The sequence below is a fragment of the Duganella violaceipulchra genome (assembly GCF_019166075.1).
In the GTDB taxonomy this organism is placed as follows: domain Bacteria; phylum Pseudomonadota; class Gammaproteobacteria; order Burkholderiales; family Burkholderiaceae_D; genus Rugamonas; species Rugamonas violaceipulchra.
In genome coordinates, this window is sequence record NZ_JAHTGR010000015.1 from 54966 (window position 1) to 110296 (window position 55331).

Below are 55331 nucleotides of genomic sequence, written 5' to 3' on the forward strand. Positions count from 1 at the left end.
GTCTATTCAACTAGCCCTGGATGGGGCCGCTGCGCGCCGCCGTCTGGTCGGCCTTTTCCGCACTCTGGCGCGCGGTTTCGGCCGCCTATCGCAATGGCGCCCCACATATAGGGCAAATTCAATACAATGCCATCATGTGAAAAGTGTATGGCCGTGCAGAAACGCGGCGCAGGCACCGGTAGAATCATTCAGGAGTTAGCATGGAATTACGCATCAGCAACTTGTCTAAAACCTACGGCAATGGCGTCGTAGCGCTGGACAATATCTCGCTCACCATCCCGACCGGGATGTTCGGCTTGCTCGGGCCCAACGGCGCCGGCAAGTCGACGCTGATGCGCACGCTGGCGACCTTGCAGGAATGCGATTCCGGTTCGGTGTTCCTGGACGACATCGACGTGTTGGACGAAAAAGACGAAGTGCGCCGTCTGCTGGGCTACCTGCCGCAGGACTTCGGCGTCTACCCGAAGGTGACCGCCTACGAGCTGCTCGACCATTTCGCCGTGCTCAAGGGCCTGTCCAACCGCAACCGCCGGCGCGAGGTGGTCGACGGTCTGCTGCAGCAAACCAATCTGTTCGACGTGCGCAACCAGCGCCTCGGCGGCTTCTCCGGCGGCATGCGCCAGCGCTTCGGCATCGCCCAGGCGCTGCTGGGCGACCCCAAGCTGATCATCGTCGACGAGCCGACCGCCGGCCTCGACCCGCAGGAACGGGTGCGCTTCCACAACCTGCTGTCCGACATCGGCGAGGACAAGACCGTGATCCTGTCGACCCACATCGTCAGCGACGTGGCCGACCTGTGCGCCAACATGGCCATCATCAACAAGGGCCATTTGCTGCTGTGCGGCCCGACCCAGGAATTGATCCACGAAGTGAGCGACAAGATCTGGGCCCGCTTCATCGACAAGCGCGACCTGCCATCGTTCCAGCTGCGCCATCCGGTCATCTCGTCGCGCCTGCTGTCCGGCCGTACCCTCATCCACGTCTACAGCGAGACCGATCCCGGCGACGGCTTCGAGGAAGCCATCGGCGACCTCGAAGATGTCTATTTCGCCACCATCGCCGGCCGCCACAGCGCTGCGGCCACCTGCGATTAAGGCGGCCTTATGTTTTCCATCGCCTACTTTGAAGCGCGTCAGCGCCTCAAGCTGCTGTCCACCTGGGTCTACTTCCTCGGCTTCCTGGCGCTGTCGCTGCTGTGGATGGCCGCCGCCGGCGGCGTCTTCAAGGGCAGCTCGGTCGCCTTCGGCAGCCAGCTGATCAACTCGCCCCGCTCGCTGATGTTCACCACCAGCGTGCTCGGTTCGCTGGGCGTGGTGGTCATGGCCGCCATGATGGGCCGTTCGGTGCAGCAGGATTTCGAGTACGACATGCAGCACTTCTTCTTCTCGGCGCCGATCAAGAAGCACCAGTACATGTTCGGCCGCTTCCTCGGCGCCTACCTCACGCTGGCCATCATCTTCACCAGCATCCTGCTGGGCGCCTGGCTGGGCCGCTACATTCCCGGCATCGAGCCGGAGCGGCTGGGCCAGCCGGGCGTGCTGGGCTATGTGATCCCCTACCTGATCGTCATCCTGCCCGACATCTTCATCTTCGGCGCCGTGTTCTTCATCCTGGCCGCGCTGACGCGGCGCATGCTGCCGGTCTACATCTCCAGCGTGGTCATGCTGATCGGCTACATCGTCGCCCCCGGCCTGGCGCGCGACCTCGACTATAAAACCCTGGCCGCGCTGATCGACCCGTTCGGCACCACCGCCGTGATCCGCCTGACCGAATACTGGCCCATCATCGAGCGCAACAGCCGCATGTTCTGGCCGGAAGGCGTGTACCTGCTCAACCGCTTGCTGTGGTGTTCGTTCGCGCTGGCCGGCCTGCTGCTGGGCTACTGGCGCTTCCACTTCATCGCCACCATCGACAGCGGCGCCGGCAGCACCAGCCGCGGCGAAGGCGAAACCCCGCTGCACCTGTCGGCCCAGTCCACCAGCACCCAGGAAAAGCCGGACTTCGCCTCGCGCAGCCTGGCCGCGCTGCTGTTCAAGATGAGCTGGCTGAACCTGCGCGAAACCACCAAGAACATCTATTTCCTGGTGCTGGTATTGGCCGGCGTGCTGATGATGTTCGCCAGCGCGCTGGACATGGGCTCGATGTTCGGCACCACCACCTACCCGGTCACCTACCTGGTGCTGGAATCGGTGTCGGAAACCTTCGCGCTGTTCATGTTCGTCATCACCACCTTCTATGCGGGCGAGCTGGTGTGGCGCGAGCGCGAGGCGCGCATGGCGCAGATGCTCGACGCGCTGCCGATCCCGAGCTGGCTGCCGATGCTGTCCAAGCTGATCGCGCTGATTGGCCTGCAAACCCTGCTGATGCTGGTGGTGATGGTGTGCGGCATGGCGATCCAGATCGTCAAAGGCTATTTCATCCTGGAGCCGGGGCTGTACCTGTACCACCTGTTCCTGATCCAGCTGCCGGCCTATGCGTTGTCGGCCGTGCTGGCGATCGCGCTGCAAGTGCTGATCAACCAGAAATACCTGGCCTACTTCGCGATGATCGTCTACTACGTGGCCAGCATCACGCTGGGCACGGTGGGCGTCGACGATCCCATGCTCATCTACGGCACCATGCCGCGCTTCATCTATTCCGCCATGAACGGCTATGGCCACTTCCTGGCGCGTGAACGCTGGTTCGAGCTCTACTGGACCGGCGCCGCCCTGCTGCTGGCGGTGCTGTCGCTGCTGTTCTGGGCGCGCGGCACCAACGACGGCTGGCGCCAGCGCCTGCAACTGGCGCGCCACGCGCTGACGGTGCCAGTGCTGAGCACGGTCGCGGCCGGCCTGCTGGTGTTCGTCGGCGCCGGCAGCGTGGTGTTCTACAACACCCATATCGCCCACTGTTTCAAATCGGCCTACCAGAAGGATGCCGAGCGCGCCGACTACGAGCGCAAGTACAAGAAATTCGCCGTGGTGCCGCAGCCGCGCGTCACCGACGTCAAGCTCGACGTCGCCATCGTGCCGGACCAGCGCAGCCTGGTGGTCAAGGGCCGCTACCTGCTGGAGAACAAGAGCGCGCAGCCGATCACGGACGTGCTGGTCTACCAGGACAACAGCACCACCCAATTCAAGGCGCGCTTCAGCCAGGACGTGCGGCCGGGCTTCCAGGACGACGATCTCGGCTTCTACAGCTACAAGCTGGCCAAGCCGCTGGCGCCGGGCGCGCAGCTGACCATGGACTTCGACGTGGTCTACCTGCCCGGCGGCATCTTGGGCATGGGCCAGGACACGCCGGTGATCGGCAACGGCACCTTCTTCAACAACAGCGTGCTGCCGCACATCGGCTACCAGCAGGCGATGGAACTGAGCGACGTGCGCGACCGCAGGAAGCACAAGCTGCCGGCGCGCGAACGCATGCTGCCGCGCGACGATCCGGCCGGCCTGGCCAACAACATCGCCAGCAACGACGCCGACTGGATCGGCTTTGACGCCACCGTCAGCACCAGCGCCGACCAGATCGCCATCGCGCCGGGCACGCTGGTCAAGGAATGGAGCAAGCAGGGGCGGCACTACTACCACTACAAGATGGACCAGCCCATCCTGAACTACTACGCCATCCAGTCGGCGCGCTACCTGGTCAAGCGCGACTGGTGGCAGGACGTGGGCATCGAGCTGTACTACCATCCCGGCCACGAGTACAACCTGGACCGCATGGACAAGGGCATCAAGGAATCGCTGGACTACTACACGCGCAACTTCGGGCCCTACCAGCACAAGCTGGTGCGCATTGTCGAGTTCCCGCGTTACGCCACCTTCGCGCAATCGCTGCCGACCACGATACCGTATGCGGAATCGATAGGCTTCATCGCCAAGGTCAACGACAAGAACCCGAAGGACATCGACTATCCGTTCTACGTGACCGCGCACGAAGTGGCGCACCAGTGGTGGGGCCACCAGCTGGTCGGCGGCAACACGCGCGGCGGCACGGTGCTGAGCGAAACGCTGGCCGAATACTCGGCGCTGATGGTGATGAAGAAGAATTTCGGCGCGGACAAGATGCGCCGCTTCCTGCACTACGACCTGGACCTGTACCTGATGGGCCGCGCGCTGGAGCGCAAGAAGGAATTGCCGCTGGCGGAAAACGAAAGCCAGAACTACATCCAGTACCACAAGGGCAGCCTGGCGATGTACCAGTTGCAGGACATCGTGGGCGAAGCCAAAATCAACGCCGCGTTGAAGGAACTGCTGGCCCAATATGGCCGCAAGACCGGGCCGTATCCGAGCGTCACCGTGCTGGTCGACGCGCTGCGCAAGATCACGCCGCCCGAGCAGGCCTACCTGATCGACGACCTGTTCAACAACATCGTGCTGTACGAGAACCATGCCGTCTCGGCCACCGCGCGCAAGCTGGTGGACGGCAAATATGAAGTGACGTTCGCGGTCAGCGCCGCCAAGGTGCGGGCCAACGACCAGGGCGCGGAAAAAGACGCGCCGTTGAAGGACTGGATCGACATCGGCATCGACGACAAGGACGGCAACAGCCTGTACCGCGAACGCAAGCTGATCGAGCGCAAGGACAATCTGTACACGGTGATCATCAACGGCCGTCCGGGCAAGGCCGGCATCGACCCCGACAACAAGCTCATCGACCGCAAGCCCGACGACAACATGGTCAACGTCGAACTGCTGGCCCAATAGGTGGGGGTCATAGGTGGGGGTCAAGTCTGACATTCGGACACAGGCTGGACCCTAGCAAGCGTTAGGGCTCAGTTCGTGTCCGAATGTCAGACTTGACCCCGGGTTGCCGCGTTACAAACGTAAAAAAGCCGGGCGTTTTGGAGGCGCCCGGCTTGCTTGGGATGTCAGTGATCAGATCTTGGCGGCGTCATAGTCGCGCTTGACCTTGTCCGCATGGCGTTCCAGCTTCTCGTCGCGGCGCGCCACCTGCTCCTGGTGCTTGTCGACGCCGCGGCGGGCGATCACTTTCTCGTCATGCTTGATGGCCTGCTTCTCCACCTTGATGTTTTGCTGCTCGACGCGGCGCGCCTGGTCCAGCTGCTGGGCGCCGGCCAGATCGCCCTTCTTGATGTCGGCGTGTTCGGCGCGGGCCAGCGCGTTGCGTTCGCCGCGTTCCGCTTGCAACTGCTGCTGGCCTGCCGCCACCTGACTTTGCTTGACCGCGATCACCGCGTTGTCGCGCTGAATCTGGCGGGTATCCTGGTGGATCTGTTTGACGTCCTGGCGGATCTGAGCATTGTCGCGATGGACTTGTGCCACTGGAGCGGTTTGCGCGAAAGCTGCGGCGCTGATCATGGAAAGCACGCCGGCGATCATCAGGGATTTGGTTTTCATGATTGTGTTCCTTTTCTAGTGGTTGGCAGAGCGCTGTTTATCAGCGTCTTGAGCAATTAACGCGACCGCCCCGGCGCCAGACGACCACCGTTCCGTAAGAAAAGTTACGAGTTGTATCCTGCCAGCGCAGCCGCCAGCTCGCGCTGCCAGGCGCTGGCCTTGACGCGATTCCACACCAGCGCCACCTGCTCCACGCATTCGAACGCGCAATCGGTCACGTGGATGCGGCGCAAGTCGGGATCGGCCAGCGCGAAGTCCGGTAGATAGGCCAGTGCCTCACCCGATTTGACCAGCGCCAGCAACAATTGCAGATCGTCGGTCCAGTAGCGGATCTTGCGCGGCAGCTGGTCGTCGCGCCAGCCGTCGGAGCGGGCGCCGCGCTGCACGCCGCAAAACAGCGAGCGTGACGGGCAGGCGAAATCATGCGTCAGCACTTGCGCCGTGGCCGCCTCCAGCAGCGGCGCCGACTGCAGCGAGGCCACCAGCGGATGACGCAGCCCCGCCACCAGATGCAAGGTCACGCTGCCCAGCGGCGTGACCTGCCATTCGTCCGACCAGTGCTCGCCGCGTCCCTCGATGACGTCGCCGGTGACGATGGCGGCGTTGATATCGCCGCGCAGCAGCGCCGCCAGCGCTTCATCCTCGAACATGGCTTGCATGCGCAAGCTCGCTTCCGGGTAGGCGCACAGCGCTTGCGACAGCATCTGTCCGTGCCGCCACAGCAGGATGGCCGGGCCGGCGACGCGGCTGTCCACGGCGGCGCGCTCGCCCATCAGGTCGGCCTTGGCCTGGTCGGCCAGCGCCAGCAGGTTCTGGGCGCGGGCCAGCAGCAGCTGGCCGCTGTCGTTCAACACCAGCTGCTTGGCGCTGCGGTCGAACAGCGCCTTGCCCAGGCTGTCCTCCAGCCGCTTGAGCGCCTTGGACACCGCCGACGGCGTCAAATGCAACTCCAGCGCGGCGGCGCCCAGCGACGGACGGCGGGCGGCGCTGACAAATACACGCAGGTCGGAGAGATTCATGATGTCCAAACAGGATACGAATAGTGAATTTAAGTTGCTTTACTGGATACGAAGAGCATCTTACCATCTGCAGCATGACTACTCTCACCCAACAACAATGGATCTACCGCCGGCAACCGGTCGGCCAGATCACGGCCGAGCACTACGAGCTCGTTGAACAACAACTGTCGACCACGCTGGGCGACGGCGAGGCGCTGATCGAAGCGCGCTGGTTCAGCGTCGATCCATATATGCGCATCGGCCAGTCCAGCAAACCGACCTACGACACCGAGCCGCATCCGCTCAACACCGTGCAGCAGGGCGCGGTGGTGGCGCAGGTGCTGGCGTCGAACGCGCCCGGCTTCGCCGTCGGCGACTGGGTGCAGAGCTACACCGGCTGGCAGACGCATGCGCGCGTCCACGCCAGCGGCCTGAAGCGCATCGATCCGGAGCTGGCGCCAGTGACCACCGCGCTCGGCGTGCTGGGCATGCCGGGCCGCACCGCGTGGTTCGGCCTGACGGAATCGGGCAAGCCGCATGCGGGCGAGGTGGTGGTGGTGTCCGGCGCGGCCGGCGCGGTGGGATCGCTGGTGGTGCAGTTCGCCAAGCGCCACGGCGCGCGCGTGCTGGGCATCGCCGGCGGCGCGGCCAAGTGCGACTGGCTGCGCAATGTGCTGGACGCGGACTGGGCCATCGACTACAAGGCCTACGCCGACGCCGACACGCTGGGTGCGGAAATCAAGCGGCTCACCGGCGGCGTCGACGTGTATTTCGACAACGTCGGCGGCATGGTGACCGATGCCATCATCCCCCTCATCAACCGCCGCGCACGCATCGTCATCTGCGGCCAGATCAGCCAGTACAGCGGCGGCCTGGAGACGCCGGAACTGGGGCCGCGCCTGCTGCACCACATGCTGTACCAGCGCGCCACCATCCAGGGCATGCTGGCGCGCGACTACCTGCACCGCATGGACGAGATGATCCACATCGTCGCGCCGTGGGTGAAGGCGGGCGAGATCGTGTTCGAGGAAACGGTGATCGACGGCTTCGCGCAATTGCCGGCAGCGCTCAATTCGCTGTTCACCGGCGAGCACCGCGGCAAGCTGCTGGTGAAGGCGTGAGGTCCGCGCTGCTAGCGCTGGCCTTGATCGCCGGCGGCGCCGACGCGGCCGACGCCAGCTACGGCGAACACGGCATGGCGCTGTTCGGCGGCAAGGAAGGGCTGTACGCGTCGCACCTGCCGATGTTCCATGCACCGCACGACTATCAGGTGATCCTGCAAGTGCACCTGGCCGATCCCGCCACCGACGCCGCGCTGCGCCGTCGCCTCGACGGCAAGACCGCGCTGTGGACCATCGCGCCGGAAAAGTTCGAACTGTCGCGCCTGGCGCCAGCGAGCGCCGCGCCACTGCGGCAGTTCAAGGCCGACCTGGTGCTGGGACATTTCGAACAAGGCGGCAAGACGCAGTTCGCCGCCGCTAATGTCGTGGTCGACAAGGTGCTGATGTACCGCCAGTTGTCGCCGGCGCAGAAGGCCAGCGCCGACGCCAGCTACGTGCAGATCGGCGGCGGCAAACAGCGCTACCTGGTCAAGCGGATCGACAGCCGGCCGGATTACGATCACATCGTCTCCTACGCGGCGGCCGGCGGCGCATCGACGGCCACCGTCACGCTGAACAAGCAAGCCTTGCAGCCGCCGGACGCGCAAGCGCTGGCCACCGCGCTGCATGTGCCCACCGGCGCGATTCATGGTACGGTCTATTTTTACACCGACGATTTGAAGTGACATGGTTCCAGCAGAATACCAAGGCCTGTGGCGCCGCAGCGGCATCTGGCGCAGCAACGGCAGCAGCGATCTGAGCACGCAAGTGTGGTGGTTCCAGGCGCAGCGCTACCACATCGACCTGCGCATTCCCGTCGACCGCATCGGCATCAACGGCTTCGCCGGCGATACCGTGGTGGAGGGCGAGCGCTGCACCTGGCATCCCGCCATCGCCTACCCCGCCCTCAGCAGCGAGCTCGACGCCGGCTGGATGCGCTTCGACGATGCCGACCACGTCCACGAAACCGGCCTCGACAACAGTTACGAGGAAGACTGGTATCGCGAGCCCAGCGGCCCTATGCACGGCTTGCGGCTGGAAGATCCGCACAGCGACCAGCTGGCCTATCTGCTGATCAGCGACGACTGGCTGGCCTGGGCCTGCGGCAGCCCAAGCGGCGCTTGCGAGATCACAGTCTATCGACTTGAACAGCAGCAATGGATCGCCATCGGCAGCAATCTGACCGCCACTACGCAGGCGATCACGCTGAGCAAGAAAGACGTGCTGCAATGGCAAGCGAATGACCTGGTCGAGGTGCCAACGAAGCCAGGCACGACCTGGCGCGTCTCAGCCGAGGGTCAAGTCTGACATTCGGACACGAGCTCGGCCACAAACGGCAAACTACGGCACAGCCCGTGTCCGAATGTCAGACTTGACCCCCGTAATAAAAACGGGACCATCAAGGTCCCGTTTTTATTGGCTCCGCTGAATTTACTCAGCGGTGGCGGCAGCTTTCTTAGGCGCTGCTTTTTTGGCTGGCGCTTTCTTGGCCGCCGGCTTCTTGGCTGCCGCCGCCTTGGCCGGAGCCTTGGCTGCCGCGGCCCGGACGGCACCTGCGAGATCACCATCTACCGGCGCGAACAGGAGTAATGGATCGCTATCGCCGCCAACCTGGCCATAACCATGCCCGCGCGCGCATCGCGACGTCATCCCCGGCGCCGTCTACTTCGCCACCGGCGATCTGCAATAATCAATACCAAAAGGAAAATATTTTTGACAACTAGATAATATTATGCAATATTGCGTGCCGTTATTGCAATCAAAATAGTCTAGGGATGTCACATGAATTGGAAAAAAATCGTCAGTCTTGCAAGTTTTTGTTTGTTGGCCGCTGCTGCGCCGACAAGTCATGCTGAGAGTATCGCTAACGCCCAGCTAAGTGGGTTTACCTACACGCTCATCGATCTTAATCCTGGCGATGGAATCGCCCCCAGCCTGACGTTAACCAATCCTTCGTATTGGATCGCAGCCGCCGCGTACCCAGACTCGTCTGGGCACCCTAATCCGGTAGACATTATTAACCACCCCGGTGGAGCCTCCGTCACTGACAGCACCGGCGGCGCCACCTCCCTTTACGTCGACACTCTCGCGTTTTCCTTTACCCATGTAAGCGGGACATCGCCGCGATTTTCCGCCGATACCACAGTTCAATGGGACTTCGCGCTGACACCGCACACTGCAGCAGTCATCATGGGTTACGGCAGCATTTTCTCACAACAAACATCGGATGCTGTGGTCAACGCATACGCCGCGGTCTTTGCTTCGTACAAGACAAATCCAGCCGACCTGTATGAAACCTATCTTGACGATAGCCTTTATTCATACCGTGGCCCGCAACAAAGCAAGGTCCTCAATATAACAGTCGTCGCTGGGAATGCCGAACTGGATGGCCGGCTCGGTTTTGCTACAAGCACATCTGGCCAAGGCTTCGCAGCGCCGGTGCCGGAGCCTGAAACTTATGCCATGTTCCTGGGCGGTCTGGTAGTCGTCGCTTTCGCAAGGCGTCGGTCGAAGGCATAAAAAAACAGGACCATCAAGGTCCCGTTTTTAGTGGCTCCGCTGAATTTACTCAGCGGTGGCGGCAGTTTTCTTAGGCGCTGCTTTTTTGGCTGGCGCTTTCTTGGCCGCCGGCTTCTTGGCTGCCGCCGCCTTGGCCGGAGCCTTGGCTGCGGCGGCCTTCTTGGCCGGAGCTTTCTTCGCCGGCGCCGCGTCTTCCGCCGCACCGTCCGCGCCCTCGTCCGCTACCTTGGCCGCTTTGCCTTTGGCCGGAGCCTTGGCCTTGCGCTCTTCGAACTCGAAGCTGATCTTGCCGTCCTTGCCCTTGGTCAGGAAAGCCTTGAACGGACGACGCGTGCGCTGCGAGACAAAGCCCGGCAGCAGGTCGGTCTTGCCGTCATTCAGCAGCTTGACCATCTGCTCCGGCAAGATCTCCTGTTGCAGGATGATGCGGCCGCTGCGGAAGTCGCAAGTCTTCGGCTTGGCGACGCTGTTTTCGCACACATACGCCAGACCCATCTCGTACACGCCGCCGGCGCACTTCGGGCACGGGCCCAAGGCGGTCTGGCCGGTGAAGTCGACCGGCTCGGCATCTTCCGAATCGTCGTTCTGGCCGAAGTCGAACTCCAGCTTGAAGTTCTTGATCTCTTCGTCGCGCACGATGCGCAGGATGGCCGCGAACGGACGTCCCATCTTCGAGCGGAAACCTTGCAGCGGGCCGATGGTGCGGTCCTTCAGCAACTGCTCCACTTCCTCGATCTCGAACTGGCGGCTGCCCGGCGTTTTGCTCATCGAGAATTCGCACTTGGTGCAGGCGAAGCGGCGATAGTTTTCCTTGACCACGCTGCCGCAGTTCGGGCACGGCGTGTGCAGGGTGTGGTAATCACCCGGGATCGTATCGTTGTCGTATTCCTTGGCGCGCTTGACGATGATCTGCGTCATCTGGGCGATCTCACGCATGAACTCCTCACGCGAGATCTTGCCCTTTTCCATCTGCGACAGCTTGTATTCCCACTCGCCGGTCAGTTCCGGCGCGGTCAGTTCGTTCACGCCCAGGCCGCGCAGCAAGGTCATCAGCTGGAACGCTTTCGCGGTCGGCATCAGTTCGCGGCCTTCGCGCAGCAGGTAGCGCTCGGTCAGCAGGCCCTCGATGGTGGCGGCGCGCGTCGCTGGCGTGCCCAGGCCCTTGCCGGCCATCGCATCGCGCAGTTCGTCGTCCTCGACCAGCTTGCCCGCGCCTTCCATGGCCGACAGCAGCGTCGCTTCCGTGTAGCGTGCGGGCGGCTTGGTGACCAGGCCGTTGGCGTTGACCGTGTCGGTCAGCACCTTCTCGCCCTTGACCACCGGCACCAGGTTGCCGTTGGCGTTGCCTTCCTTGTCATCGTCGGTCGACGCTTCCTTGCCGTAGATCGCCAGCCAGCCCGGATTGGTCATGACCTTGCCTTCAGTCTTGAACTGATGGCCGGACACTTCGGTGTAGCGGGTGGTGACCTGGAACTCGGCAGGCGGGAAGAACACGGCCATGAAGCGGCGCGTGACCAGGTCGTACAGCTTCTGTTCCGGCTCGGACAAATTCTTCGGCGCGATGGTGGTCGGAATGATCGCGAAGTGATCCGAGATCTTGGTGTTGTCGAAGATGCGCTTGTTCGGCTTGACCCACTTCTTGTCCAGGATCTGCTTGGCGAACTGGTGGTAGTTCGGGTTTTCCTTGACCACTTCCAGCGCCTGCATCACGGTCGGAATGTAATCTTCCGGCAGGTGGCGCGAATCGGTACGCGGGTAGGTCAGCGCCTTGTGCTTTTCGTACAAGGCCTGCGCCAGGCCCAGCGTGTTCTTGGCCGAGAAACCGAAGCGCGAGTTGGCTTCGCGCTGCAGGCTGGTCAGGTCGAACAGCGCGGGCGCCATCGACGTGGTCGGCTTCGATTCTTCGGTGACGGCGCCCTGCTTGCCGCGCACGGCCAGCGCGATGGAGTCGGCCGCGGCCTTGCTCCACAGGCGCTCGGCGCGTTTTTCAGGGTCGCTCTCGTCCTTCTTGAACTTGGTGTCGAGCCAGCGGCCTTCGTAGATGCCGGCCGCGCAGACGAACTCGGCGCGCACTTCCCAGAAGTCGCGCGAGACGAATTTCTTGATCTTCTCTTCCCGCTCGACCACGATCGACAGCGTCGGCGTCTGCACGCGGCCCACGGTGGTCAGGTAGAAGCCGCCCTCTTTCGAGTTGAACGCGGTCATCGCGCGGGTGCCGTTGATGCCGATCAGCCAGTCCGCCTCCGAGCGGCACCGGGCGGCGTCGGCCAGCGGCATCATGTCTTCGTCGCTGCGCAACTGGGTGAAGCCTTCGCGGATCGCGCCGGGCGTCATCGATTGCAGCCACAGGCGCTTGACCGGCTGCTTGGCCTTGGCGTTCTGCGCGATCAAACGGAAAATCAACTCGCCTTCGCGGCCCGCGTCACATGCGTTGATCAGGGTGGTGACGTCTTTGCGCTTGATCAGCTTGTTGAGCACCTTGAGGCGCGCCTCGGTCTTGGCGATCGGGTTCAGCGCGAAGTATGGCGGAATCATCGGCAGGTGGGCGAAGCTCCACTTGCCGCGCTTGACATCGTGTTCTTCCGGTACGGCGATTTCCAGCAGGTGACCGACGGCGGAGGACAGCACGTACTCGTCGGATTCAAAGTACTCATCGTGCTTGGTAAAGCCGCCAAGCGTCTTCGCGATGTCGTTCGCGACAGAAGGCTTCTCGGCGATGATGAGGGTTTTGGTCATATTTTGTATCTCGTTTTTTAACACTTGGGATGGGTGCAGCATGCGCATCATACATGGATCGTGTCGCAGTCTGCACTGTTGCGATGCGGATGGCAAGGCCGAGGCGTCACAGTCTTGTCAAAGCGCCAATGATAAGCGCGTTGCCGGCCAGACTGCAAGCAAACAGCGCCGTGCAGCGGCAATACGGCGTATCGCCCGGCCGATTGTTGCTTAAATCATTACGTTATGGGGACTGCAGGCCGCCGCGGCGGTCTATATTAGTGCAGCAGGCGGGGCGCCTGGTCCTCGTCGGACCCAAACAGGTCGTCGAACATCAACGCGTCCGGCTCCTTGCCTTGGCTCCAGAGCAACATCAGGACGATGACCTTGAGCTTGCCCAGCGATACCGGCGCCTCTTCCAGCGCCAGCGCGCGCTCGATGACGATTTCGCGCTGCAACGGCGACAGCACCTTGGCCGACTCCAGGAACTGGATGAAGCCGATCGCGGCCGAACCCAGCACGTCCTGCTCTTCTTCCACGTAGAAACGGGTGCCGGTGGAGGACGCGGTCAGGGTGTGCTCCACCCCGGCCATGGCGTTCAGGTCGGTCAGCCAGACCAGCGCCTCGGATATCTCGACATCGTCAAAACCGACAGCCGACAGTTTCTTGGCCAATGCCGCCGGTTCAGGGCAGGCATCGGGACGATAATAAGTCTCGTAGAGATAAACAAGGATGTCGAACATGGCTCTACTCTATCAGTTAAAACAGATCGCGCACAAGTGCCGGACGGTTCGCCTTTTCTTCCCACCATCATGCGCGCAAACGCTGAAACATGCCGCCTGGCAAACGTTCGACCAGGCCGGCCAGCTCCAGCGCCAGCAACTGCCCCTGCAAGTCGGCGGCGGACTGGTTCAGCCGCAGCGCCAGCAGGTCGGCGCCGGCCGGATGTTCGCCCAGCGCCTCCAGCACGCGGTCGACAAAGCTGTCGTCCAGCGGTGGCCGCGTGCCGCGCGCGCCGGGCTTGAGTAGTTTGAGGTCGATCAATATATCGGCCGCCGTCTCGACCAGCTTGGCGCCGCTCTCGCGTATCAGCGCATGGCAGCCCTTGGCCAGCGTGGCGTGGATCGAACCGGGAATCGCATACAGCTCCTTGCCCTGGTCGATCGCCAGCTTGGCCGTGATCAGGGAGCCGGACTTGGCGGCCGCCTCCACCACCAGCACGCCGCGCGCCAGGCCGCTGATGACGCGGTTACGGCGCGGAAAGTTGTCGCGCAGCGGCGGCGTGCCCAGCGCGTATTCGCTGACGATGCAGCCCTCCTCGGCGATGCGGCGCGCCAATTCCTTGTTGCGGGCGGGATAGATCCGGTCGGGACCGGTGCCGATCACGGCGATCGTGCTGCCCGGTCCGTTCAGGCCGCCGGCGTGCGCGGCCGCGTCGATCCCCAGCGCCAGCCCGGAGATGATGGTCAGGCCGGCCTCGGACAAGGCCTGCGCCATGCGGTCGGCGTTCAGCATGCCCTGGGCGCTGGCATTGCGCGCGCCCACCACGGCCAGCGACGGCCGCCCCAGCAATTCAGCCCGGCCCTTCAGGTACAGCAGCAGCGGCGCGGCGGCGATATGGCGCAGCGCCCCGGGATAATCGGGATGGTCGTAGCTCAGCAGGTGGTTGCCGGGCTGCTGCAGCCAGGCCAGCGTGGCGTCGACCAGCGCCGCCAGCCCGTCCGGCGGCGCCTGCAGCAGCGCATCGGCCTGCTCGGGCTTGACCTCGTCCAGCAGCGCGCCGCGGCCGGCGCCGAAGATCGCCTCGGGCGTGACGAAGCGCTCCAGCAGCCGGTGCGCCGTGCCCAGGCCGACGCCATCCGTCATCTCCAGACGCAGCCAGCCCGAGAGCGCGGCGGCGCTGACGGGCTGGAACGTGGCGGCAGGGGTATCCGTGGCTTGCACGGCGCGGGTCACTCCGGCGACTTGGCGACGTCGCCCACTTCCACCGGCGCCGACACCTGCATGATCAAGCCGTAGGAAATATGCTTAAACACGCGGAAGATAAACAAGCTGCCCACTTCCTCGTCCGGCAGCTTGACCTGCTGTTCGCGCATGCCCAGCCAGCTTTTCGCCGCCGTGCCATCGCTGACAGTCTTCCCCGCATGGTACAGCTGCAGCACGGAGCCGATGTCGAGTCCATCAAGCTTTCCGCGATTAATGCTGACAACCTGGTTCTGGCCGGCGTGCGTGACGCCGCCGTAAATCGCCACCACCCGCGCCCCCACCTTCTGCTCGGGCGGATGCGGCACGTAGTTTTGCATCGGCATCGGCGGAATCGCGCGCAGCTGATCGCCCTTGCCCATCTCCTCCTTGGCGCTGGCGACCACGAAGGTGTGGACGTCGCTGCCGGCGCCGGGGCTGGCTTCGGTCTGCAATTTCAGCGTGCCGAGGTAGAACGCCTCGTAGCCGATGACGGCCTTGGTGATCGGGTCTTTCAGCGGATTGCCGGGACGGAACACCTGGAACGAGCTGCCGCCCTTCAGGTCGCCGCGCACATAAGCCTTGTCGTCCTTGCCCAGGAACACGTGGCCGTCCTGCGTGGCCACCACGCGCGGCGCACCGGCCAGCTCATCGTTTTCGATGATCAGCGGCTGGGTCAGGAAGGGTTCGATCACGCCGGCCGGGATCGACGTCACCGCATCCTTGCCCAGGCCCTCGGTGCGCAATTGCGGCTTCAGGCGCAGGTTGGAGGCGCTGTTGCTGCCGTCGTTGCTGGCGTCGATCTTGTTGCCCAGCCGCAGGCGGCCGGCGGCGCGGTCGAACCAGATGATCTGGCCCGGGTAGATCCAGTGCGGATTGGCGATTTCCTCGCGGTTCATGCCCCAGACGGTGGGCCAGCACCAGGGCCGTTCAAGGAATTTACCGGAAATATCCCACAGCGTATCGCCCTTGACCACCAGGTGCTGGTCCGGCGCATCGGCGCGAAACTCGCATTTGAGGGGGGGCGCCGAGCCCTCGGCGGAAGCAGCCGTCAAGCCAGAAAAAAGAGCCGCCAATACTAAGCGGGTGCCGACTGTGCTAAAATTTTTCATTAGTAGATCCAGTAAATGCGCCATAAATTGCGCAGGCACACGATAGCAAGAAGCGCCCCATCAACGGAAAAGGCTTGCTAAATTGAATCAAATTCTGCCCATAAAACCCTGAACTAGCAAGAGAAACCGCGCAATGACAGCCCGCGCGGTTGTTGCATTTTTGATCGGGAAAATGACGGCGGCGACGCCCTCGACGCGGCGCGCGTTATCAAGGCACTCACTTAGTTTTCACATAGTTATCAACACAGTTACTGCATATGGCCCTCTTAAATATTTTGCGTTACCCCGATCCGCGTCTGCATAAAGTCGCCACCCCAGTCACCGTCTTCGACGCCAAACTGGAACAACTGGTCGCCGACATGGCCGCGACCATGTACGAAGCGCCGGGCATCGGCCTGGCCGCGTCGCAGGTCGACGTCCACGAACAACTGGTCGTGATCGACATCTCCGAGACCAAGGATGGTCTGGTCGCCTACATCAATCCGGAGATCATCTGGGCCAGCGAAGAGAAGCAGGTCTACGACGAAGGCTGCCTGTCGGTGCCGGGCATTTACGACGGCGTCGAACGCCACTCGCAGATCAAGGTGCGCGCGCTGGACGTCAAGGGCCAGCCGTTCGAAGTGGAAGCCGACGGCCTGCTGGCGGTCTGCATCCAGCACGAAATGGATCACCTGCTGGGCAAGGTCTTCGTCGAATACCTGTCGCCGCTGAAGCGCAACCGCATCAAGGCCAAGCTCGTCAAGGAAGAGCGCGGCATGGCGCGCGAAGCCCAGCTGCGCGCCGCCGGCCGCCGTTTCTAAGCCGCACAAGGATCACGCATGAAAGTCATCTTCGCCGGCACGCCGGAATTCGCCGCGGTAGCACTGCAAGCCTTGCACGAGGCGGGCTTCGAGATTCCGCTGGTGCTGACCCAGCCGGACCGCCCGGCCGGACGCGGCATGCATCTGCAGCCATCGGCCGTCAAACAGTACGCGCTGGCGCAAGGCATCGAGGTGCTGCAGCCGCTGTCGCTGCGCACCGACAGCAAGGACCCGGTGCGCGCCGAGCAGGCGAAGGAAGCGCATGCGCGTTTGCTGTCCACGCCGTATGACGTGATGGTGGTGGCGGCCTATGGCCTGATCCTGCCGCGCGCCACGCTGGACATCAAGCCCTGCCTGAACATCCACGGTTCGCTGCTGCCGCGCTGGCGCGGCGCCGCGCCCATCCACCGCGCCATCGAGGCCGGCGACAGCGAGACCGGCATCACCGTCATGGAGATGGAGGAAGGCCTGGACACCGGCCCGATGCTGCTGATCGAACGCATCGCCATCGGCGAGCAGGACACCACCGGCATGGTGCACGACAAGCTGGCCGCGCTGGGCGGCAAGATGATCGTCGAAGCGCTCAACAAGATGAAGCACGGCCAGCTGGAAGCTGTGCCGCAGCCGGAAGCGGGCGTGTGCTACGCCGCCAAGATCAGCAAGGAAGAAGCTGCGCTGGACTTCACGCAGTCGGCGCTGGAGATCAGCCGCAAGATCCGCGCCTTCAATCCCTTCCCCGGCGCGCATGGCGCGGTCAACGGCGTCAACGTCAAGCTGTGGGGCGCCGAAGTGCTGGAAGCCGACAGCAAGGCGCCGGCCGGCCAGGTGTTGGCGGCCGATGCGCAGCATGGCATCGTGGTCTCCTGCGGCAGCGGCTCGCTGCGCCTGACGGAACTGCAAAAACCGGGCGGCAAGCGCCTGCCGGCGGCGGAGTTCATCAAAGGCTTCCCGCTCGAAGGCTTGAGCTTCGCCTGATGGCCTAACGGACGCGCGGCCTGGCCCTGGCCTTGCTGCGCGCCGCTTCCTTTTGTATCCAATCCCGTACCACGACCGCATCCGCGCTAAGCGCGCTGTGGGCGATCAGCCAGTACGCGTAGTCGCTGGCCGTCGCCGGTAGCGCGCTGGCCAGCGCCAGCTTGCCCTGCTCCAGCAAGGGCCGCACCAATTCCAGCCGGCCCAGCGCCACGCCCTGCCCCGCCAACGCCGCCTGCACCACCTGATCGTACTGATTGAAGCGCAGTACCCCCTTCGGCTTGACGCGCCCAGCACCGGCGCCGCGCAACCACGCCGGCCATTGCAGCCACGGGCGCGACACGTCGTCAAACTCCAGCAGCACCTGTCGCCGCAACTGCGCCGCATCCTCGATCGCCGCCACCGCCAACGTAGGATGCGCCACCGGCACCAGCGCCTCGTCGAACAGGCGCAGCGCACCTTCGGGCGCATCCTGCGGCCGGCAATAGCGCAGCGACAAATCCACCTGCTCACGCTCCAGGTCGACGAAGCGGTTGCTGGCCGCCACGCGCACATCGATCTGCGGCGCGGCATGCTGGAAGGCGTTCAAGCGAGGCAGTATCCACAAGGCGGTCACGCCGATACTGGCGCTGATGGTCACCGCCTGGCGCGCATCGCCGGGCCGCAAACTGGCGACCACTTCGCCCAATTGCTCCAGCATCGCATCGGCATGGCGGAACAGCCGCCGCCCCTCGGCAGTGAACTCGATGGAGCGATGGCCGCGCACCAGCACGCGATACCCCAGCGTGGCCTCCAGCGCCTGTATCTGGCGGCTGAGGGCCGATTGCGTCACACACATGTCCTGCGCGGCAAGCGTGATACTCATGCGCCGGCCGACTGCGACGAGGCTGCGCAGCAAGTCCAGCGGCGGAAGATCCAGAAGACGATTAACCATGCCACGAATGTATCACGCATGCGCGATAGGAATGCGAAAGCGCCAGGAATATCGTTTGAGCGCGGCGTGGCGATCGGATTCAATGGAGCTTTCAAGGAGGATGCGATGACACACACCACCACCGCCACGCTGGAGTACCTGCGGCCGACATCGGACCGGCCATACACCTACATGTACCCGCCGCCGGACGGCCGGCCGTGGCAGAACGCCAGCTATCAGCGCATGCCGGTGACGATACGCGACGCCCGCGCCGACACACACCTGTCGCTGGACCGCGAAGGCTACCTGCTGCGCCAAGCTCCCACCGCCGTGCACGATTTCACGGACAAGGAAGAAGTCGTGCGGCTCTACTATCCCGAAGTCGCCGAGCTGGCCCTGGCGCTGACCGGCGCCAGTGTAGCCTTCGTGTTCGACCACCTGGTGCGCAAGCGCGTGCCCGGCTCGCCGCAAGCCTTCGGCCGCATCGAAGGCCAGCGTCCCGGCGCGGCGGGCCGCGTGCATTGCGACTTCACGCCAGCATCGGCGCGGCGCAGACTGGAGCTGGAGCTGCAGGGCGACACGGTTCAGGTCCAGCGCTACAGCATCATCAACCTGTGGCGCTCGATCCGCCACCCGGTGCTCGACGCGCCGCTGGCCGTGTGCGACGCCCGCAGCGCCACGCCCGCCGACCTGGTGGCCAGTGATATTTTTTATCCCGAGCGGAACGGCGAAATCTACCAGGCGGTGCACAATACGGATCACGCATGGTCGTACTTCCCGGCGATGACGCGCGACGAGGTACTGGTGTTCAAGCAGTTCGATTCCGCGCCCGGGCCGGTGGCCAGGTACACGCCGCACGCCGCCTTCGAACACGCCGACGCGCCGCCCGATGCAGCGCTACGGGAAAGCATCGAAATCCGCTGCCTGCTGATCTACAAGGGGAGATAGAAATGACGATGGAATTCTGGATCGACTTCGCCAGCAACTACAGCTACCTGAGCGTGATGCGCATCCGCCAGCTGGCGCCGGACGGCGTGGTGTGGCGGCCCTTCCTGCTCGGCCCCATCTTCAAGGACGCCGGCTGGAACAACTCGCCCTTCGTGCTGCAAAAGGACAAAGGCGCCTACGTATGGCAGGACATGCCGCGCCAGTGCGCCAAGTACGACCTGCCGTGGCGGCAGCCGTCCACCTTCCCGCGCAACTCGCTGCTGGCGGCGCGCATCGGCATCCTGTGCGAGGAGCAGCCGTGGATGACCGACTTCTGCGAACGCACCATGCTGGCCAACTTCGCCGAGGACCGCGACATCGCCAGCGAACCATGCATGACGGAGATATTGTCCGCGCTGGGCCAGGACGCCAACGCCATCCTGCGCGCCGCGCAAACAGACGAGAACAAGGCCAGGCTGCGCGAACGCACCGTACAGGCCAAGGCGCGCCACATCTTCGGCGCGCCCACCTTCCTGGTCGGCGACGCCCTGTTCTGGGGGAACGACCGGCTGGACGACGCGTTGGCGATGGCGCTCAGTTCACCGCAGGCTCCGCGCAAAACGGCCGGCTGATACTCTCGTCCAGCAGGATGGCGCGCAGCGCCAGCAGCTCCCGTTGCTGGCTCGCCAGCGTCTCCTGCTGCTCCTCGACTTCACGCAGACGGGTTTCGGTACGCTCCAGTATCTCCGTTTTCAGGCATTGGCCGTTGGCGCCAAACATGCCCCGGATGACATCAAGCGAAAATCCCAGGCGCTTCGACACCTGGATCACGTGCAGCCGCTCCATTGCATAGTTGGAGTATTCGCGATAACCAGCGGCGGTGCGCGAAACCGGCGACAGCAACCCCTGCTCCTCGTAAAACCGGATGGTGGACGGGGTCAAGCCCGTTTTACGGGCCAGTTCACCTATTTTCATTTTCTGTCTTGACTCTCAAGTTAGCTTGAAACTTATTATAGAACGGTACTCCAGAGCTTGCTAACTGGGGGCGCATTCACGATTTCACACTGGAGTTCACAAATGACCGATGTAATTGACAAACTGAACTGGCGCTACGCCACCAAGAAGTTCGATCCCACCAAGCAGGTAAGCGCCGAAAAACTGGAACACATCCTGGAAGCGATCCGCCTGGCGCCGACCTCCAGCGGCCTGCAGCCGTTCGAAGTGTTCGTCGTCACCAACCCGGACATCCGCGCCAAGATCCAGGCGGTCGGCTGGAACCAGGGGCAGATCAGCGAGAGTTCGCACCTGCTGGTGTTCGCGGCGTGGGACGACATCACCGCCGATCGCGTCAACATGATGTTCGACCTGACCAACGAGCAGCGCGGCTCCATCAACGAAGGCTGGGAAGCGTACCGCAAGCAGCTGCTGGGCATCGTCGCCGCGCGCGGCCAGCAGGGCAATTTCGACTCCGCCGCACGCCAGGCGTACATCGCGCTGGGCGTGGCCATGGTGGCCGCCGCGTTTGAAGGCGTCGACGCCACGCCGATGGAAGGCTTCGATCCGGCCGCCGTTGATGAAATCCTGTCGCTGAAGGAGCGCAAGCTGCGCAGCGTGGTGATGCTGCCGATCGGCTATCGCCAGCCGGAAGGCGACTGGCTGGTCAACCTCAAGAAGGTGCGTCGTTCGCGTCCCAACCTGATCACCGAAGTCGCTTAATCGCGTAGCGATACCACCTGGTCGCCCTCGCCCGGCTTGCAGCCAGCGGCGATGGGCGTCCAGCCGCGATGGATGACGATGCGCTCATCGTCGTGGCACAACTCGACGCGTTCGCTGGCCGGATAGCGCTGGTGCACGAAGGCCTCCACCGTGGACGGCAAGCTGACACGCAACTGCATGGCCGTGCGGTCCTGGTCCGGATGGTCGTCCAGATGCAGCAGCGGTACGAAGTGCGAAGCCAGCATCAGCAAGCGCGAGCCCACCTGCACCGGTTGCGGCGTGTAGCGCGCATCGCGCAGCCAGGTTTGCGCGCGTACGCGCAGATCGTCGCCATCGGCCAGATCGCCCCAGCCGGCGGCCAGCATCTCCATCACCCACTGATTGCAATTCTGGTAGCGCACGCTGAACGCGTAGGCGCTGGCGCTGTATTGGGACGCCAGCAGATGCTGCACGCGCGGCCCGTCGAGCAGCGCCGGGCGCAATGCGGCGATCGCCTCGTCCGGCAGGCGCACCACGGAAACATAGCCCAGCGCCGGATCGTCGGTGCCGAGCGCGAAGCCGGCCAGGCCCTGGTCGAAGATGCGGGGACGGCTTTCATCGCAGGCATAGTACAGCTGGCGCGCGGACCAGGCGCCGGTCTCCGAACGCCACGCCAGCGCCGCATGCGAATAGCGGATATCGAAGCGCGACAAGTCCAGGCCCGAGCGGCTGACCAGCGCCACGCCGTCGCCGACGCCGGCCAGCTCCTCGCGCAGTACGGCGGCAAAGCGCAGCAGGCGGTCTTGCTCGATGGCGGACAACGGCTCGCCGCGATCGCAAAAGCGCGAGGAGCCGGAGGATGCGGACGAGCCGGCGGCCTGCGCCGCCCCGGCCGCACCGAGCGCCGCGCAGGTCAACGCGACCAGCGCCAGCGCGCGGCCTGGCTTCAAAGGCTGACCGGACGCGAGGCCAGCTCGCCGTACCACTCGTCGGCCAGCACCAGGTAGAACGGCTGATGCGTATCGCCGCGGCCGAACTCGATGCCGTACACGCGGTTCTGCGCATACATCGCGTCGCCAATGGCGAGCTGCTGCTTGTCGAAGGTGGTCTGCGGCAGATCCAGCACGATGCGCTGGGCCGGATCATTGGCCTGCATCGTGATGCGGGTGCGGTCGCTGCGTTCCGGCGTGGCGGCGATCTGGATGATGCGGTACTCGCCGTCGGCGACCTTGCGCTTGTCGCCGCCCGAGCTGTTGCTCGAACCGTTGAGCGAATCGGAGATGCTGCCGCTGGAGGCGGAACCGGCGCTCGATGCCGACGAAGCGAAACTTTCGGCGTTGGCATGCAGGGCCAGGCCCAGCGCGCCGGCGGCGGCGATGAGGCGGAATGGGAGGGAAATAGGCATCGGGTATCCTCAGTTTTTTCAAACAGCAAGTATAGATGTTTTCAATTGAACGCGGCCAGCAACTCGTCCGCGCCGTTGCGAATGCCGGCCTTGGACGCATCCATCGGCCCCAGGCTGGCCGAGATATTCATCGGGCTGGGATACTGTTTGGCGACATACGCGCTCACCAGCAGGTTGGTGCTGGCATCATACAGCTCCACCGCATAGCTCACCGATCCGGTGAAGGTGCCCTCCTTGCCCCGTATGCTCTGCACGATGTTGTACGGGCCGCCGACCAGGTCGAAGCGCGTCACCGTGCTGAGGAAGCGCGTGCTCGACTTGGCGCCGGTCAGCGTCAGTTTCAGGCGCAGCGTTTTCCAACCGGCGTCCCTGCTGATATGCAAGCGGTTGCGCAGCTTGGATTCGAACTCGCCCTGCATGTAAGCGGCCAGCATGTCCTTCTGGTCATCGCTGACTTCCTCGAACTGGCTGTCCTGGCCGCGATAGACCAGCACCGGATCGATGATGATGCTCGAATAGTCGCGCAGCGTCACCGCCGTCGAATAGCTGAATGGAACGCGCCCGGACTTGTCGTCCGCGTTCGGGCGCAGGTGGGGCGCCGACGCCAGGCCGCCATAAGCGACCGGTTGGGTGCTGGCGCAACCGGCGATGGCGCCGCATAGCGCTAGCAGGATGGGAAACTGTAATTTGAGTGAGGAGTGCATGGCATGGCCTTATTTGTGAGGGAAGAAGCAACCGTTCAAGATTTCCATAACTGAACACACCAGTACAGTATTGAGTGATTAGCCACCACTGTCAAGCGTGTTTGCGCATAAAATGTACGGTAGGGTTCAGATATGGAGTAGCAATGAAGGTACGTACCGAGGCGCGCCGCCAAGCCATCATTGAGGCAGCCGACGCGCTGTTTCAGGAAGCCGGCTATGACGGCGCGTCGATGAATGAGGTGGCGAAGCGCTGGGGCGGATCGAAAGTCACGCTGTACGGCTACTTCCCGTCCAAGGAAGCACTGTTTGTAGCGGTCGTGCAATCCTGCGCCACCGGCCACCTGGCCGACGCGACGCGGGAACTGTCGACCGCGCCGATGAGCCGCGCCGGGCTGGAGTCGGCGCTGGAACACTTCGGCCAGCGGATGCTGGGCGTGCTGGCCAACGACAAGAGCGCGCTGGCGGTCTACCGCATGGTGGTGGCTGAAGCGGGCCGCTCCGATGTCGGCCAGCTGTTCTACGACGCCGGTCCGCGCACGTCGGTGGAGACGCTGGCGGCGGTGCTGTCTGGCGCCATGGAACGGGGCGACATCCGCCAGGCCGATCCCAAGGTCACCGCGCAGCAGTTCCTGTCGCTGCTGACGGCGGAAGTGGATGTGCGCCTATACCAGCGCGACCCGCCGCCGCTGTCGCCGCAGGAAATCCGGCAGGTGGTCAAGCGCGCCACCGACATGTTCTTCGCCGGCGCGACGCCTAGGCCGCTGGCAACTGGGAGTTAGTTGAGTTGCATGCCGGCTTAAGGCTTGTGCATGTGGCTACGCAGGAGCAAATTAATCCGCTGCTGATAGTCCGGGCCCTTACTTTTGAACCACTCATAGATATCGTGGTCCAAAAGTACCGTGTCTTTTTGCGTCAGCGGCGGCCGCATCTTGGCGTCCTTGCAAAACTCGTCATCAAGCTCGGGAATGTCGCTGAAATCAATAGCCTCGTTCATATCGTTTCTCCTCCGACGGCGACGACCTTCCAAGTATAGAACGCGCCGCGGCATGGCGCTCACCGAAGTGTGCGCGTAGCCACGGGGTGTTCACTTGCGATAGATCAGCGGTAAATCTTAGATGACCTGGGCTAGGTCCGAGCAAATCCGCGATTCGCGCGGCAGCACCAGGCGGCTGTGGCGTACTTGGCGGTTCCAGTCGTGATTGGCACGCTCTTTATCGGCGCAGTAGTAGCTGCGGCCGTGGTCCAGGTGCAGGCTGACCAGCGAATGCCGCGCCCGCACGCCGCGCACGCCGATGTGGTTCAGGCGCAAGCCCATGTTCAGGTCGCCTCCGCCGTAGGCCATCTGCTCGTCGAAGCCGCCCACGGCCAGCACATCGCCCCGCCAGGCGCAGCTGTTGGAGCCGCTGAAGGCATTGCGCTGGGTGAGCAGGTCCAGCGCGCGCGCCAGCCAGCGCTTGCGGGTGAGCCGGTAGGCGCTCTTGCAAAAAACCGGTATCGCGCTCAGGTAGCGGTGGTCGAACAGACTCTGGTCGCGCACCGCCTCCAGCAGGTCGTGGCGCTGGTGGTAGGCTTCCGGGATGCTGACATGGCTGCCGCCCGACAGGAAGATCCCCCGCCGCATCAGCCGCAAGAAGTTGGCCACATAATCATCGCGCGGGATGCAATCGCCGTCGGTGAACAGCAGCAGGTCGCCGCTGGCGGCAAGGATGGCGCGATTGAGCGCCCGGTACTTGCCGAAACCGCGCTGCTCCTGGTTCTGGTACAGCAGCGGGATGGTCCAGCCGCGCCGCCGCACCGCCTCCAGCGCGGCGCCGATCGCGGGATCGCGCCCGTCCTGCGCAATGATGACCTGGTCCGGCTTGCGGGTTTGCATGGCGTAGCCGGTCAGCACGTATTCGAGCTCGCGGCCCTTGCAGTGCGCGGAAATGATGACGGAGATTTTCATGCCTCATTCTCACGACACCATGTTGCAGGCGAATTGCGCACTGTAGCGCCAGCGTATCGTTGTGTGTCGTAAAGCTGCGCGCTGAAAAAACAGGCAAATTTGGCAGATTGTTGCTGCGCCGCGGCAGTCTGCTGAAGCAAGTTCCGTGATGCCGTATAATTTTAGACCGCCAGCAACTTCCAGCGCGCTCGTCCACGACCACAGAAAGTAACAAATGAATAACAACGTGTCCCGCCCCGTCATGTCCAAGACCGATGCCCAACTGCGCGAGATCCTTGCGCGCCGCATCATGATCCTCGACGGCGCGATGGGCACCATCATCCAGCAGTACAAGCTGGATGAAACCGCATACCGCGGCGGCCCCAACGGCCGATTCATCGACTTCGCCGCTCCGGTCGACTCCGGCGCGCGCGAGCTGTTCGTCAAGGGTAACAACGAGCTGCTGACGCTGACCCAGCCGCACGTGATCCAGGAGATCCACGAGCGCTACCTGGCCGGCGGCGCCGACCTGATCGAGACCAACACCTTCGGCGCCACCACCATCGCCCAGGACGACTATCACATGGGCCACCTGGCCTACGAGATGAACGTGCAAGCGGCCAAGCTGGCGCGCGCCGCCTGCGACAAGTACAGCAGCGCCGACAAGCCGCGCTTCGTCGCCGGCGCGCTCGGACCGACACCCAAGACCGCGTCGATCTCGCCGGACGTCAACGACCCGGCCGCCCGCAACATCACCTTCGACCAGCTGGTCGACGCCTACCACCAGCAGACCAAGGGCCTGATCGAAGGCGGCGTCGACGTGCTGCTGGTCGAGACCATCTTCGACACGCTGAACTGCAAGGCCGCGCTGTTCGCCATCGACAAATTCTACGAAGAGAACCCCGGCGTGCCGCGCCTGCCGCTGATGATCTCCGGCACCGTGACCGACGCCTCCGGCCGCATCCTGTCCGGCCAGACCGTGCCGGCCTTCTGGAACTCGGTGCGCCACGCCAGGCCGCTGACCATCGGCCTCAATTGCGCGCTGGGCGCGGCGCTGATGCGGCCTTACGCCGAAGAGCTGTCGCAGATCGCCGACACCTTCGTCTGCATCTACCCCAACGCCGGCCTGCCCAACCCGATGAGCGACACCGGCTTCGACGAGCTGCCGGCCGACACCTCGGCGCTGCTGAAGGAGTTCGCCGAGGCGGGCTTCATCAACATCGCCGGCGGCTGCTGCGGCACCACGCCGGACCACATCCAGGCCATAGCCTCAATCCTCGCCAAGGTCAAGCCGCGCGTGGTACCGCACGTGCCGGTGGCGCAGCGCCTGTCCGGCCTGGAGCCGTTCACCATCGACGACGACTCGCTGTTCGTCAACGTCGGCGAGCGCACCAACGTCACCGGCTCCAAGGCCTTCGCCCGCATGATCCTCAACGAGCAGTACGACGAAGCGCTCAGCGTGGCGCGCCAGCAGGTGGAAAACGGCGCCCAGGTCATCGACATCAACATGGACGAGGCGATGCTGGATTCGCAGGCGGCCATGACACGCTTCCTCAACCTGATCGCCTCCGAACCGGACATCTCGCGCGTGCCCATCATGATCGACTCGTCGAAATGGTCGGTGATCGAAGCGGGCCTGAAGTGCGTGCAGGGCAAGTCCATCGTCAACTCGATCTCGATGAAGGAAGGCGAAGAAGAATTCATCCGCCAGGCCAAGCTGTGCCGCAGCTACGGCGCCGCCGTCATCGTCATGGCCTTCGACGAAAAAGGCCAGGCCGACACCTTCGAGCGCAAGACCGAAATCTGCGAGCGCGCCTACAAGCTGCTGGTGAACACCGTCGGCTTCCCGCCGGAAGACATCATCTTCGACCCGAACATCTTCGCCATCGCCACCGGCATCGAAGAGCACAACAACTACGCGGTGGACTTCATCAACGCCACCCGCTGGATCAAGGACAACCTGCCGCACGCGAAGATCTCCGGCGGCGTCTCCAACGTTTCGTTCTCCTTCCGCGGCAACGATCCGGCGCGCGAGGCGATCCACACCGTGTTCCTGTACCACGCCATCAAGGCCGGCATGACCATGGGTATCGTCAACGCCGGCATGGTCGGCGTGTATGACGACCTGCCGGCCGAGCTGCGCGAACGCGTCGAAGACGTGGTGCTGAACCGCCGCGACGACGCCACCGAACGCATGATCGACATCGCCGGCACCTTGAAGGCCGGCGCCGGCAAGCAGGATGCGCAGAACCTCGAATGGCGCAACGCCCCGGTGGAGAAGCGCCTGGCGCACGCGCTGGTGCACGGCATCACCCAGTTCATCACCGACGACACCGAAGAGATGCGCCAGCAGGTGCTGGCCGCCAACGGCCGTCCGATCCACGTGATCGAAGGCCCGCTGATGGACGGCATGAACATCGTCGGCGACCTGTTCGGACAAGGGAAGATGTTCCTGCCGCAGGTGGTCAAGTCGGCGCGCGTGATGAAGCAGGCCGTGGCCCACCTGATCCCGTACATCGAGGAAGAGAAGAAGGCCGAGGAAGCGCGCACCGGCATCGTCGCCAAGCCGAAGGGCAAGATCGTCATCGCCACCGTCAAGGGCGACGTGCACGACATCGGCAAGAACATCGTCTCGGTGGTCCTGCAGTGTAATAACTTCGAAGTGGTGAACATGGGCGTGATGGTGCCCTGCTCCGAGATCCTGGCGCGCGCCAAGCTGGAAAACGCCGACATCATCGGCCTGTCCGGCCTGATCACGCCGTCGCTGGAAGAGATGGCCCACGTGGCCAAGGAAATGCAGCGCGACGAGCACTTCCGCATGCTGAAGATCCCGCTGCTGATCGGCGGCGCCACCACCAGCCGCGCCCACACCGCCGTCAAGATCGCCCACAACTACGAGGGTCCGGTGGTGTACGTGCCGGATGCGTCGCGTTCGGTGTCGGTGGCGCAGTCGCTGCTGACGCCCGAGAGCCGCCAGCAATACATCGACGACATCGCGCAGGACTACGTGCGCATCCGCGAGCAGCACGCCAACAAGAAGGCGCTGCCGATGCTGTCGCTGAAGGACGCGCGCGCCAACAAGATGGTGGTGCCGTTCACCGGCGCGGCCGCGCCGGTCAAGCCGAAGTTCATCGGCCGCCGCGAGTTCAAGAATGTCGACCTGGCGACCATCGCCAAGTACATCGACTGGGGTCCGTTCTTCCAGACCTGGGACCTGGCCGGTCCCTTCCCAGCCATCCTGACCGATGAAGTGGTCGGCGAAGCGGCGACCAAGGTGTATGCCGAAGGCCAGGCGCTGCTGAAAAAGCTGATCGACGGCCGCTGGCTGACCGCCAACGGCGTGGTATCCCTGCTGCCGGCCAACACGGTCAACGACGATGACATCGAGATCTACACCGACGACAGCCGCGACACCGTCGACTTCACCTACTACGGCCTGCGCCAGCAAGGCGTCAAGCCGGTGGTGGACGGCGTGCAGCGCCCGAACCAGTGCCTGGCCGACTTCATCGCGCCGAAAGAGTCGGGCGTCAAGGACTACATCGGCATGTTCGCCGTGACCGCCGGCCTGGGCATCGAGAAGTACGAGCAGCGCTTCGAGGATGCGCACGACGACTACTCGTCGATCATGCTGAAGTCACTGGCCGACCGCCTGGCCGAAGCCTTCGCCGAATACCTGCACGAGCGCGTGCGCACCGACCTGTGGGGCTACGCCACCGGCGAGGCGCTGAGCAACGACGACATGATCGCCGAGAAGTATGTCGGCATCCGTCCGGCGCCGGGCTATCCGGCCTGCCCGGAGCACACCGTCAAGCGCGAGATGTTCAACACCATGCAGGCCGAAGACATCGGCATGGTGCTGACGGAATCGTTTGCGATGTATCCTGGCGCGGCGGTGTCGGGCTTCTACTTCGCGCACCCGGAGTCAAAGTACTTCGTAGTCGGGAAGATCGGCGAGGATCAACTGAACGACATGGCCACCCGCCGTCAGGTGGACAAGGCCGACATGGAGCGCTGGCTGGCCCCTAACCTGTCCTGATCCGACGCAGCGCCGGCGGCGCTCGCCGCCGGCTGCCCCAGCAGCGTGGAGTCCGGCGGCAGGCTGGCCTGGAACAACTTCAGGGCCTCCGCCGTCAGCGCCACAAAGGCGTTCTGATGGGCCAGCAACTGCTGCGTCATCCACTGCCAGCCTTCGTCGGTTTCATGCAGCCACACCGTGCCGTCCGGGAAGGCGTCCGGTATCGCGTCCGGCGGCGCCTGCACGGCGATGCGGCTGTGCGGCCCCCACAGGAAGGCGGGTGGCAGCTCGCGCTGCCACCCGTAGCCGTTCTTGACCGCATAAGTGTGGTTGTGGCGGAAGGTCAGGTCGACCACCTCGCGCTCGGCGATCAAGTCGTCAGCCGATTCAATCCAGCAGTGATACGCCCCGCCAGCAGGATTGGCGAAGGCGTCGTTGTCCATCATGCGCATCAACTGGCCGCCGCCACAATCGACGGCCGCCAGACCCGCCACCGGCCGGTACACCCGGCCCAGCACGATGCTGATCAGGTTGGAGCCGACGATGGCGTACACATGGCACAGCGAACAATATTGTTCGGGATAATACTGGCGGACGACCTGATTCACACAGTGTGCGATCAGGTCCCTGACGGATTGCGCCATTCAAAAGCTCACGAAAACGGTTTGTATCCTTATGTAACGGGTTGTTTTACGGAAACTTTAGGCTAATGCTGTGCCTGGTTTGATTTTGAACAACTTGTAGTGGCCGGTAGAAGGCGCCAGGTCAACCTAAACTTGGGAAGACAAACGGCACTGCGTAGAGAATCAGCAAGTTGTTGAGCGCATGAGCGACATATGACGCCCAGAATGCAGGGACGTAGCCCCAGGGACGCATTGTCACGTAGCCTGTGGTGAATAGTGCACCGGCCATTGCCGCGCATAGTCCGTGAGCAAGTCCACCATTCAAATAATGACCTACACCGAAAACAATTGCACCAACTGCGACGCACGCCTTGTCATCTAGACCTATCATTTTCGCAAGCTCTAGCGGAAGCAGCTGAGCTAAGAAAGTTTCCAAAAACGGAATAAAAAATACACCTAAAAACAATACACCTAAGGTTCCAACACTTGATAGAAATGTCGCAGCCGACTGACCAAGAATTTCTTTCGGAAGTAAAACCAGCATCAAGCTGATTGCAATCACCCCTAAAACAGTACTCACGCCCCCAATGCAAGCCCCAACCAGAGAGGCAAAGCGATATGGCCGATTTCCGACCTGCGAAGTTGGCCCTAATTTAGCAAAGATTAAATTATATGTGCTCATGCAAAGAGGCAATCTTAATCTGACTTCATAGCTACATCAGCGTGCAACAAAGAAATAATCCCACCTTCTTGGGCATCGGGCAGCGTCCGGTACTGGCCGCATGCAGGCCTCCATCAGGAGCTATCGCGCCACCCGGCGTCGTGACCATTCATCAGCCACATCGCCCATGTTCTTCGCAGCTCCGTTGCGCACCCAGGCCATCAGTTCGCGGTCGAACTTGAACTCCGGCCCGCACTGGTCGGAAAGAAAGCGTCGCACGTTTTGCGTGTTCCTGTAGTCGGAATCGACTTCGGTTGCACGCGAAATTTCTCCACCATGCCAATCAAATTTCATATTCCAGAACTCCGTTGACTACTTCTGATCGCGCAGGAACTTCCAGACCGCGAGTCCGCCGAACACGGCGGCAAAACCCAGTTGCACCGCGATCGGCGCCAACACGCCGTCCAGCCCCAGGCCACGCCAGGTGACGGCGTCAAAGCCGTCGACCGCCCAGCGCGTCGGCACCACCAGCGTGAGCTGCTGCATCCATTCCGGGAAGATGAAGGACGGCACCCAGGCGCCGCCCAGCATCACCATGATCAGCGTGGCAAACGTGGCGATGCCGCGCGCCGCTTCCGGCGTCTTGCCGAAGGCGGCGATCAGCAGGCCGAAGGCCGCCGTCATCAGCGAGAAGCTGGCCGCCATGCCGAGGAAGCCGCCGACGCTGCTGATCTGCACCTTGAAGATCAGCATGGCGCAAACAAACATCGCGCACATCAGCCCCATCGCGATGATGGCGCCGGAAATGGCGCGCCCCAGCAGCACCGTAGCCAGCGACACCGGCGCCGCCAGCAGACGGTTCCAGATGCCCATGCGGCGCGCCAGCAAGATGCCGATACCCATGTCGATCCCCATGAACAGGATGAACTGCACGCCCATGCCGGCAAACGAATGGGCATAGCCGTTGTACCTGGGACCGCTGCTAAGCGCCCGGTCCTGCGTGGTGTAAGGCATGCTCATGCCGACCGGCGCCTCGGCCGGCGCCGGCTTGCCGCTGGCCTTGGCGGCGGCCTCCTTCTCGGCGTCGGCGGCCAGGCGCTGGTCCTGGTATTTCTTCAGGCTGGTAAGGAACTCGCTCAGCTGCGCCTGCTCGGGGTCCTTGGCCGCCTTGTCGCGCACCTCGGCCAGCTGCCGTTCCGTGGTCTTGTTGCCCTTGGGGCTCATGGCGGCGGCGCTGGTCACCTGCATCACCTGCTGCGTCAGCAAGCCCTTCACCATGGCCAGCATGGTCGATTGCGAGGGGTCGTAGTAGACCGGCAGTTGCGGCTTGTTGTGGCCGCTGAACAGCGCGTCGGCGGCCTGCTCGCCGAAGCCGGCGGGGATCACCACCGCCACCGACAGCTTGCCGTGGCGCACACGGTCCTGGGCTTCGGCGTCGCTCAGTTCAATGATCTTGAGCGCGCTGTCGGCCTGCAGGCCGGCGGCGATTTTCTTGCCGCTGTCGGACTGGTCCAGCTGCACCAGGCCGACGTCGATCTTGCCGGTCTTGGCTTCCGAGCCGCCGCCGAACAGCGAACCGAAGAAGGCCGCCAGCACCACCGGCATCAGCAGGTGCAGCATCAGCGCGCGCTTGTCGTTGAGATAGAGGATCAGGTCCTTGCGGACCAGGGCGATCAAAGCAATCATGGTGTTCCTATCAGTCGCGCAGGCTGCGGCCGGTCAGGTTGAGGAAGATGTTTTCCAGCGAAGTCTTGGCGGTGGCGAAGTGCAGCAGCGTCACGTCCTGCGCGGCCAGCCAGGCCAGCGTGGCCGGCGCGTGCGCGGCGTCGGCCAGGCCGATGTCGAGCGCGTTGGCCTCGCTTTGCACGCCGGTCACGCCGGGCAGCGCCTGCACCCCGGACAGCAGTGCGGCCGACGGCGCGGCGGCCAGCTCGGCGCGCAAGGCGGCCTGCGCCGGCAGACGCCGGTACAGCGCGGCCGGGGTTTCGTCGGCCAGCACCTTGCCGTGATCGATGATGACGATGTGGTCGGCCAGGCGCTCGACCTCCTCCATGTAGTGGCTGGTGTAGATCAGCGAGCGGCCTTGCGCCTTCAGCGCTTCCAGGGTGTCGAAGATGGCGTTGCGGCTTTGCGGATCGACGCCGACGGTGGGTTCGTCGAGGATCAGCAGTTGCGGATCGTGCAGCAGCGCGGCGGCGATGTTGAGGCGGCGCTTCATGCCGCCCGAATACGTGGATGGCCGGTCGTTGGCGCGGTCGGCCAGGTTGACCAGCGCCAGCGCCTGCTCGCAGCGCTGCTTCAACAGCGCGCCCTTGAGGCCGTACAGCGCGCCGAACAGCTTGAGATTTTCCAGCGACGACAAGTCTTCATACAGCGCCAGGTCCTGCGGCACGAAGCCGATCTTGCGCTTGGCCTCGCTGGAGCCCTGGCCGATGGGCGCGCCGTCCATGACGATGCTGCCGCTGTCGGCGCCGAGCAGGCCGCAGATCATGCCGACGGTGGTGGACTTGCCGGCGCCGTTGGGGCCGATCAGGCCGACCGTCTGGCCCTGCTGCACCTGGAACGACACGCCATCCACCGCCTTGCGCGCGCCGTAGGATTTGGAGACCTGATTCACGTTGAGTAAAACCGATGCCATAAGCCCCACCATGTATTTTCGATAAGCGGCAAGCATAGCGGCGCGATGCCTGAATGGCAAGGCTGGAGCGGCTGGCTTGAACTTTTGCGTTGTTGCGCGGCCTAAGCATGAACGCCGCCATCCGGCGGCAGGTGTTGACCAGTAACCAGGGAGGCAGATATGGCAAACAATCTGGCAAACAATCCATCACTCAAACGCTGGCAGGATCAGCTGATCCTGCTGCTGGGGCTGTGGTTCTTCATCTCACCGTGGGTGTTCGCTTATCCGATACCGTCGATCCAGGCATGGACTGCGTTCATTTCCGGCGCGGTGGTGGCGCTGCTGGCGGCGTTCGATCTGTACAAGACCTACTTCTGGGCCGTGGTGCTCAATCTGCTGGTGGGGATATGGGTGGCGGCGTCGCCGTGGGTGCTGAAAACCGCCGACAACCGCGAGCTGATGTGGAACTCGGTGGTGGTCGGCATCGCCGTGGCGGTGCTGGCGCTGTGGGAAATGCGCACCGATCCCGAGCTGCACAAGCACTGGCCGGGCGCCGGTCACGCAACCTGAGGTGAGCTGACGCAATCCGGCCGGCGTGGTGCGTTACAACGCGTAGCGCACCACGTTGTCGCTCCATTCGAAGGCAGCCATTTCCAGCTCCACCAGTTCGTCGGTGGACATGGCGAGGTCGCGCAAGGTCGGCACGATGTAGTCGTCCATTTCTTCGATGCGTTCGATGCATTCGGCCAGCTTGAGCAGGTCGCCGAAGAAGCCGCCCCGGTACATCAAGGCTTCCGACACTTCCTCGTTGACCGGGATCTGCGACAGGATCTCGGCCATCGGAATGCCGAACAGCGTGTCCATCAGCGACATGATGCCGACCGTGAAGGCGATATCGGCGGCCTGCCGCTGGCTCGGACGCAGCTTGCCGGCCAACAGCTCCAGCAGGCGGCCGCGGGTGGTCGCCAGCATCAGCAGCGGCGTCATGCTGTGGCCGCGCTTGCTCGGTTCGGCGTACAGCATGATCTGCAGCCAGCGTTGCAGCTGGCGGCGGCCCAGGATCGTCACGGCCTGGCTCAGCGAATCGATGCGCTGGCGCGCGCCGACGGCCGGCGTGTTCACCAGGCGCAGCAGGTTCAGCGCCAGCGACACGTCGCGCTTGATGGCGCGCTCGATTTCCAGATTGTCCGCATCGGAGGTGACCAGCGTCATCAGTTCCATCACCGCCAGTTGCGACGGCGACAGCTTCTTGCCGCTCATGATGACCGGCTTGGCGAAATAATAGCCCTGGAAGAAATCGAAGCCCAGGTCCAGGCAGTTCTTGAATTCCTCGCGGGTCTCGACCTTTTCCGCCACCAGCTTTTTCTTGTCCTGGCGGAAGCGCGGGGCCAGCTTGGTCAGTGTGGACAGCGGAATATTGCGCATGTCCATCTTGACGTATTCGGTCAGCGGCAGCAGCGCGGCCACGTTGGGGCTGTCGCCGGCGACGTCGTCCAGCGCGAAGCTGAAGCCGTGGCCGGCCAGTTCCGTCATGCGCGCCAGCACCTGCGGCGTCAGCGGCATCGACGCCGCCACTTCCAGCACCACTTTTTCGCGCGGCAGGAAGGAGAAGATGTCGGTCATCAGCACGTCGGCATCCACATTGACGAAGCCCTGGGCGTCGCCGATGGTTTTTTCCATGCCCAGCTGCGAGGCGTGGGCGATCACGGCCGCCGTGGCCGACAATTCGGTGGTGATGTGTGCCGGGCCTACCGGCGCGTTGCGGAAAAGCAACTCGTAGCCGAACAAGGTCTGGTTGCGGTCCAGGATAGGCTGGCGGCCCAGATAGAATTCGCGCACGCGCAGGCTACGCGGGCCGGTATCGTGTAGGGTGAGGTCGATCATCGCTTCTATCAGTACAAAACATGGGGCTGATATTTCGCCGTACTAATATTTTGACAGCAATACTTGCCCCTGTCTTGGATAATTTGGCTAGGCCTGCGGCACGCCGTCGATGAACAGTTTCAACTCGCCGGCGGCGAACGCCGTCCATTGTTCGTTGGTCGTCAACGGCTGGGTGACGATGATGGCGACGCGGTCGTTGGGCGTGGTCACCTGCGAGAAATCCACGGTGACGTCCTCGTCCGACAGCTTGGCGGTGTCGAACGGATGCTGGCGCACCAGGTAGTACAGATGGGTCGAGCAATGGGCAAACAGCTCGCCGCCGGACGACAGCAGCATATTGAAGGTGCCGTAGCCGGCGATCTCGCGCGCCATCTCGGCCAGCGCGGCGCGCAGCTCGGCCAGCGGCGGGCGCTGCTCGCCGAAGCGCGCGCGCAGGTGCTGCAGGATGTAGCAGAACGCCTGTTCGCTGTCGGTCGTGCCGACCGGGCGATAGGCGCCGTTGAGCACCGGCGCGAACTCCTTCAGGTCGCCATTGTGGGCGAACACCCAGTACTGGCCCCACAGCTCGCGCACGAAGGGATGGCAATTCTCCAGCGCCACCTGGCCCTGCGTGGCCTTGCGGATGTGGGCGATGACGTTGGTGGACTTGATCGGATAGCGCTTGATCAGCTCGGCGATCGGCGAGGCGATCGCGGCCTGGTGGTCGACGAAGTGGCGCACGCCGGCGCCTTCAAAAAAGGCGATGCCCCAGCCATCGTGGTGGGTATCGGTCTGGCCGCCGCGCATGGCGAAGCCGGTAAAGCTGAACACAATGTCGGTCGGGACATTGCAGTTCATTCCTAGAAGTTGGCACATGGTCTGGTTCTCTGTTGTTACAGCAGAACCATACCATGCGCCGCCCGCTTTTTCAGTGCAGCAGCACCGGATGGCTCATCAGCTCATCATAACTGCCCAAGAATTCATCGATTTCCGCCATCGTCGGTTCGCCGGCGATCAGTTCATTGACATCGCGGCGGAAGTTCTGCGCCAGGATGCCGTTGATAAAGATCTCGCGCTTACCGCCTTTGTCGACGATTTCATAGCCGCCGAAGCGCAGCGCGTCGAGGGTACGGTCGGCGCCAAATTCGACAACACTGTATTGCTCGCTGTTATAGATGAGGTTCATGTTGCTTCCTTTCACAAGGGACGTAACACTTATCGGTTGCGCCTTCAGTACCGAAATGGGGCTGAAAGCGGACGATTCAAGGCCAAATCAAGGCCGATCAGCGGGCGGGGGAAGTGAACCGTTCCGCATAAACCGGGGGCGCCTGCCGCGCAGGCAACGCACATGGCTGCGTTACAAATGCTCGCGATAGCTCGCTATCGCTGCGCTTTGCGCCTTGCCCTGCGCGCCGCCCGCACGTCCTTCGCCCCCAATTTATGCGGCCCGGTCCACTACGCCGCGAGGTCGGATTGCAAATCCAGCAACTCACCGTAGGGCGCCTCGGACAGCCAGGAACGCAGCGGTTCGAGGTGCTCGGCGGATGCCAGGCTGATGTAGAGCCGCGCGGGAGGACGGCGCAACACACGATTCAATGTTACTCGCAAAATGAGATTGCCGCTGCAATGAAGACAGCCTGGGGCAATACGCAACACTTGCGGTACGGAATCTTGTTGTAGGGAATCTACTGCGGGGGGACGGTCGGCGGGATCGAAGGCCAGTGCCGAACTTCCGTCCGACAGGCCTTCCAGGATGACGACGCTGGGCACACCTGGCGTCAGGTGTGCGGCGATGGCAGCTTCGCGCTCGCGGGCGCGGGAGCCAATGACCAGCCAGGTCGGCACCGGCGCCCGCTGGGGGGCTGCACCGGTGGACATGGGTCCGGTCACGGGCTCAGGCGCCCTTTTTTGCGAGTTTGCCCGGCTCCACACCCAATTGCTTGAGTTTGCGGTACAAGTGCGTGCGTTCCAGGCCGGTCTTCTCGGCCACGCGGGTCATGCTGCCGCCTTCGCGGCCCAGGTGGTGTTCGAAGTACATGCGCTCGAAGGCGTCGCGCGCCTCGCGCAGCGGCAGGTCGAACGACAGGTTGAACATGTGGTTGTCCGCGCCGGCCACCGTCGCGCCGCCGCGCACGGAGATCGCCGCCGCCGGGTTCGGTTGGTTGAAGCCGGCGTTTTGCGCCTCCTCCACCTGGGCCGCCGCGATCGGACGCGGCGCCAGCGCCGGGGCGCGCACCGTTTCCTGGGCGCGGGTCAGGCCCTGCTGGACCGCCTTGAGCAGTTTTTGCAGGGCGATCGGCTTTTCCAGGAAGTTCAGCGCGCCGATGCGGGTCGCCTCGACCGCCGTATCGATGGTCGCGTGACCGGACATCATAATCACCGGCATGGTCAGCAAACCGTCGCGCTGCCACTCCTTGAGCAGGGTGACGCCATCGGTATCCGGCATCCAGATATCGAGCAGCACCAGATCGGGCGCGCCTGCGGCCCGCGCCTCACGCGCCTGCTGGGCGTTTTCCGCCAATTGTATTGCGTGTCCCTCGTCGCTCAAGATTTCCGAGAGCAACTCGCGGATACCCATTTCATCGTCCACTACCAGAATGTTTGCCATCTTCCCTTGCCTTCCTCATTTCGCCCGCTCATGGCCGGCAATGATTTTTTTAATCAGTGATACTTAGGTATTTTGCGACGTCGGTGCTAACTTTAACAGCAAAATCAATACCGACGCGCCACTTCTATCGACATGGTTCTGGATATCGATCCGGCCCCCATGTTCATCGATAATTTTTTTCACCATCGCCAGGCCCAGGCCGGTGCCCTTGGCCTTCGACGTGACATACGGCTCGAACGCCCGCGCCAGGATTTTCGGCGCGAATCCCGGCCCGTTGTCGGAGATCGCCAGCCGCACCGCGGTGCGCGCGGCGCCGTCCGCGCCCTGATAATGAATGGCTTCGCTGATCACGTCAATGTGCGCTTGCGGCGCGCCCTCCGGCCGCTCCGCCATCGCGTCCTGTGCATTCTGCAGCAGGTTGTGGATGACCTGGCGCAGCTGGGTCTGGTCGCCCATCACCATCGGCAGGCCGGGCGCCAGTTGCGGGTGGATGATGTCGTCGCCTTCGCCGCGCAGGTACAGGTGCAGGATCTCCTCGACCAGCGCGTTCAGGTCCAGCGGCTCGAGCACGGCCGGCGGCGTGCGCGCGTAATCGCGGAAATCGTCGACCATGCGCTTCATCGCCGCCACCTGGTTGACGATGGTGGCGGTGCCCTTGTTGAGCAGTTCCATGTCGGCCGGCGACAGCTTGCCTTCCAGTTTCATCTGCAGGCGCTCGGCCGACAGCTGGATCGGCGTCAGCGGATTCTTGATCTCGTGCGCTAACCGGCGCGCCACCTCGCCCCAGGCGATCGAACGCTGCGCCGAGATGACGTCGGAAATATCGTCGAACACCACCAGGTAGCCGCTGCCGCCGCTTTCGACTGGCAGCCGCGAGCCGCGCGTGAGCAGGGTCTGGTCGTTGTCGTCCAGGCTGGCGGAGCGGCGCGGCACCTCGATCTGGCGCTGCCAGTGCATGCGCTGCAGATTGCGCCCGGCCGCCGACTGCGCGCTCTGCGCCGCGAACGCGGCCACGATGGCGCCGCCGAATTCCTGCAAGCCTTCGATCTCGTCGAGCTTCTGGCCGATCATCGTCACGCCGGCCTGCTGCAGGATGCGCTCGACCGAGTCGTTGCAGCTGATCAGGTGGAATTCATGGTCCAGCACCATCACCCCGGCCGACATATTGGCCAGCACCGATTCCAGGTGGGCCTTGGCGTTCTGCAGCGCCGAGCGGTTGCGCTCGACGGCGCTGCGGGCGTCCGACAGCTGGCGCGTCATGGTGTTGAACGATTGCGTCAGCGTGCCCAGCTCGTCCGAGGTGGCGACGATCGGCCGCGGCGACAAATCGCCCTCGGCCACCGCGCGCGTGCCCTCGGCCAGCAGCAGCAGCGGCTGGGCCAGGTCGCTGGCGATCAGGAAGGCGCTGGCGATGGCGCCGAACACCGCCAGCAGCAAGGTCAGCGTCAGCGTCACGATGTACATCTTGCGCAGGCCGACGCGGGCGACAAAGCGCTCCTTGTAGTCCGAATAGGCGCTGCGGATGGTCTCGCCGTCGGCCGCCAGCTGCGCCGGCGCCAGCTGGATCAGCTGCAGGTAGCGCGGCGCCAGGTGGGTGCCGTTGGCTTGCACCCGGTCCGGGATCGCCATCACCACCCGCAGCCGCAGCTGGCTGGTGCTGTCGACGGTGGTGACGGGGGCGTTGATCAGGTTGCTGCGCAGCTCGCTGCCACCCTCGGGCGCGCCGTAGTTGTCGCCCTCCTTGGCCTTGGCCATCATTTCGCGGGTCGGCAGGTCGGCGCTGAGGTTGCCGCTGCGGTTGGCGCGGGCGCTGATGATCAAGCCGCCCTCGGCGTCGACGATGATGGCGTTCTGCATGCCCGCCTGTTCCTTGACCAGGCCGGCCAGCGCGGCGCGCTCGGTGCCATAGGGCTGCTCGGCCAGCTGCTGCACGGTCTTGTTGGCGGTGGCGGTCAGCTCCTTCAACGCCGCGTCCAGGCCGGCGCGGCTGAGGTTGATGCCGGACTCCAGCGCCTCCTCGACCGGCACGTTGAACCACGATTCAATCGAATGGGAGACGAACTGCACCGACACCAGGAAGATCACCAGCCCCGGCAGCACGCCGATGGCGGCGAACAGCAGCACCAGCCGCGTCATCAGCTTGGAGCCGAACTTGCCGCTCTTGTAGCGTCCGTACAGCCGGAACAGCGACACCGCCACCAGCAGCAGCAGCGCGCCGGCCACCGCCGCGTTCAGGCCCAGCAGCCAGGCGTAGTAGCGGTCGAAGAAGCCGGAATTGTCGGACGCGGAAGCGAGCAGGAACAGCAGGATACTGATGATGGCGCCGCCGACGACGGAAAAATACCGCAGGGCAGTGCTCACTTACTCCGCCTTGTACTGGAAGATTTTCTTGTCGGACGCCAGGCGCCATTCCGCGCTGTTGAGGGCTGTGACCTTGAGCGGCTTGGAGACATAGTTCGGGTCCAGGCCCATGCTCAGCTTGACGTTGTAGGTCTTGCCGACCTCCAGCGCGCCGCGCGGCGCCACCACCCAGCGGTTGGGGCTGCGGATCAGGAACAGCGCGTCGTCGAGCGTCGAGAAGGTCTGGCGCACATTGCCGTCGATGGTCACGTGGTACTGGCGCGTGAGCACGTTGTAGTACAGGCTGATGGTCTGGCGCTTGACGATGGCTTTCTCGTCGAACCAGTACCAGCGCGGGCGGGTGAATTCGATTTCGGTGGTGAAGTACAGGGTCACGCCGTATTGCAGCGTGTCTTCCATGTCGTGGGTCAGCTCGAAGCTGTACTTGGCGTTGAGGCGGTAGCCCTCGTCGCTGGCCTCGACCAGCGCGCGGCGGATTTCCACGCCGTCGGCCGCGCCTGCCGTCTGCGGCAGCAGGCAGGCCAGTATCAGCAGCAGGGGTCCGATCAGGAGGCGAAAAAATCGTGATGTCACGTGGTGGCCGGTGTTCAAAAGGTCCGTCGTTAGCGTATTGGCAAATATGCGGGCAAAACGGTTACGCATTTTTCTGGAACAGCGCGTAGAACAAACCATCGTGATCCTGCCCTGCGCCACCGGCGGGGAGCAACTGGCCGGGCGCATCCAGCCGCACAGCCTGGTTGCGCACGGCAAAAGCGGCTGCCTGGGCTTCGGATTCCTGCGGCCACAAGGAACATGTCACGAATAGCAATTTACCACCCGGTGCGAGCATCTGCCAAAGGTTGTCGAGGATTTTGGACGAAAGTGTTGCAAGTTGGAGCGTGTCGCCCTTGCGGCGCAGCCAGCGGATATCCGGGTGGCGGCGCACGATGCCCGACGCCGTGCACGGCACGTCGGCCAGGATGCGGTCGAACGGCGTGCCGTCCCACCACTCGGCGCTCTGGGCGTCGGCGGCGCGCAGCGTGGCCTGCTGGCCGAGCCGCTCCAGGTTCTCGCCGACCCGCGCCAGGCGCTTGGCGTCGGCGTCCAGCGCCGTCACGCTGGCGTCGGCCAGTTCCAGGATGTGGCAAGTCTTGCCGCCCGGAGCGGCGCAGGCGTCCAGCACGCGCATGCCGTCCCGCACGTCCAGCAGCGGCGCGGCCAGCTGGGCGCCGGCGTCCTGCACCGACACCAGGCCGTCGGCAAAGCCGGGGATCAGGGTCACGCCGACCGGCTTGGCCAGGTGCACCGCGTACGGGCCGATCTGGGTGGCCGCCATGCCGGCCGCGTCCAGGGTGGCCAGGTAGTCGGCCATGCTGGTCTTGCGGACATTGACGCGCAAGGTGAGCGGCGGCGCGGTGTTGCCGGTCGCCAGCACGCCCTGCCAGTCCTGCGGCCAGGCGGCCTTGGCGGCGTCGATCCACCATTGCGGGTAGTTCCACTTGGCCACCGGCTGCAGCAGCGCGGTCTCCAGCAGCGCCTTGCGCTCGCGCAGGAAGCGGCGCAGCACGGCGTTGACCATGCCCTTGGCGCGCGCGGTGTCCGGATGGGCGTCGGCCGCCGTCACGGTCTGGTCGACCACGGTGAATTCTTCGTAGGGCTGGACTTCGTCCGGCGCCGTCATCAGCGCCAGCGCGCAGGCCAGCAGGGCCGCCACCAGCGGCTCCGGCGCCTTGGGCGCCATCAGGCCGATCAGGCTCTCGCTCTGCCCCAGCTGGCGCATGCAGCGGTAGGCGATGTCCTGCATCGCGCCGCGCGCCTGCGGGCTGGCGTCGCCCTTGGACCAGACCTGGGCCAGCGCCTGTGGCAGGTTGGTGCCGGTGCGGACCTGGGCCACCGCCTGGGCGGCGCCGATCAGGCTGTACGCCAGCGAGTCCGGCTTGAGGCCGGTCTGGAAGCTGGTTTGCAGCGCCGGCTTGAGCTCGCGCGCATGGCTGGCGCGCAGCTTGGGCGCTGAGGCCTTGACGGGGGACTTCAGGGAGAGCGTCGGGCGCTTGTTCATATGCTAATTCCAGGTATTGCCGGCGGGCGTGATCGCGCAGTATACAGCAGTGCATATGACAAGGCGATGAAGCTGATTGTAACGCTTGTAACGTTCGCGCCCCGATAGCGCGGACTTTAGACAAATCGATGTCTATCGCTTCCTATGTTTCCTCGATATCTTCTGGTTGTCTGGCCTCACAGGAGCATCTGCACGCTGATGATGATGGGCAAAGGTGGCGATAGTCGCGGCGACCGATGTCACCAGCGACGTCGATAGACGGAAACTGTTCTTGAAACCCTCCAAGAACGAGCTAAGCAATCTGTTCCTCATTTTCGATTCTCCCATCCTTCGGCGATAAAGCGAAATGCACCGCCCAACAACACGAACACGCATAACACTGAGTCACCATAAACCAAATATAGTTCAAACTTTGTAATAAAGTCCAATATCTCGGCTGGGAAAGGATGAATTCCATTCAAAAAATGCAGGAAGAAGGAGACTGTCCAGCCAACTAGAAAGAAGGATACGAAAATCACGCCAGTACCAAGCAGGTGACCGACCAGACCGATCACCGATTCCGCATAGGATTTCCGGTTCTCATGTGAAAGATTCGATCTGAATCGTCGAAACATGGCGGCGTCCATTCCAACTGGTTGCGTACAACATCAATGATTTTACTTTTTCAACACTTCCCATCTGTTTTGCGTCAACAATCGGGCGAGACTGCGCTTCCAGGCCCCTCCGTCCGGCTGCGGTGACCCCGCTGCGGCAAACCAGTATAATTACCGCTGTTTGGCCGGTGCCAGAGTGCCGGCCGTTTTCGCTTTCGGATGTATTCAACCACGCGGTTCAGCCGCCATTTTGCTCATGCTCGCCCAACAAAAACAAGATATCACCGCCCTGTTCCAGGCCGCCCTCGCACCTATCCTGGCCGGAACCGAAGTTTCCGCCAACGTCGTGCTGGAGCGACCGCGCGACCCGTCGCACGGTGACGTGGCCTGCAACATCGCCATGCAACTGGCCAAGCAGCTGAAAATGAACCCGCGCGAACTGGCCACCAAAGTGGTCGATGCGCTGCTGGCCAACCCGGCCGGCAAAGGCCTGGTCGAATCGGCGGACATCGCCGGCCCGGGCTTCATCAACCTGCGCGTGAGCGACGCCGCCAAGCAGGCCGTGGTCAAGGCCGTGCTGGCCCAGGGCGCCTCGTTCGGCAGCGCCACCGCCGGCGCCGGCAAGAAAGTCATCATCGAATTCGTCTCCGCCAACCCGACCGGCCCGCTGCACGTGGGCCACGGCCGCCAGGCGGCGCTGGGCGACGCGCTGTCGTCGCTGTTTGGCTCCCAGGGCTACGACGTGACCCGCGAGTTCTACTACAACGACGCCGGCGTGCAGATCCAGACCCTGGCCAACTCGGTGCAGGCGCGCCTGCGCGGCTACAAGCCGGGCGACACCCAGTGGCCTGAATCGGCCTACAACGGCGACTACATCGCCGACATCGCCGCCGACTTCCTGCTCAAGAAAACCGTGTCGGCCTCGGACGGCACGCCGGCCACCGCTTCGGGCGATATCGAAGACATCGAATCGATCCGCCACTTCGCGGTGACCTACCTGCGCAACGAACAGGACATCGACCTGCAAGCCTTCGGCGTCAAGTTCGACAACTACTACCTCGAATCGTCGCTGTACGCCGACGGCAAGGTCGACGCCGCCGTCGACATGCTCAACAAGTCCGGCAAGACCTTCGAAGAAGAAGGCGCGCTTTGGCTGCGCACCGAAGACTACGGCGACGACAAGAACCGCGTGATGCGCAAGAAGGACGGCACCTACACCTACTTCGTGCCGGACGTGGCCTACCACATCGTCAAGTTCCAGCGCGGCTTTACCCAGGCGATCAACGTCCAGGGTTCCGACCACCACGGCACCATCGCCCGCGTGCGCGCCGGCCTGCAGGCGGTCAACGTCGGCGTGCCGCAAGGCTTCCCCGACTACGTGCTGCACAAGATGGTCACCGTGATGAAGGGCGGCGAAGAGGTCAAGATCTCCAAGCGCGCCGGCTCCTACGTGACGGTGCGCGACCTGATCGAATGGTCGGGCGGCGGCGACATCGAAAAAGGCCGCGACGCGGTGCGCTTCTTCCTCATCTCGCGCAAGGCCGACACCGAATTCGTGTTCGATGTCGACGTCGCGCTGAAAACCTCGGACGAGAATCCGGTGTATTACGTGCAGTACGCCCACGCGCGCATTTGCCGCATGCTGGAACAGTGGACCGGCAACGAAGCCGACCTGGCCAACGTCGACCTGTCGCCGCTGACCGCGCCGACCGAAGCGACGCTGCTGGCCACCCTGGCCGCCTACCCGGAAACGCTGGCGCGCGCGCAAGCGGAACTGGGCCCGCACCAGATCGCGTTCTACCTGCGCGACCTGGCCGCCAACCTGCACAGCTTCTACTTCGCCGAGCGCGTGCTGGTCGACGACGAGACGCTGAAGGCGGCCCGCATCGCGCTGATGGTGGCCACCCGCCAGGTGCTGCGCAACGGCCTGGCGCTGATCGGCGTCTCCGCTCCCAACAAAATGTAATTGCGAAGGACATCCCGCACAATGAATTTCCGCACCAGCCCTCGCTCCACTCCACGTTCGCGCCAGCACGGCAACACCATCATCGGCATCGTCATCGGCCTGGTCATCGGCCTGGCGATCGCCGTCGTCGTCGCCCTGGTGATCAACAAGGGCTCGACGCCGTTCACCGACAAGGGGCGTACCAGCAAGGTTGCGGAACCGACCGCGGGACAAGCCGCCGATCCGAACAAGCCTATGTACGGCAACAAGGAAGCGGTGCGCGAAGCGGCCAAGGACTTTGCCAAGGAACCGCCGAAGGCGCCGCCTCCGGCCGATCCGCTGCAAGCGGTGGTCGACAAGATCCAGGCAGCGCCAGCACCGGCGCCGGCCCCTGCTCCGGTTGAAAAACCCAAAGCCGCGCCGCCAGCCGTCCCTGCCGCCGCCAATGTCGCGCCGACGCCGGCCAAGCCTGCCGCCGACGCCGGCGACGACAAATTCATCTACTACCTGCAAGCCGGCGCCTTCCGCGAAGTCGCCGACGCCGAAAGCGCTCGCGCCAAGCTGGCCCTGTTGGGCTTCGAAGCCAACCTGTCCGACCGCGCCACCGACACCGGCGTGCTGCACCGCGTGCGCCTTGGCCCGTTCAACCAGGTCGAAACGATGAACAAGGTTCGTAGCAAGTTGTCCGAAAACGGCATCGACGTCGCCGTCGTGCGTAATCAGAAATAAGCCAGGAGTATTCAGATGCAATTCATGAAATTCGTAGTCGGTGCATTGATGTTGAGTGTTGCAGCCCTGTCGTCGGCCTCCCCGGCCGATCCGAAGAACGGCGTCGAATATAAGACGCTGCCAACACCGCAAGCTGTCGATAGCGGCAAGAAGGTCGAAGTCATCGAATTCTTCGACTACGCCTGCCCGCATTGCTTCGCTTTCGATCCAACGCTGACGGCCTGGGTCAAGAAACAGGGCGACGCCATCGTCTTCAAGCGCATGCACATCTCGCGCAGCGGCACCGACCTGCCGCAGCAAAAGCTGTTCTTCACGCTCAGCGCCATGGGCCTGCTGAACGACGCCATGCACACCAAGGTTTTCACCGAGATGCACGTCAACCGCAACCGCATGAACCGCGATGAAATGGCCTTCGACTTCGCCGCCAAGCAGGGAGTGGATCGCCAGAAGTTCATCGAGATCTATCGCGGCCTGGGCGTCGGCGGCAGCGTGCGCCGCGCGACCTCGATGATGGATGCCTACGGCGTCGATTCGTGGCCGATGCTCGCCATCGACGGCAAGTACGTCACCTCGCCGACCATGGCCAATGAAGGCACCAAGGCCGCCACCACCGAAGCGGAGCTGCATGCCGAAGCCGTGCAAGTGATGGACTTCCTGGTCGCCAAGGCGAAAGCGGAAAAGAAATAAAGATGAACAAACAGGGCGCCGGGCCGGAGCGGGTCTTCATCACCGGCGCCTCAAGCGGCCTGGGTGCGGCCCTCGCCGCCGAATACGCGGCGCAAGGCGCCACACTGGGCCTGCTGGCCCGCCGCAGCGCGATGCTGGACCAGCTGATCGCCACCCTCCCCAATCCTGAACGCCACCGCGCCTACGCGGTCGATGTGCGCGACCACGCCGCCATCGCCGCCGCCGCGCAAGCCTTCATGGCGCACGCCGGCGGCATCGACGTGGTGATCGCCAACGCCGGCATCTCGGTCGGCACACTGACCGAGTTCGCCGAGGACATCCCCGTATTCGAAGCGGTCATCGCCACCAACGTGGTGGCCACCGCCGCCACGTTCGCGCCGTTCATCCCGGCGATGAAAGCACAGCGCACACCTGCGCGGCTGGTAGGCATCGGCAGCGTGGCCGGCATCCGCGGCCTGCCAGGCGCCGAGGCCTACAGCGCCTCCAAGGCGGCCGTGATCAGCTACTGCGAATCGCTGCGGCTGGAGATGAAGCCCTACGGCATCCGCGTCGTCACCCTCTGCCCCGGCTACATCGACACGCCGATGACGCAGGTGAATCCCTACCCGATGCCGTTCCTGATGGCGCCCGCCACGTTCGCCGCCAAGGCCGCGCGCACCATCGCCGCCGGCAACAGCTACAAGGTGATTCCGTGGCAGATGGGCGTCGTCGCCAAGCTGCTGCGCATGCTGCCCAATCCACTGTACGACCTGGCCTTCGCCAAGGCGCCGCACAAGCCACGCAAGGCCGCGCCATGAACACGCTCACCGCGGACGCCATCCGCCTGCACTGCGCCACCAGCGCCTCGCACGTGGCGATAGAAACCGTCGCCGAAACCGGCTCCACCAACGCCGACCTGCTGGCGCGCATCGACACGCTCGACGGCCCGGTGCTGCGCATCGCCGGCAACCAGACGGCGGGCCGCGGCCGCGCCGGCCGCAGCTGGCTGTCCGCGCCCGGCGCCGCGCTGATGTTCTCGCTGGCCTGGCGCTTCAAGGGCCCGCTGCACCGCATGTCCGGCCTGCCGATGGCGGTTGGCGTGGCGCTGGCCGAGACCATCGCCTCACTCGGCGTGCCGGTGCAGATCAAGTGGCCCAACGACCTGCTGCGCGACGGTAAAAAACTGGCCGGCATCCTGGTCGAAACCCAGGCCGCCCGCAAGGACGGCGACGGCGCCATCTGGGCCGTGATCGGCGTCGGCATCAACCTGCTGATGCCGGACGAGCTGGAAGCGCAGATCGGCCGCGAAGTGGCCGCCGCGCCGTGGCTGGCCAAGATGGACCGCAACCAGCTGATGGCCGCGCTGCTCAGCCGCCTGGCCGCCGTGCTGGCCGAATTCGACGACACCGGCTTCTCCCCCTTCGCCGAGCGCTGGAACCTGCTGCATGCGTGGCAGGGCCAGGACGTCGTCATCCTCGACCAGGGCAAAGTGCTGCAACAAGGCCGCGCCGCCGGCGTCGACGCCATCGGCCGCCTGATGCTCGACACGCAACAGGGCCGCGCCGAAGTGCTGTCCGGCGACGTCTCGCTGCGCCTCTCTTCTTTGATCGGACTATCATGATTCTACTGATCGACGCCGGCAACACCCGCGTCAAATGGGCCCTGGCCGAACCGGGCACGGAACTGGGCGCATGGATCGCCCACGGCGCCGTCCTGCACGCCGACCTGCAGCAGCTGGAGCTGCACCTGAGCGAAGCGGTGGCCGACCGCGGCGTCGACCGCATCCTGATCGCCAACGTGGCCGGCGGCGCGCTGCGGGTGCAGCTGGAATACGTGCTGCAACGGACCTTCCCGGCGATGATCCTGCCGGAGCAGGCGATCGAATGGTTTGCCTCGCTGCCGGCCTTGGCCGGCGTGACCAACGGCTACCGCAATCCGGCGCAGCTTGGCTGCGACCGTTTCGCCGCCGCCATCGCCGGCCACGCGCTGGCGGCCGGGCGCGAAGTCATCGTCGCCAACTGCGGCACCGCCACCACCATCGACGCCATCACGGCCGACGGCATGTTCCTGGGCGGGATGATCCTGCCGGGACTGGGCCTGATGGCCAGTTCGCTGGCGCGCAACACGGCGCAGTTGCCGCAAATTGCGCAAGACGGTAAGCTGCCGGACGGATTCGCCGACAATACCGACGACGCCATCCTGAGCGGCTGCCTGGCCGCGCAGAGCGGCGCCATCGAGCACGCGTTCGCGCGCCATGGCGCGGCGGAGTGCATCATCTCCGGCGGCGCCGCGCCGTATATCGCGCCGATGCTGAAGGTGCCATACCGTATCGTCGAGAACATCGTGTTAATCGGTTTGCATGCTGCCGCCGGCAGCGCCGACTAAGGTTGCAAGGGAAGCTCCGTGCTGAAATTTATTTTCTGGTCGCTGGTCGCCATCAATGCCACGCTGTTCGCGTACGGCAGGGGTTATCTCGGCCATTTCAGCGGCAACGAGCGCGAACCGGAACGCCTGCTCAATCAGCTCAACGCCAACAAGCTGGCCATCATCTCACCCGAGAAGGCCAACGACGCCTCGGCCGCGGTGGCCAGCGCCGCCGCCAGCGCCAGGCCGGCGCCGGAAGTGCTGGCCTGCGTGGAGATCGGCAGCTTCGTGCTGGCCGACGCGCGCCGCTTCGAGGCCCAGCTGGCGCCGCTGAACCTGGGCGACCGCCAGTCGCGCCACAACCTGCCGGGCAACGAGGTATCGAGCTATATCGTTTATATGCCGCCGCAGGGCAGCAAGGAAGGCGCCGACAAGAAGGCCGGCGAACTGCGCGCGCTGGGCGTGACCAACTACTTCATCATGAACGACAACTCGCCGCTGCGCTGGGGAATTTCGCTGGGCGTGTTCAAGACCGAAGGCGCGGCACAGAACCAGCTGGCCATCCTGATGAAGCAAGGCGTGCGCACCGCGCGCGTGGCGCCGCGCATGAGCGGCAGCAAGCTGCTGGCCTTCCAGTTCCGCGATGTGGACACGGCGCTCAAGGCCAAGCTGGAACAATTCCGCGCCGGCTACCCGAACGCGGAAAGCCACGCCTGCAAATAGCGTCAGCCGCCGCGCGTATCGCGCCGCATGGCGACCACGTTTTTGGCCTGCGCATTGTAGGCATTCAAGCGCCGCACAAGAAAGTCGGGCAGCCCTGCTTCGGCTGCGAGTTCGAACCCGGCGGCGGCATAGAAAGTGACCAGATGCGCATACGGCAGGCAGAATGACTGCCGCCTGCCCAAATAAGGCTGGCACGCCGCCAGCAGCTGAGCGCCGATGCCCTTCCGCTGAAACGTGCTGCGGATTTGCATGCCACGCAGGACCGTCACGCCCTCCTCCGCGCATAGGCGTACAGCGCCAACCAACTTTCCGCCAGACCTGGCCAGGATGAGCGTATCCGCCGGGTCGATGGCGGCACCGTAAGCCGCTTCGGCATACAGGTTGGCGACATCTCCCAATTCGCTTGGGCTAGCTTCGAAAATCTCTATCAAAAAATCACCTTCCATGGGCTGTCTAGACTGTTCGGGCCAGAGCGTGGAGTTGCACCTGGTTCCAATGAACATAGGATGGCCACCCGCGACTCTCTGCAAAGGCAACAAAAACTTCGGTCACCTGGCGCAGCAGAAACCAGTCGCGTTGGGCCATCGTCATGCTCCCGCCGCTAAATGCCATTTTCGTTCCGTCAGGATGCGATACCACGGGCGTATCCTGCGATGCGCGATAGTGGGCGCCATCGGCTCCCCGACGCTCCAGCAGGAACAAGCCAGGCCCACCGGCGACTTGAACGTATTCGCCCGCATCGTTGGCGAGACTCGCGAAAGACATGCGTGTACGCGACAGCTCAAGCGCCAATTTACGCTCGCCCGGCGCGACGACCGGCTTGCAGTTTTCTCGTTGGAAGATTATCCGCCCCATAAAATGACTACCGCCTTGTTTCTTGCTGCCGCGTCATCAAAGAAGCGGCGCATAGGTTCATACGTGTGCTGTCGTCAACCTCATAGCAATTTCCGAAACTCATTCGCACCCTCTAAACTAAGGTAAATCGTCGAGATCTACGCCGCGCAGGTTTTCTCGCTAAGTGCCAATTTGGACAGGAATCGCTTCATATGCGGGTCGGCGCGCTCAAGCGGGACCTCGTCAAACGGGAACCAACGAACGCCTACAAATTCACGCTCGTCAAATTTGATGGCTTGATGCCGGCTCGCTCGGACCAGGTACCACAACGAGACATCTGTGTGCCCGGCGGTAAGGCCAACGGTCGCGGTCACGGTCACAAGCAGAGGGGCCCCTATTGGATGGGGTGCCGCAAAACCAAGCTCTTCTTCCAATTCACGCGCCACCGTCACGCGAGGATGCTCGCCCGGTTCGACATGGCCGCCAGGCGGCAGCCATAACTGGGCGTTCCGATGGTCAACCAGCAGCACATGCCCGTCATCGACGACGGCAAAATAGGACACCAGGTGCTTCGGTGGCGTTGCCGGCTTCGCTACACGGCACAACTCCACGCCGGAGTCCACCCATGCAAGGCAGTTGGAAACATCATGCCGTTCCCGATCGTCGAAAGGGGAAATGGATAAAATTTCGTCCCGAATTTTCTGGCGCATGCTCTCAGGTAGTCCTTCTTAAAATTAGGTCCGAACAGCTAAACATTATGCAACAAATCTGGCAAACTATCAGTTGATCGCTCACACTCCTTTTTATATGGAACAATTCATCGTCCTGATCTTTCCGATGTTTTTTCTGCTGATCGTCGCGGAATTTGCCTACGGATGGATAAAACAGCGCAACACCTATCGCCTCAACGACGCGTTGAGTAGTCTTAGCCAGGGCCTGATCAGTCAACTGGTCGCGGTGCTCACGCAGCTGTTCCAGATCGGCCTGTACACCTGGGTGTTCGACAAGGTGCGCCTGGTGTCGCTGGCGGATTTCTGGTCCTCCTGGTATGGCTGGATCGCCGCCGTCGTGCTGTTCGATTTCTGCGATTACTGGCTGCACCGCATGGGCCATGAATGCGCGGTGATGTGGGCCGCCCACCAGGTGCATCACCAGAGCCAGGACTTCAATTTCTCCACCGCGCTGCGACAGGAGAGTTCCGTGGTCTTTATCGGCTGGGCCTTTTATCTGCCGATGGCGCTGCTGGGCGTGCGGCCGGAGCAGTTCGCGCTGGCCGGCCTGATCGTGCTGCTGTACCAGTTCTGGATACACACCGAACACATCGGCAAGCTGGGCTGGTTCGACCGGGTATTCTCGTCGCCGTCCAATCACCGCGTGCACCACGCCGTCAACGATCAGTACCTGGATAAGAACTACGGCGGCATGCTGGTCGTCTGGGACCGTCTGTTCGGCACCTTCGCCGAAGAACAGGAGCCGTGCGTGTACGGCACCCGCAGCCCGTTGAACAGCTGGGACCCTGCGTGGGCCATCGTGTCGGAATACTGGGTTTTGCTTAGCTTGTCGCGGCAAGCGGAGCGCTGGTCCGACAAGGTGAAGATCTGGCTGAAACCTCCGGGCTGGCGTCCCGCCGATCTCGCCCTGCCAGGCGAGCCGTTCGACCTGGAAGCCGCCCGCTCACGCTACGACCCGCCCCTGACCGGTCGGAGCCAATGCCTGGCGCTGGCGCAGTTCTGCCTTTGCGTAACGGCCGCCGCTGCGTGCCTGTGGCATTCGGCCGCGCTTTCCTACGCGCGCTCCGCGCTGGCGATGACCGCGGCGATAGGCGGCTTCTGGGCGCTGGGCGCCTACATGCAGGGACGCTTGTCGGCCGCCTACCTGTTTGCCATCGACCTGGTCGAGGTGATGACAACCGCCGCGATGTTGTGGCCTGTCCTTTGACCGGATCAGCGCTGGACGACGATAGGCTTCAGATTCAGCGATGAAGGCAAGCCTTGCGCCGCCTGGATCGCTTCCTGGCGCGTGGCGAACGGGCCGGTGAACAGGCGGTGCACGGAACCGCCCTGCACCACTTCCAATCCATTCAGACCTTTGCCGGAGAGCTTGTTGCGCACCACTTCCGCATTCTCGGCGCGCGAGTAGGCGCCCAGTTGCAGGTAGAAGCCTCCCTTGGCGGTGCTGGCCGCCAGCGCCTCGGCGTTGGCCGGCGCACGATCGGTCAGCATCAACGCTTCCGCGTCGGACGAGGGCGCGCCAGGCATGGCCTTGGGCGCCAGCACCAGCGGCTCGCTCAAGGTCGTCGATGGCGTCAGCAGCAGCGGACCACCGCCGTTGTTGCCACCCAGGCCGCCGCTCGACGCCTTGCGCGGCGACGACTGCGACTGCAGGCGCGGCGACACCGTGCCCGAAACGCCGGCGCGCGTGGCCAGCATGCGGTCCACTTCATCCGGCAGGATGCGTTCGATCTGCAGTTCATGGCTGCCCTTGCCCAGCAAGCCCAGTTTCAGCGCCGCCGTGTACGACACGTCGATGGCGCGGTTGGCATGGAACGGGCCGCGGTCGTTGATGCGCACGATGACCACCGCGCCGCTCACCAGGTTGGTCAGGCGCGCGTAGGAGGGAATCGGCAGCGTCGGATGCGCGGCCGTCATCTTGTACATGTCGTAGATCTCGCCGGACGAGGTGCGCTGGCCGTGGAACTTCTTGCCGTACCAGCTGCCGACACCGATCTGCGTGAACGACTGGTTGCCGGTGATCGGCGTGTAGGTCTTGCCAAAGACGACGTAGGGACGGTTGGAATACGGCAGCAGCGGATCGTTGCGCACGTCGGCGTCCGGCACGTCGGCCAGGTTGGACGGCGGCGCGTCGCCGGGACCATCGTCCTGGTAGTAGCCGCCGCGTCCCGAATTCGCCGGCGGCAGCACCGGCAGGCCGGCCTCCGGCTTGCCGCTGGACGGCGCCTTGATGACCGGGCCGGAGCTACGCGGCGCCTTGGGCATGGTGGTGGTATCGGTCACTGTCGGCGCAGTGCCGCAGCCGACCAGCGCCAGCAAGGCCAGCCCGGTGCAGACATTCAAAATACGGCTACGGTTCATCCCCATCACTTCGTCCTTACGGTTTTTTCTGCAGCGGCGGCACTGGCTGCGGCGCGCGCCGTTCGAATTCGGCCGCCGCTGCTTGTTCTTCCAGTGTCTGCCCTTCGACCGGCAGCACCGTTTCCGCATCTTCCTTCGGCACCTTGGTGGTGTCTTTTCCGGCCGGGCGCTTGCCCAGCAGGTAGTAATCGAGCGCCTTGCGCGCGATAGGCGCCGCTTCGGCGCCGCCTTTGCCGGCGTTTTCCACCACCAGCGCCAGCACGATGCGCGGCTTGTCGGCCGGCGCAAAGGCCGTGAACAGTGCGTTGTCGCGCAGGCGTTCTGACAGGCGCGCGGCGTTGTACTTCTCGCCGGAGCGGATGGTGATCACCTGCGCGGTGCCGGTCTTGCCGCCCACCGTGTAGCCGGCGCCGGCGAAGGCGCGCACGCCGGTGCCGCCCGCCTCGGTGGTCACGCCAACCATCGCGCTCTTGATAACGTCGATATTCTCCTGCTTGAGCGGAATCGTATAACTCTCCTTGGGCACCGTCAGCGTCCGGGCGCGCGTTTTGCTGTCCTCGACGATCTTGACCAGGTGCGGCTTCATCACCACGCCGTTGTTGGCCAGATTGGCCACCGCGTGCGCGATCTGCAAGGGGGTGTAGGCGTTGTAGCCCGAACCGTTGCTGACCGAGATGGTATCACCACCCATCCACTTGCCCGCCGCACCCTTGAAACGCTTGCGCTTCCACTCCTGCGACGGCAGCACGCCAGTCTTCTCGTTTTCCAGGTCGATGCCGGTCTGCTGGCCGAAGCCGAACGGCTTCATAAACCCGCTGATGGCGTCGATGCCCATGTCGTGGCCCAGCACATAGTAGTAGGTATTGCAGGAGACGACGATGGACTTGTGCATGTCCACCGAGCCGTGTCCGCCCACCAGATCGTCATTGAATCTGTGACCGAGGTAGTAGAAGCCGGGATCGTAGGTCGCCTGGCCGGGCGTGCGCTTGCCCAGTTCCAGCGCGGCCAGCGCCATGAAGGGCTTGAAGGTGGAACCAGGCGCGTAGGTGCCGGACAGCGGACGGTTCACCATCGGCCGGTCCAGCGAGGTATTGAGCTCGTTCCAGCTTTGGGCGTCGATGCCTTCGACGAACAAGTTGGGGTCATAGCCGGGCCGCGACACAAAGGCCAGGATGTCGCCGGTCGACGGTTCGATCGCCACCAGCGCGCCGCGCCGCTCGCCGAAGGCTTCCTCCACCACCTTTTGCAGCTCGATGTCGATCGACAGGATCAGGTTACTGCCCGCCACCGCCGGCGTGCGCGACAAGGTGCGGATGGCGCGGCCGCCGGCCGACACTTCCACTTCCTCGTAGCCGGTGGCGCCGTGCAGCTGCTTCTCGTAGCTTTTTTCCAGGCCTTCCTTGCCGATATGGTCGGTGCCCTTGTAGTTGGCGGCATCGTCGGTGTCTTCGATCGCCTGGGCCTCGGCGCGGCTGACGCGGCCGATGAAGCCGATCACGTGCGACGCCGTCTCGCCCAGCGGGTACTGGCGGAACAAACGCGCCTGCACGTCCACGCCGGGGAAGCGGAAGCGCTGCGCCGAAAAACGGGCCACTTCCTCGTCGGTCAGGCGGGTGCGCAGCGGCACGCTCTCGAAGCCCCGCGATTCCTCCAGCAGCTTCTTGAAGCGCTTGCGGTCCTTGATCTCGATCTCGATCAATTTGGACAGCTCGTCGATGGTTTCATCCACCGTCATGACCAGCTTGGACGGCGTGATCTCCAGCGTGAAAGCCGAGTAGTTGCGCGCCAGGACCACGCCATTGCGGTCCAAGATCAGGCCGCGATTGGGCACGATGGGCACGATGGCGATGCGGTTCTCCTCCGCCTTGACGGCGAAGTCGTTGTACTTGACCACCTGCAGCCAGATGAAGCGCGCCAGCAGCAGGCCGAAACAGATGAACACCATCGCCCCCAGCACCGTAACGCGGGCGCGGAACTGCTGGAGCTCGCGCTCCGTATCCTTCATCTCCATCATGCGGCGGCTCCCCACGCGCGAGTGGAAGCGCCGCCGCGCACGCCGCGGCTGTGGTGCTGAATGCTCATCAGGATGCCGGCGCCCAGGCCCAGTGTCATCAAGGCGGTGCCGCCATAGCTCATGAACGGCAGCGGCACGCCGACCACCGGCACGATGCCGCTGACCATGCCCATGTTGACGAAAGCGTAGGTGAAGTAAATCATGGTGATGGAACCCGCGAGCAGGCGCGTAAAGAAGGTGGAAGCATTGACGGCGATATTCAGGCCGCGCACAATCAGCAGCAGGTACAGCACCAGCAGCACCAGGTTGCCGGCCAGTCCGAACTCCTCGGAGAACACGGCGAAGATAAAGTCGGTGGTGCGCTCGGGGATGAATTCCAGGTGGGCCTGGGTGCCGTGGGTCCAGCCCTTGCCGCTCACGCCGCCCGAGCCGATGGCGATCATCGACTGGATGATGTGGAAGCCCTTGCCCAGCGGGTCATGATACGGATCGATCAAGG

Annotated in this window: 55 protein-coding genes (1 of these 55 only partly in view); 22 read left to right on the plus strand and 33 right to left on the minus strand. The window is 63.8% G+C overall.

The features are described 5' to 3' along the window. Positions 1–200 precede the first annotated feature (200 nt). Both KVP70_RS24705 and KVP70_RS24710 read left to right on the plus strand, forming a co-directional pair. The gene (locus tag KVP70_RS24705; RefSeq protein WP_217945090.1) at positions 201–1094 is read left to right on the plus strand and encodes an ABC transporter ATP-binding protein; all 894 of its coding nucleotides are present in this window, start codon (positions 201–203) and stop codon (positions 1092–1094) included. Between the two features lie 9 nt (positions 1095–1103). Beyond that, positions 1104–4685, plus strand: a complete 3582-nt coding sequence (locus KVP70_RS24710) for an ABC transporter permease/M1 family aminopeptidase (protein ID WP_217945091.1) — start codon at positions 1104–1106, stop codon at positions 4683–4685. 171 nt (positions 4686–4856) lie between these two features. Here the strand turns inward: KVP70_RS24710 and KVP70_RS24715 are convergent, their stop codons facing one another. Together KVP70_RS24715 and KVP70_RS24720 are read right to left on the minus strand one after the other, a co-directional pair. After that, positions 4857–5339, minus strand: coding sequence for a hypothetical protein (locus KVP70_RS24715; protein ID WP_217945092.1), 483 nt, complete (start codon positions 5337–5339; stop codon positions 4857–4859). A 104-nt stretch (positions 5340–5443) separates the two neighbouring features. Further along, positions 5444–6358, minus strand: coding sequence for a LysR family transcriptional regulator (locus tag KVP70_RS24720; RefSeq protein WP_217945093.1), 915 nt, complete (start codon positions 6356–6358; stop codon positions 5444–5446). Positions 6359–6432: 74 nt separating this feature from the next. Here KVP70_RS24720 and KVP70_RS24725 point away from each other — a divergent pair, with 74 nt between their 5' ends. From KVP70_RS24725 to KVP70_RS24740, 4 genes are all read left to right on the plus strand, one after another. Next, positions 6433–7458: an NADP-dependent oxidoreductase gene (locus KVP70_RS24725; RefSeq protein ID WP_217945094.1), complete on the plus strand. Its 1026-nt coding sequence runs from the start codon at positions 6433–6435 to the stop codon at positions 7456–7458. Continuing rightward, a complete protein-coding gene (locus KVP70_RS24730; protein ID WP_217945095.1) occupies positions 7455–8123 on the plus strand; it encodes a hypothetical protein in 669 nt (222 codons plus the stop codon). The genes KVP70_RS24725 and KVP70_RS24730 overlap by 4 nt, the downstream gene beginning before the upstream one ends. Position 8124: 1 nt before the next feature. After that, the gene (locus tag KVP70_RS24735) at positions 8125–8745 is read left to right on the plus strand and encodes a hypothetical protein (RefSeq protein ID WP_217945096.1); all 621 of its coding nucleotides are present in this window, start codon (positions 8125–8127) and stop codon (positions 8743–8745) included. Between the two features lie 474 nt (positions 8746–9219). Next, positions 9220–9957: a PEP-CTERM sorting domain-containing protein gene (locus tag KVP70_RS24740; protein WP_217945097.1), complete on the plus strand. Its 738-nt coding sequence runs from the start codon at positions 9220–9222 to the stop codon at positions 9955–9957. A gap of 45 nt (positions 9958–10002) precedes the next feature. Here the strand turns inward: KVP70_RS24740 and KVP70_RS24745 are convergent, their stop codons facing one another. From KVP70_RS24745 to KVP70_RS24760, 4 genes are all read right to left on the minus strand, one after another. Beyond that, complete coding sequence (locus KVP70_RS24745; protein ID WP_217945098.1) at positions 10003–12693, minus strand: DNA topoisomerase III; 2691 nt, start codon at positions 12691–12693, stop codon at positions 10003–10005. 257 nt (positions 12694–12950) lie between these two features. Beyond that, complete coding sequence (locus tag KVP70_RS24750) at positions 12951–13415, minus strand: Smg family protein (protein ID WP_026334984.1); 465 nt, start codon at positions 13413–13415, stop codon at positions 12951–12953. A gap of 67 nt (positions 13416–13482) precedes the next feature. Further along, positions 13483–14628: a DNA-processing protein DprA gene (gene dprA, locus KVP70_RS24755; RefSeq protein WP_217945099.1), complete on the minus strand. Its 1146-nt coding sequence runs from the start codon at positions 14626–14628 to the stop codon at positions 13483–13485. Further along, the gene (locus tag KVP70_RS24760) at positions 14625–15746 is read right to left on the minus strand and encodes a LysM peptidoglycan-binding domain-containing protein (protein WP_217945100.1); all 1122 of its coding nucleotides are present in this window, start codon (positions 15744–15746) and stop codon (positions 14625–14627) included. Before KVP70_RS24760 ends, dprA begins: the two co-directional genes overlap by 4 nt. A 257-nt stretch (positions 15747–16003) precedes the next feature. Here KVP70_RS24760 and def point away from each other — a divergent pair, with 257 nt between their 5' ends. Both def and fmt read left to right on the plus strand, forming a co-directional pair. Continuing rightward, entirely contained in the window at positions 16004–16546 is a 543-nt protein-coding gene (gene def, locus KVP70_RS24765) for a peptide deformylase (protein ID WP_217945101.1), read from the plus strand. Between the two features lie 18 nt (positions 16547–16564). Next, a complete protein-coding gene (gene fmt / locus KVP70_RS24770; RefSeq protein ID WP_217945102.1) occupies positions 16565–17521 on the plus strand; it encodes a methionyl-tRNA formyltransferase in 957 nt (318 codons plus the stop codon). A gap of 4 nt (positions 17522–17525) precedes the next feature. Here the strand turns inward: fmt and KVP70_RS24775 are convergent, their stop codons facing one another. Further along, positions 17526–18452 carry a LysR substrate-binding domain-containing protein gene (locus tag KVP70_RS24775; RefSeq protein WP_217945103.1) on the minus strand — a complete coding sequence of 309 codons (927 nt, stop codon included), beginning with the start codon at positions 18450–18452 and terminating at the stop codon, positions 17526–17528. Positions 18453–18557: 105 nt separating this feature from the next. Here KVP70_RS24775 and KVP70_RS24780 point away from each other — a divergent pair, with 105 nt between their 5' ends. Both KVP70_RS24780 and KVP70_RS24785 read left to right on the plus strand, forming a co-directional pair. Continuing rightward, the gene (locus KVP70_RS24780) at positions 18558–19379 is read left to right on the plus strand and encodes a CmcJ/NvfI family oxidoreductase (RefSeq protein ID WP_217945104.1); all 822 of its coding nucleotides are present in this window, start codon (positions 18558–18560) and stop codon (positions 19377–19379) included. Between the two features lie 2 nt (positions 19380–19381). Beyond that, positions 19382–19990 (plus strand): 2-hydroxychromene-2-carboxylate isomerase, encoded by a 609-nt coding sequence (locus KVP70_RS24785; RefSeq protein ID WP_229225070.1) that lies wholly within the window; start codon positions 19382–19384, stop codon positions 19988–19990. Here KVP70_RS24785 and KVP70_RS24790 read toward each other — a convergent pair. Further along, a complete protein-coding gene (locus KVP70_RS24790) occupies positions 19953–20333 on the minus strand; it encodes a MerR family transcriptional regulator (protein ID WP_217945105.1) in 381 nt (126 codons plus the stop codon). The genes KVP70_RS24785 and KVP70_RS24790 overlap by 38 nt on opposite strands. A 102-nt stretch (positions 20334–20435) precedes the next feature. Here KVP70_RS24790 and KVP70_RS24795 point away from each other — a divergent pair, with 102 nt between their 5' ends. Next, complete coding sequence (locus KVP70_RS24795) at positions 20436–21074, plus strand: NAD(P)H-dependent oxidoreductase (RefSeq protein WP_217945106.1); 639 nt, start codon at positions 20436–20438, stop codon at positions 21072–21074. On the opposite strand, the gene KVP70_RS24800 is transcribed toward KVP70_RS24795, so the two are convergent. From KVP70_RS24800 to KVP70_RS24810, 3 genes are read right to left on the minus strand one after another with little or no spacing between them, the layout of a single operon-like run. Further along, a complete protein-coding gene (locus KVP70_RS24800) occupies positions 21071–22003 on the minus strand; it encodes a DUF2145 domain-containing protein (protein ID WP_217945107.1) in 933 nt (310 codons plus the stop codon). The genes KVP70_RS24795 and KVP70_RS24800 overlap by 4 nt on opposite strands. After that, positions 22000–22458: a hypothetical protein gene (locus KVP70_RS24805; protein ID WP_217945108.1), complete on the minus strand. Its 459-nt coding sequence runs from the start codon at positions 22456–22458 to the stop codon at positions 22000–22002. Before KVP70_RS24805 ends, KVP70_RS24800 begins: the two co-directional genes overlap by 4 nt. A 41-nt stretch (positions 22459–22499) precedes the next feature. Continuing rightward, a complete protein-coding gene (locus KVP70_RS24810; protein WP_217945109.1) occupies positions 22500–23162 on the minus strand; it encodes a DUF3313 domain-containing protein in 663 nt (220 codons plus the stop codon). 143 nt (positions 23163–23305) lie between these two features. On the opposite strand from KVP70_RS24810, the gene KVP70_RS24815 reads away from it, so the two are divergent. Then, the gene (locus KVP70_RS24815) at positions 23306–23941 is read left to right on the plus strand and encodes a TetR/AcrR family transcriptional regulator (RefSeq protein ID WP_217945110.1); all 636 of its coding nucleotides are present in this window, start codon (positions 23306–23308) and stop codon (positions 23939–23941) included. A 17-nt stretch (positions 23942–23958) separates the two neighbouring features. Here KVP70_RS24815 and KVP70_RS24820 read toward each other — a convergent pair whose 3' ends face one another. Further along, positions 23959–24156, minus strand: a complete 198-nt coding sequence (locus KVP70_RS24820; RefSeq protein WP_229225071.1) for a BrnA antitoxin family protein — start codon at positions 24154–24156, stop codon at positions 23959–23961. Between the two features lie 117 nt (positions 24157–24273). Further along, positions 24274–25107: a glycosyltransferase gene (locus tag KVP70_RS24825; protein ID WP_217945111.1), complete on the minus strand. Its 834-nt coding sequence runs from the start codon at positions 25105–25107 to the stop codon at positions 24274–24276. Positions 25108–25348: 241 nt separating this feature from the next. Here KVP70_RS24825 and metH point away from each other — a divergent pair, with 241 nt between their 5' ends. Then, positions 25349–29122, plus strand: a complete 3774-nt coding sequence (gene metH, locus KVP70_RS24830; protein ID WP_217945180.1) for a methionine synthase — start codon at positions 25349–25351, stop codon at positions 29120–29122. Here metH and KVP70_RS24835 read toward each other — a convergent pair. The 5 genes from KVP70_RS24835 to KVP70_RS24855 form a co-directional block, all read right to left on the minus strand. Then, positions 29071–29709, minus strand: coding sequence for a hypothetical protein (locus tag KVP70_RS24835; RefSeq protein WP_217945112.1), 639 nt, complete (start codon positions 29707–29709; stop codon positions 29071–29073). The two genes, metH and KVP70_RS24835, sit on opposite strands and share 52 nt — an antisense overlap. Before the next feature lie 157 nt (positions 29710–29866). Next, positions 29867–30406, minus strand: coding sequence for a CPBP family glutamic-type intramembrane protease (locus tag KVP70_RS24840; RefSeq protein WP_217945113.1), 540 nt, complete (start codon positions 30404–30406; stop codon positions 29867–29869). Positions 30407–30526: 120 nt separating this feature from the next. Then, the gene (locus tag KVP70_RS24845) at positions 30527–30739 is read right to left on the minus strand and encodes a DUF6434 domain-containing protein (protein WP_217945114.1); all 213 of its coding nucleotides are present in this window, start codon (positions 30737–30739) and stop codon (positions 30527–30529) included. An 18-nt stretch (positions 30740–30757) separates the two neighbouring features. Continuing rightward, positions 30758–32071: an ABC transporter permease gene (locus KVP70_RS24850; protein ID WP_217945115.1), complete on the minus strand. Its 1314-nt coding sequence runs from the start codon at positions 32069–32071 to the stop codon at positions 30758–30760. A 10-nt stretch (positions 32072–32081) separates the two neighbouring features. Then, a complete protein-coding gene (locus KVP70_RS24855; protein ID WP_217945116.1) occupies positions 32082–33023 on the minus strand; it encodes an ABC transporter ATP-binding protein in 942 nt (313 codons plus the stop codon). Between the two features lie 159 nt (positions 33024–33182). Here KVP70_RS24855 and KVP70_RS24860 point away from each other — a divergent pair, with 159 nt between their 5' ends. After that, a complete protein-coding gene (locus KVP70_RS24860; protein ID WP_217945117.1) occupies positions 33183–33572 on the plus strand; it encodes an SPW repeat protein in 390 nt (129 codons plus the stop codon). Between the two features lie 33 nt (positions 33573–33605). Here KVP70_RS24860 and KVP70_RS24865 read toward each other — a convergent pair whose 3' ends face one another. From KVP70_RS24865 to KVP70_RS24905, 9 genes are all read right to left on the minus strand, one after another. Further along, the gene (locus tag KVP70_RS24865; protein WP_217945118.1) at positions 33606–34886 is read right to left on the minus strand and encodes an EAL and HDOD domain-containing protein; all 1281 of its coding nucleotides are present in this window, start codon (positions 34884–34886) and stop codon (positions 33606–33608) included. An 87-nt stretch (positions 34887–34973) separates the two neighbouring features. Then, entirely contained in the window at positions 34974–35741 is a 768-nt protein-coding gene (locus KVP70_RS24870; RefSeq protein ID WP_217945119.1) for a class II glutamine amidotransferase, read from the minus strand. Between the two features lie 52 nt (positions 35742–35793). Beyond that, a complete protein-coding gene (locus tag KVP70_RS24875; protein ID WP_020704859.1) occupies positions 35794–36051 on the minus strand; it encodes a BTH_I0359 family protein in 258 nt (85 codons plus the stop codon). 269 nt (positions 36052–36320) lie between these two features. Further along, complete coding sequence (locus KVP70_RS24880; protein ID WP_229225073.1) at positions 36321–36743, minus strand: GTPase; 423 nt, start codon at positions 36741–36743, stop codon at positions 36321–36323. A 16-nt stretch (positions 36744–36759) separates the two neighbouring features. Beyond that, positions 36760–37473, minus strand: coding sequence for a response regulator (locus KVP70_RS24885; RefSeq protein ID WP_217945121.1), 714 nt, complete (start codon positions 37471–37473; stop codon positions 36760–36762). Positions 37474–37536: 63 nt separating this feature from the next. Further along, positions 37537–39834, minus strand: coding sequence for a sensor histidine kinase (locus KVP70_RS24890; protein WP_217945122.1), 2298 nt, complete (start codon positions 39832–39834; stop codon positions 37537–37539). Continuing rightward, positions 39835–40476 carry a DUF4390 domain-containing protein gene (locus tag KVP70_RS24895; RefSeq protein ID WP_217945123.1) on the minus strand — a complete coding sequence of 214 codons (642 nt, stop codon included), beginning with the start codon at positions 40474–40476 and terminating at the stop codon, positions 39835–39837. Beyond that, positions 40469–41872 (minus strand): 16S rRNA (cytosine(967)-C(5))-methyltransferase RsmB, encoded by a 1404-nt coding sequence (gene rsmB / locus KVP70_RS24900; RefSeq protein ID WP_217945124.1) that lies wholly within the window; start codon positions 41870–41872, stop codon positions 40469–40471. Before rsmB ends, KVP70_RS24895 begins: the two co-directional genes overlap by 8 nt. A 308-nt stretch (positions 41873–42180) precedes the next feature. Then, positions 42181–42498, minus strand: a complete 318-nt coding sequence (locus KVP70_RS24905) for a hypothetical protein (protein WP_217945125.1) — start codon at positions 42496–42498, stop codon at positions 42181–42183. Between the two features lie 223 nt (positions 42499–42721). On the opposite strand from KVP70_RS24905, the gene argS reads away from it, so the two are divergent. Genes argS through KVP70_RS24940 form a run of 7 tightly spaced genes read left to right on the plus strand, consistent with a single transcriptional unit; the run spans position 42722 to position 48892 of the window. After that, the gene (argS, locus tag KVP70_RS24910; RefSeq protein ID WP_217945126.1) at positions 42722–44431 is read left to right on the plus strand and encodes an arginine--tRNA ligase; all 1710 of its coding nucleotides are present in this window, start codon (positions 42722–42724) and stop codon (positions 44429–44431) included. A gap of 21 nt (positions 44432–44452) precedes the next feature. Further along, complete coding sequence (locus KVP70_RS24915; RefSeq protein ID WP_217945127.1) at positions 44453–45139, plus strand: SPOR domain-containing protein; 687 nt, start codon at positions 44453–44455, stop codon at positions 45137–45139. 15 nt (positions 45140–45154) lie between these two features. Beyond that, positions 45155–45826 (plus strand): thiol:disulfide interchange protein DsbA/DsbL, encoded by a 672-nt coding sequence (locus KVP70_RS24920; protein ID WP_217945128.1) that lies wholly within the window; start codon positions 45155–45157, stop codon positions 45824–45826. Between the two features lie 2 nt (positions 45827–45828). Continuing rightward, the gene (locus KVP70_RS24925) at positions 45829–46623 is read left to right on the plus strand and encodes an SDR family oxidoreductase (RefSeq protein ID WP_217945129.1); all 795 of its coding nucleotides are present in this window, start codon (positions 45829–45831) and stop codon (positions 46621–46623) included. Beyond that, positions 46620–47426, plus strand: coding sequence for a biotin--[acetyl-CoA-carboxylase] ligase (locus KVP70_RS24930; protein ID WP_217945130.1), 807 nt, complete (start codon positions 46620–46622; stop codon positions 47424–47426). Before KVP70_RS24925 ends, KVP70_RS24930 begins: the two co-directional genes overlap by 4 nt. Next, positions 47423–48190 carry a type III pantothenate kinase gene (locus KVP70_RS24935; protein WP_217945131.1) on the plus strand — a complete coding sequence of 256 codons (768 nt, stop codon included), beginning with the start codon at positions 47423–47425 and terminating at the stop codon, positions 48188–48190. Before KVP70_RS24930 ends, KVP70_RS24935 begins: the two co-directional genes overlap by 4 nt. 18 nt (positions 48191–48208) lie before the next feature. Continuing rightward, positions 48209–48892: an SPOR domain-containing protein gene (locus tag KVP70_RS24940; RefSeq protein WP_217945132.1), complete on the plus strand. Its 684-nt coding sequence runs from the start codon at positions 48209–48211 to the stop codon at positions 48890–48892. Positions 48893–48894: 2 nt separating this feature from the next. On the opposite strand, the gene KVP70_RS24945 is transcribed toward KVP70_RS24940, so the two are convergent. The 3 genes from KVP70_RS24945 to KVP70_RS24955 form a co-directional block, all read right to left on the minus strand. Then, a complete protein-coding gene (locus KVP70_RS24945; RefSeq protein ID WP_217945133.1) occupies positions 48895–49338 on the minus strand; it encodes a GNAT family N-acetyltransferase in 444 nt (147 codons plus the stop codon). Positions 49339–49345: 7 nt separating this feature from the next. Further along, positions 49346–49747, minus strand: a complete 402-nt coding sequence (locus tag KVP70_RS24950; protein ID WP_217945134.1) for a hypothetical protein — start codon at positions 49745–49747, stop codon at positions 49346–49348. A gap of 137 nt (positions 49748–49884) precedes the next feature. Further along, entirely contained in the window at positions 49885–50436 is a 552-nt protein-coding gene (locus KVP70_RS24955; RefSeq protein WP_217945135.1) for an NUDIX hydrolase, read from the minus strand. 97 nt (positions 50437–50533) lie between these two features. On the opposite strand from KVP70_RS24955, the gene KVP70_RS24960 reads away from it, so the two are divergent. Continuing rightward, a complete protein-coding gene (locus KVP70_RS24960) occupies positions 50534–51664 on the plus strand; it encodes a sterol desaturase family protein (protein WP_217945136.1) in 1131 nt (376 codons plus the stop codon). A gap of 5 nt (positions 51665–51669) precedes the next feature. Here KVP70_RS24960 and KVP70_RS24965 read toward each other — a convergent pair whose 3' ends face one another. The 3 genes in view from KVP70_RS24965 to rodA are tightly spaced (at most 10 nt apart) and all read right to left on the minus strand, a layout consistent with a single transcriptional unit that may run on beyond the window. After that, the gene (locus KVP70_RS24965; protein ID WP_217945137.1) at positions 51670–52824 is read right to left on the minus strand and encodes a septal ring lytic transglycosylase RlpA family protein; all 1155 of its coding nucleotides are present in this window, start codon (positions 52822–52824) and stop codon (positions 51670–51672) included. Between the two features lie 10 nt (positions 52825–52834). Beyond that, positions 52835–54832, minus strand: a complete 1998-nt coding sequence (gene mrdA, locus KVP70_RS24970) for a penicillin-binding protein 2 (RefSeq protein WP_217945138.1) — start codon at positions 54830–54832, stop codon at positions 52835–52837. Continuing rightward, positions 54829–55331, minus strand: the 3' end of a protein-coding gene (gene rodA, locus KVP70_RS24975; RefSeq protein WP_217945139.1) for a rod shape-determining protein RodA. Its footprint extends 643 nt past the window's final position; 503 of the gene's 1146 nt are visible here — the last part of the coding sequence; its start codon lies beyond the right edge, outside the window; the stop codon is at positions 54829–54831. The genes mrdA and rodA overlap by 4 nt, the downstream gene beginning before the upstream one ends.

What these genes read in the sequence shown, in the direction of transcription:
- KVP70_RS24705 (WP_217945090.1), top strand. Translation starts at nt 201, where the DNA reads ATGGAATTACGCATCAGCAACTTGTCTAAAACCTACGGCAATGGCGTC.
- KVP70_RS24710 (WP_217945091.1), top strand. Translation starts at nt 1,104, where the DNA reads ATGTTTTCCATCGCCTACTTTGAAGCGCGTCAGCGCCTCAAGCTGCTG.
- KVP70_RS24715 (WP_217945092.1), bottom strand. Translation starts at nt 5,339, where the DNA reads ATGAAAACCAAATCCCTGATGATCGCCGGCGTGCTTTCCATGATCAGC.
- KVP70_RS24720 (WP_217945093.1), bottom strand. Translation starts at nt 6,358, where the DNA reads ATGAATCTCTCCGACCTGCGTGTATTTGTCAGCGCCGCCCGCCGTCCG.
- KVP70_RS24725 (WP_217945094.1), top strand. Translation starts at nt 6,433, where the DNA reads ATGACTACTCTCACCCAACAACAATGGATCTACCGCCGGCAACCGGTC.
- KVP70_RS24735 (WP_217945096.1), top strand. Translation starts at nt 8,125, where the DNA reads ATGGTTCCAGCAGAATACCAAGGCCTGTGGCGCCGCAGCGGCATCTGG.
- KVP70_RS24740 (WP_217945097.1), top strand. Translation starts at nt 9,220, where the DNA reads ATGAATTGGAAAAAAATCGTCAGTCTTGCAAGTTTTTGTTTGTTGGCC.
- KVP70_RS24745 (WP_217945098.1), bottom strand. Translation starts at nt 12,693, where the DNA reads ATGACCAAAACCCTCATCATCGCCGAGAAGCCTTCTGTCGCGAACGAC.
- KVP70_RS24750 (WP_026334984.1), bottom strand. Translation starts at nt 13,415, where the DNA reads ATGTTCGACATCCTTGTTTATCTCTACGAGACTTATTATCGTCCCGAT.
- KVP70_RS24760 (WP_217945100.1), bottom strand. Translation starts at nt 15,746, where the DNA reads ATGAAAAATTTTAGCACAGTCGGCACCCGCTTAGTATTGGCGGCTCTT.
- def (WP_217945101.1), top strand. Translation starts at nt 16,004, where the DNA reads ATGGCCCTCTTAAATATTTTGCGTTACCCCGATCCGCGTCTGCATAAA.
- fmt (WP_217945102.1), top strand. Translation starts at nt 16,565, where the DNA reads ATGAAAGTCATCTTCGCCGGCACGCCGGAATTCGCCGCGGTAGCACTG.
- KVP70_RS24775 (WP_217945103.1), bottom strand. Translation starts at nt 18,452, where the DNA reads ATGGTTAATCGTCTTCTGGATCTTCCGCCGCTGGACTTGCTGCGCAGC.
- KVP70_RS24780 (WP_217945104.1), top strand. Translation starts at nt 18,558, where the DNA reads ATGACACACACCACCACCGCCACGCTGGAGTACCTGCGGCCGACATCG.
- KVP70_RS24785 (WP_229225070.1), top strand. Translation starts at nt 19,382, where the DNA reads ATGACGATGGAATTCTGGATCGACTTCGCCAGCAACTACAGCTACCTG.
- KVP70_RS24790 (WP_217945105.1), bottom strand. Translation starts at nt 20,333, where the DNA reads ATGAAAATAGGTGAACTGGCCCGTAAAACGGGCTTGACCCCGTCCACC.
- KVP70_RS24795 (WP_217945106.1), top strand. Translation starts at nt 20,436, where the DNA reads ATGACCGATGTAATTGACAAACTGAACTGGCGCTACGCCACCAAGAAG.
- KVP70_RS24805 (WP_217945108.1), bottom strand. Translation starts at nt 22,458, where the DNA reads ATGCCTATTTCCCTCCCATTCCGCCTCATCGCCGCCGCCGGCGCGCTG.
- KVP70_RS24810 (WP_217945109.1), bottom strand. Translation starts at nt 23,162, where the DNA reads ATGCACTCCTCACTCAAATTACAGTTTCCCATCCTGCTAGCGCTATGC.
- KVP70_RS24815 (WP_217945110.1), top strand. Translation starts at nt 23,306, where the DNA reads ATGAAGGTACGTACCGAGGCGCGCCGCCAAGCCATCATTGAGGCAGCC.
- KVP70_RS24820 (WP_229225071.1), bottom strand. Translation starts at nt 24,156, where the DNA reads ATGAACGAGGCTATTGATTTCAGCGACATTCCCGAGCTTGATGACGAG.
- KVP70_RS24825 (WP_217945111.1), bottom strand. Translation starts at nt 25,107, where the DNA reads ATGAAAATCTCCGTCATCATTTCCGCGCACTGCAAGGGCCGCGAGCTC.
- metH (WP_217945180.1), top strand. Translation starts at nt 25,349, where the DNA reads ATGTCCAAGACCGATGCCCAACTGCGCGAGATCCTTGCGCGCCGCATC.
- KVP70_RS24840 (WP_217945113.1), bottom strand. Translation starts at nt 30,406, where the DNA reads ATGAGCACATATAATTTAATCTTTGCTAAATTAGGGCCAACTTCGCAG.
- KVP70_RS24845 (WP_217945114.1), bottom strand. Translation starts at nt 30,739, where the DNA reads ATGAAATTTGATTGGCATGGTGGAGAAATTTCGCGTGCAACCGAAGTC.
- KVP70_RS24850 (WP_217945115.1), bottom strand. Translation starts at nt 32,071, where the DNA reads ATGATTGCTTTGATCGCCCTGGTCCGCAAGGACCTGATCCTCTATCTC.
- KVP70_RS24855 (WP_217945116.1), bottom strand. Translation starts at nt 33,023, where the DNA reads ATGGCATCGGTTTTACTCAACGTGAATCAGGTCTCCAAATCCTACGGC.
- KVP70_RS24860 (WP_217945117.1), top strand. Translation starts at nt 33,183, where the DNA reads ATGGCAAACAATCTGGCAAACAATCCATCACTCAAACGCTGGCAGGAT.
- KVP70_RS24865 (WP_217945118.1), bottom strand. Translation starts at nt 34,886, where the DNA reads ATGATCGACCTCACCCTACACGATACCGGCCCGCGTAGCCTGCGCGTG.
- KVP70_RS24870 (WP_217945119.1), bottom strand. Translation starts at nt 35,741, where the DNA reads ATGTGCCAACTTCTAGGAATGAACTGCAATGTCCCGACCGACATTGTG.
- KVP70_RS24875 (WP_020704859.1), bottom strand. Translation starts at nt 36,051, where the DNA reads ATGAACCTCATCTATAACAGCGAGCAATACAGTGTTGTCGAATTTGGC.
- KVP70_RS24880 (WP_229225073.1), bottom strand. Translation starts at nt 36,743, where the DNA reads ATGTCCACCGGTGCAGCCCCCCAGCGGGCGCCGGTGCCGACCTGGCTG.
- KVP70_RS24885 (WP_217945121.1), bottom strand. Translation starts at nt 37,473, where the DNA reads ATGGCAAACATTCTGGTAGTGGACGATGAAATGGGTATCCGCGAGTTG.
- KVP70_RS24895 (WP_217945123.1), bottom strand. Translation starts at nt 40,476, where the DNA reads ATGCGTAACCGTTTTGCCCGCATATTTGCCAATACGCTAACGACGGAC.
- rsmB (WP_217945124.1), bottom strand. Translation starts at nt 41,872, where the DNA reads ATGAACAAGCGCCCGACGCTCTCCCTGAAGTCCCCCGTCAAGGCCTCA.
- KVP70_RS24905 (WP_217945125.1), bottom strand. Translation starts at nt 42,498, where the DNA reads ATGGACGCCGCCATGTTTCGACGATTCAGATCGAATCTTTCACATGAG.
- argS (WP_217945126.1), top strand. Translation starts at nt 42,722, where the DNA reads ATGCTCGCCCAACAAAAACAAGATATCACCGCCCTGTTCCAGGCCGCC.
- KVP70_RS24915 (WP_217945127.1), top strand. Translation starts at nt 44,453, where the DNA reads ATGAATTTCCGCACCAGCCCTCGCTCCACTCCACGTTCGCGCCAGCAC.
- KVP70_RS24920 (WP_217945128.1), top strand. Translation starts at nt 45,155, where the DNA reads ATGCAATTCATGAAATTCGTAGTCGGTGCATTGATGTTGAGTGTTGCA.
- KVP70_RS24925 (WP_217945129.1), top strand. Translation starts at nt 45,829, where the DNA reads ATGAACAAACAGGGCGCCGGGCCGGAGCGGGTCTTCATCACCGGCGCC.
- KVP70_RS24930 (WP_217945130.1), top strand. Translation starts at nt 46,620, where the DNA reads ATGAACACGCTCACCGCGGACGCCATCCGCCTGCACTGCGCCACCAGC.
- KVP70_RS24935 (WP_217945131.1), top strand. Translation starts at nt 47,423, where the DNA reads ATGATTCTACTGATCGACGCCGGCAACACCCGCGTCAAATGGGCCCTG.
- KVP70_RS24945 (WP_217945133.1), bottom strand. Translation starts at nt 49,338, where the DNA reads ATGGAAGGTGATTTTTTGATAGAGATTTTCGAAGCTAGCCCAAGCGAA.
- KVP70_RS24950 (WP_217945134.1), bottom strand. Translation starts at nt 49,747, where the DNA reads ATGGGGCGGATAATCTTCCAACGAGAAAACTGCAAGCCGGTCGTCGCG.
- KVP70_RS24955 (WP_217945135.1), bottom strand. Translation starts at nt 50,436, where the DNA reads ATGCGCCAGAAAATTCGGGACGAAATTTTATCCATTTCCCCTTTCGAC.
- KVP70_RS24960 (WP_217945136.1), top strand. Translation starts at nt 50,534, where the DNA reads ATGGAACAATTCATCGTCCTGATCTTTCCGATGTTTTTTCTGCTGATC.
- KVP70_RS24965 (WP_217945137.1), bottom strand. Translation starts at nt 52,824, where the DNA reads ATGGGGATGAACCGTAGCCGTATTTTGAATGTCTGCACCGGGCTGGCC.
- mrdA (WP_217945138.1), bottom strand. Translation starts at nt 54,832, where the DNA reads ATGATGGAGATGAAGGATACGGAGCGCGAGCTCCAGCAGTTCCGCGCC.